Source organism: Pseudarthrobacter sp. IC2-21, from assembly GCF_034048115.1.
GTDB classification, from domain to species: Bacteria; Actinomycetota; Actinomycetes; order Actinomycetales; family Micrococcaceae; genus Arthrobacter; species Arthrobacter naphthalenicus.
In genome coordinates this window covers 4,102,539-4,157,894 of the sequence record NZ_CP139145.1, presented here as the reverse complement: position 1 = coordinate 4,157,894, position 55,356 = coordinate 4,102,539, and the positions used below count along the sequence as shown (strand labels likewise).

At 66.6% G+C, this 55,356-nt stretch carries 58 protein-coding genes (2 of these 58 running past the window's edge); 37 read left to right on the top strand and 21 right to left on the bottom strand.

The window, feature by feature from the left end:
* The 3 genes in view from SBP01_RS19250 to SBP01_RS19240 are tightly spaced (each overlapping or abutting the next) and all read right to left on the bottom strand, a layout consistent with a single transcriptional unit that may run on beyond the window.
* On the bottom strand, positions 1–728 hold the 5' portion of the coding sequence (locus SBP01_RS19250; RefSeq protein WP_320536957.1) for a 4-oxalomesaconate tautomerase. 352 nt of this gene lie to the left of the window's left edge; the window shows 728 of its 1,080 coding nt (coding positions 1–728); its start codon is at positions 726–728; its stop codon lies beyond the left edge, outside the window.
* Positions 715–1,455: a 4-carboxy-4-hydroxy-2-oxoadipate aldolase/oxaloacetate decarboxylase gene (locus SBP01_RS19245; RefSeq protein WP_320536956.1), complete on the bottom strand. Its 741-nt coding sequence runs from the start codon at positions 1,453–1,455 to the stop codon at positions 715–717. Before SBP01_RS19245 ends, SBP01_RS19250 begins: the two co-directional genes overlap by 14 nt.
* A complete protein-coding gene (locus SBP01_RS19240) occupies positions 1,452–2,183 on the bottom strand; it encodes a PIG-L deacetylase family protein (protein WP_320536955.1) in 732 nt (243 codons plus the stop codon). The genes SBP01_RS19245 and SBP01_RS19240 overlap by 4 nt, the downstream gene beginning before the upstream one ends.
* A 224-nt stretch (positions 2,184–2,407) precedes the next feature.
* Between SBP01_RS19240 and SBP01_RS19235 the strand changes: the two genes are divergently transcribed.
* Together SBP01_RS19235 and ligM are read left to right on the top strand one after the other, a co-directional pair.
* Entirely contained in the window at positions 2,408–3,760 is a 1,353-nt protein-coding gene (locus SBP01_RS19235) for an aminomethyl transferase family protein (protein WP_320536954.1), read from the top strand.
* Positions 3,761–3,803: 43 nt separating this feature from the next.
* Positions 3,804–5,216, top strand: coding sequence for a vanillate/3-O-methylgallate O-demethylase (gene ligM, locus SBP01_RS19230; RefSeq protein ID WP_320536953.1), 1,413 nt, complete (start codon positions 3,804–3,806; stop codon positions 5,214–5,216).
* Positions 5,217–5,218: 2 nt separating this feature from the next.
* On the opposite strand, the gene SBP01_RS19225 is transcribed toward ligM, so the two are convergent.
* Positions 5,219–5,857, bottom strand: coding sequence for a GntR family transcriptional regulator (locus tag SBP01_RS19225; protein WP_275213057.1), 639 nt, complete (start codon positions 5,855–5,857; stop codon positions 5,219–5,221).
* A gap of 158 nt (positions 5,858–6,015) precedes the next feature.
* Between SBP01_RS19225 and SBP01_RS19220 the strand changes: the two genes are divergently transcribed.
* Positions 6,016–6,789, top strand: a complete 774-nt coding sequence (locus SBP01_RS19220; RefSeq protein ID WP_320536952.1) for an NAD(P)-dependent oxidoreductase — start codon at positions 6,016–6,018, stop codon at positions 6,787–6,789.
* A 115-nt stretch (positions 6,790–6,904) separates the two neighbouring features.
* Here the strand turns inward: SBP01_RS19220 and SBP01_RS19215 are convergent, their stop codons facing one another.
* A complete protein-coding gene (locus tag SBP01_RS19215; RefSeq protein ID WP_275213059.1) occupies positions 6,905–7,141 on the bottom strand; it encodes a hypothetical protein in 237 nt (78 codons plus the stop codon).
* A 211-nt stretch (positions 7,142–7,352) separates the two neighbouring features.
* Here SBP01_RS19215 and SBP01_RS19210 point away from each other — a divergent pair, with 211 nt between their 5' ends.
* A complete protein-coding gene (locus tag SBP01_RS19210; protein WP_275213060.1) occupies positions 7,353–7,853 on the top strand; it encodes a hypothetical protein in 501 nt (166 codons plus the stop codon).
* Positions 7,854–7,892: 39 nt separating this feature from the next.
* Complete coding sequence (locus tag SBP01_RS19205) at positions 7,893–8,981, top strand: ATP-dependent DNA ligase (protein ID WP_320536951.1); 1,089 nt, start codon at positions 7,893–7,895, stop codon at positions 8,979–8,981.
* Between the two features lie 116 nt (positions 8,982–9,097).
* On the opposite strand, the gene SBP01_RS19200 is transcribed toward SBP01_RS19205, so the two are convergent.
* Positions 9,098–10,417 (bottom strand): MFS transporter, encoded by a 1,320-nt coding sequence (locus SBP01_RS19200; RefSeq protein ID WP_275213063.1) that lies wholly within the window; start codon positions 10,415–10,417, stop codon positions 9,098–9,100.
* 232 nt (positions 10,418–10,649) lie between these two features.
* Between SBP01_RS19200 and SBP01_RS19195 the strand changes: the two genes are divergently transcribed.
* From SBP01_RS19195 to SBP01_RS19120, 16 genes are all read left to right on the top strand, one after another.
* Positions 10,650–11,465, top strand: a complete 816-nt coding sequence (locus tag SBP01_RS19195; RefSeq protein ID WP_320536950.1) for an IclR family transcriptional regulator — start codon at positions 10,650–10,652, stop codon at positions 11,463–11,465.
* A 139-nt stretch (positions 11,466–11,604) separates the two neighbouring features.
* Entirely contained in the window at positions 11,605–12,486 is an 882-nt protein-coding gene (locus tag SBP01_RS19190) for a shikimate dehydrogenase (protein WP_320536949.1), read from the top strand.
* Positions 12,486–14,450 (top strand): bifunctional sugar phosphate isomerase/epimerase/4-hydroxyphenylpyruvate dioxygenase family protein, encoded by a 1,965-nt coding sequence (locus tag SBP01_RS19185; protein WP_320536948.1) that lies wholly within the window; start codon positions 12,486–12,488, stop codon positions 14,448–14,450. Before SBP01_RS19190 ends, SBP01_RS19185 begins: the two co-directional genes overlap by 1 nt.
* Before the next feature lie 28 nt (positions 14,451–14,478).
* On the top strand, positions 14,479–15,375 hold the full coding sequence (gene pcaH, locus SBP01_RS19180; RefSeq protein ID WP_414004247.1) for a protocatechuate 3,4-dioxygenase subunit beta: 897 nt from the start codon (positions 14,479–14,481) through the stop codon (positions 15,373–15,375).
* The gene (gene pcaG, locus SBP01_RS19175; RefSeq protein ID WP_320536947.1) at positions 15,368–15,937 is read left to right on the top strand and encodes a protocatechuate 3,4-dioxygenase subunit alpha; all 570 of its coding nucleotides are present in this window, start codon (positions 15,368–15,370) and stop codon (positions 15,935–15,937) included. The genes pcaH and pcaG overlap by 8 nt, the downstream gene beginning before the upstream one ends.
* Positions 15,934–17,406, top strand: a complete 1,473-nt coding sequence (locus tag SBP01_RS19170) for a lyase family protein (protein WP_320536946.1) — start codon at positions 15,934–15,936, stop codon at positions 17,404–17,406. The genes pcaG and SBP01_RS19170 overlap by 4 nt, the downstream gene beginning before the upstream one ends.
* Positions 17,399–18,217, top strand: coding sequence for an alpha/beta fold hydrolase (locus SBP01_RS19165; RefSeq protein ID WP_275213069.1), 819 nt, complete (start codon positions 17,399–17,401; stop codon positions 18,215–18,217). Before SBP01_RS19170 ends, SBP01_RS19165 begins: the two co-directional genes overlap by 8 nt.
* Positions 18,218–18,228: 11 nt before the next feature.
* The gene (gene pcaC / locus SBP01_RS19160; RefSeq protein ID WP_320536945.1) at positions 18,229–18,705 is read left to right on the top strand and encodes a 4-carboxymuconolactone decarboxylase; all 477 of its coding nucleotides are present in this window, start codon (positions 18,229–18,231) and stop codon (positions 18,703–18,705) included.
* A gap of 85 nt (positions 18,706–18,790) precedes the next feature.
* The gene (locus SBP01_RS19155) at positions 18,791–20,005 is read left to right on the top strand and encodes a thiolase family protein (RefSeq protein WP_320536944.1); all 1,215 of its coding nucleotides are present in this window, start codon (positions 18,791–18,793) and stop codon (positions 20,003–20,005) included.
* A 2-nt stretch (positions 20,006–20,007) separates the two neighbouring features.
* Positions 20,008–20,667, top strand: a complete 660-nt coding sequence (locus SBP01_RS19150; protein WP_275213073.1) for a 3-oxoacid CoA-transferase subunit A — start codon at positions 20,008–20,010, stop codon at positions 20,665–20,667.
* A gap of 2 nt (positions 20,668–20,669) precedes the next feature.
* Positions 20,670–21,338 carry a 3-oxoacid CoA-transferase subunit B gene (locus SBP01_RS19145; RefSeq protein ID WP_320536943.1) on the top strand — a complete coding sequence of 223 codons (669 nt, stop codon included), beginning with the start codon at positions 20,670–20,672 and terminating at the stop codon, positions 21,336–21,338.
* 28 nt (positions 21,339–21,366) lie between these two features.
* A complete protein-coding gene (locus tag SBP01_RS19140; protein ID WP_275213075.1) occupies positions 21,367–22,179 on the top strand; it encodes an IclR family transcriptional regulator C-terminal domain-containing protein in 813 nt (270 codons plus the stop codon).
* A gap of 112 nt (positions 22,180–22,291) precedes the next feature.
* Positions 22,292–23,500 carry a Re/Si-specific NAD(P)(+) transhydrogenase subunit alpha gene (locus SBP01_RS19135; RefSeq protein ID WP_320536942.1) on the top strand — a complete coding sequence of 403 codons (1,209 nt, stop codon included), beginning with the start codon at positions 22,292–22,294 and terminating at the stop codon, positions 23,498–23,500.
* On the top strand, positions 23,500–23,835 hold the full coding sequence (locus tag SBP01_RS19130; RefSeq protein WP_320536941.1) for an NAD(P) transhydrogenase subunit alpha: 336 nt from the start codon (positions 23,500–23,502) through the stop codon (positions 23,833–23,835). Before SBP01_RS19135 ends, SBP01_RS19130 begins: the two co-directional genes overlap by 1 nt.
* Positions 23,832–25,205 (top strand): NAD(P)(+) transhydrogenase (Re/Si-specific) subunit beta, encoded by a 1,374-nt coding sequence (locus SBP01_RS19125; RefSeq protein WP_275213078.1) that lies wholly within the window; start codon positions 23,832–23,834, stop codon positions 25,203–25,205. Before SBP01_RS19130 ends, SBP01_RS19125 begins: the two co-directional genes overlap by 4 nt.
* 46 nt (positions 25,206–25,251) lie before the next feature.
* Positions 25,252–26,169, top strand: a complete 918-nt coding sequence (locus SBP01_RS19120; protein WP_320536940.1) for a diacylglycerol/lipid kinase family protein — start codon at positions 25,252–25,254, stop codon at positions 26,167–26,169.
* A 61-nt stretch (positions 26,170–26,230) separates the two neighbouring features.
* On the opposite strand, the gene SBP01_RS19115 is transcribed toward SBP01_RS19120, so the two are convergent.
* On the bottom strand, positions 26,231–27,070 hold the full coding sequence (locus SBP01_RS19115) for an ACT domain-containing protein (protein WP_320536939.1): 840 nt from the start codon (positions 27,068–27,070) through the stop codon (positions 26,231–26,233).
* A 152-nt stretch (positions 27,071–27,222) separates the two neighbouring features.
* Between SBP01_RS19115 and SBP01_RS19110 the strand changes: the two genes are divergently transcribed.
* The 3 genes from SBP01_RS19110 to SBP01_RS19100 all read left to right on the top strand — a co-directional run bounded on the left by SBP01_RS19110 (position 27,223) and on the right by SBP01_RS19100 (position 30,374).
* Complete coding sequence (locus SBP01_RS19110; RefSeq protein ID WP_320536938.1) at positions 27,223–28,272, top strand: FUSC family protein; 1,050 nt, start codon at positions 27,223–27,225, stop codon at positions 28,270–28,272.
* A gap of 34 nt (positions 28,273–28,306) precedes the next feature.
* Positions 28,307–29,062 (top strand): IclR family transcriptional regulator, encoded by a 756-nt coding sequence (locus SBP01_RS19105; RefSeq protein WP_320536937.1) that lies wholly within the window; start codon positions 28,307–28,309, stop codon positions 29,060–29,062.
* Between the two features lie 121 nt (positions 29,063–29,183).
* Positions 29,184–30,374, top strand: a complete 1,191-nt coding sequence (locus SBP01_RS19100; protein WP_320536936.1) for a 4-hydroxybenzoate 3-monooxygenase — start codon at positions 29,184–29,186, stop codon at positions 30,372–30,374.
* A gap of 12 nt (positions 30,375–30,386) precedes the next feature.
* Here the strand turns inward: SBP01_RS19100 and SBP01_RS19095 are convergent, their stop codons facing one another.
* The 6 genes from SBP01_RS19095 to SBP01_RS19070 form a co-directional block, all read right to left on the bottom strand.
* A complete protein-coding gene (locus tag SBP01_RS19095) occupies positions 30,387–31,013 on the bottom strand; it encodes a thymidine kinase (RefSeq protein ID WP_320536935.1) in 627 nt (208 codons plus the stop codon).
* A gap of 124 nt (positions 31,014–31,137) precedes the next feature.
* Positions 31,138–32,922 (bottom strand): ABC transporter permease, encoded by a 1,785-nt coding sequence (locus tag SBP01_RS19090; RefSeq protein WP_414004246.1) that lies wholly within the window; start codon positions 32,920–32,922, stop codon positions 31,138–31,140.
* Positions 32,923–32,942: 20 nt separating this feature from the next.
* A complete protein-coding gene (locus SBP01_RS19085; RefSeq protein WP_320536933.1) occupies positions 32,943–34,010 on the bottom strand; it encodes an ABC transporter ATP-binding protein in 1,068 nt (355 codons plus the stop codon).
* Positions 34,011–34,066: 56 nt separating this feature from the next.
* Entirely contained in the window at positions 34,067–35,152 is a 1,086-nt protein-coding gene (locus SBP01_RS19080; RefSeq protein ID WP_320536932.1) for an extracellular solute-binding protein, read from the bottom strand.
* Between the two features lie 216 nt (positions 35,153–35,368).
* Positions 35,369–35,803 carry an acyl-CoA thioesterase gene (locus SBP01_RS19075; protein ID WP_275213089.1) on the bottom strand — a complete coding sequence of 145 codons (435 nt, stop codon included), beginning with the start codon at positions 35,801–35,803 and terminating at the stop codon, positions 35,369–35,371.
* Positions 35,804–35,896: 93 nt separating this feature from the next.
* A complete protein-coding gene (locus SBP01_RS19070) occupies positions 35,897–36,400 on the bottom strand; it encodes a GNAT family N-acetyltransferase (protein ID WP_275213090.1) in 504 nt (167 codons plus the stop codon).
* Positions 36,401–36,556: 156 nt separating this feature from the next.
* On the opposite strand from SBP01_RS19070, the gene SBP01_RS19065 reads away from it, so the two are divergent.
* From SBP01_RS19065 to SBP01_RS19055, 3 genes are all read left to right on the top strand, one after another.
* Positions 36,557–37,069, top strand: a complete 513-nt coding sequence (locus SBP01_RS19065) for a MarR family winged helix-turn-helix transcriptional regulator (RefSeq protein ID WP_320536931.1) — start codon at positions 36,557–36,559, stop codon at positions 37,067–37,069.
* Between the two features lie 66 nt (positions 37,070–37,135).
* Entirely contained in the window at positions 37,136–37,447 is a 312-nt protein-coding gene (locus SBP01_RS19060; RefSeq protein ID WP_320536930.1) for a hypothetical protein, read from the top strand.
* On the top strand, positions 37,444–38,334 hold the full coding sequence (locus tag SBP01_RS19055; RefSeq protein ID WP_320536929.1) for a serine/threonine-protein kinase: 891 nt from the start codon (positions 37,444–37,446) through the stop codon (positions 38,332–38,334). The genes SBP01_RS19060 and SBP01_RS19055 overlap by 4 nt, the downstream gene beginning before the upstream one ends.
* A gap of 16 nt (positions 38,335–38,350) precedes the next feature.
* Here SBP01_RS19055 and SBP01_RS19050 read toward each other — a convergent pair whose 3' ends face one another.
* Both SBP01_RS19050 and purB read right to left on the bottom strand, forming a co-directional pair.
* Complete coding sequence (locus tag SBP01_RS19050; protein ID WP_320536927.1) at positions 38,351–39,031, bottom strand: histidine phosphatase family protein; 681 nt, start codon at positions 39,029–39,031, stop codon at positions 38,351–38,353.
* A 111-nt stretch (positions 39,032–39,142) separates the two neighbouring features.
* Entirely contained in the window at positions 39,143–40,585 is a 1,443-nt protein-coding gene (purB, locus tag SBP01_RS19045) for an adenylosuccinate lyase (RefSeq protein WP_320536926.1), read from the bottom strand.
* Between the two features lie 255 nt (positions 40,586–40,840).
* Here purB and SBP01_RS19040 point away from each other — a divergent pair, with 255 nt between their 5' ends.
* Complete coding sequence (locus SBP01_RS19040; protein WP_320536924.1) at positions 40,841–41,164, top strand: hypothetical protein; 324 nt, start codon at positions 40,841–40,843, stop codon at positions 41,162–41,164.
* A complete protein-coding gene (locus tag SBP01_RS19035) occupies positions 41,152–42,534 on the top strand; it encodes a hypothetical protein (protein WP_320536923.1) in 1,383 nt (460 codons plus the stop codon). Before SBP01_RS19040 ends, SBP01_RS19035 begins: the two co-directional genes overlap by 13 nt.
* A 111-nt stretch (positions 42,535–42,645) precedes the next feature.
* Here SBP01_RS19035 and SBP01_RS19030 read toward each other — a convergent pair whose 3' ends face one another.
* Complete coding sequence (locus tag SBP01_RS19030; RefSeq protein WP_320536922.1) at positions 42,646–43,074, bottom strand: phage holin family protein; 429 nt, start codon at positions 43,072–43,074, stop codon at positions 42,646–42,648.
* 96 nt (positions 43,075–43,170) lie between these two features.
* Between SBP01_RS19030 and SBP01_RS19025 the strand changes: the two genes are divergently transcribed.
* The 5 genes from SBP01_RS19025 to SBP01_RS19005 all read left to right on the top strand — a co-directional run bounded on the left by SBP01_RS19025 (position 43,171) and on the right by SBP01_RS19005 (position 48,864).
* Entirely contained in the window at positions 43,171–44,289 is a 1,119-nt protein-coding gene (locus SBP01_RS19025) for a histidinol-phosphate transaminase (RefSeq protein WP_320536921.1), read from the top strand.
* A 149-nt stretch (positions 44,290–44,438) separates the two neighbouring features.
* The gene (locus tag SBP01_RS19020) at positions 44,439–45,716 is read left to right on the top strand and encodes a thiamine pyrophosphate-dependent dehydrogenase E1 component subunit alpha (RefSeq protein ID WP_320536920.1); all 1,278 of its coding nucleotides are present in this window, start codon (positions 44,439–44,441) and stop codon (positions 45,714–45,716) included.
* A complete protein-coding gene (locus SBP01_RS19015) occupies positions 45,716–46,696 on the top strand; it encodes an alpha-ketoacid dehydrogenase subunit beta (protein ID WP_320536919.1) in 981 nt (326 codons plus the stop codon). Before SBP01_RS19020 ends, SBP01_RS19015 begins: the two co-directional genes overlap by 1 nt.
* A 52-nt stretch (positions 46,697–46,748) precedes the next feature.
* Complete coding sequence (locus SBP01_RS19010; RefSeq protein WP_320536918.1) at positions 46,749–48,242, top strand: dihydrolipoamide acetyltransferase family protein; 1,494 nt, start codon at positions 46,749–46,751, stop codon at positions 48,240–48,242.
* On the top strand, positions 48,235–48,864 hold the full coding sequence (locus SBP01_RS19005; RefSeq protein ID WP_275213106.1) for a phosphatase PAP2 family protein: 630 nt from the start codon (positions 48,235–48,237) through the stop codon (positions 48,862–48,864). Before SBP01_RS19010 ends, SBP01_RS19005 begins: the two co-directional genes overlap by 8 nt.
* Positions 48,865–48,875: 11 nt before the next feature.
* Here SBP01_RS19005 and SBP01_RS19000 read toward each other — a convergent pair whose 3' ends face one another.
* The 5 genes from SBP01_RS19000 to SBP01_RS18980 all read right to left on the bottom strand — a co-directional run bounded on the left by SBP01_RS19000 (position 48,876) and on the right by SBP01_RS18980 (position 52,921).
* The gene (locus SBP01_RS19000) at positions 48,876–49,223 is read right to left on the bottom strand and encodes a hypothetical protein (RefSeq protein ID WP_275213107.1); all 348 of its coding nucleotides are present in this window, start codon (positions 49,221–49,223) and stop codon (positions 48,876–48,878) included.
* 145 nt (positions 49,224–49,368) lie between these two features.
* Positions 49,369–49,797, bottom strand: coding sequence for a universal stress protein (locus tag SBP01_RS18995; RefSeq protein ID WP_275213108.1), 429 nt, complete (start codon positions 49,795–49,797; stop codon positions 49,369–49,371).
* A 51-nt stretch (positions 49,798–49,848) separates the two neighbouring features.
* Positions 49,849–51,153, bottom strand: coding sequence for a PLP-dependent aminotransferase family protein (locus SBP01_RS18990; RefSeq protein ID WP_320536917.1), 1,305 nt, complete (start codon positions 51,151–51,153; stop codon positions 49,849–49,851).
* A 78-nt stretch (positions 51,154–51,231) separates the two neighbouring features.
* Positions 51,232–52,074: a GerMN domain-containing protein gene (locus SBP01_RS18985; protein WP_275213110.1), complete on the bottom strand. Its 843-nt coding sequence runs from the start codon at positions 52,072–52,074 to the stop codon at positions 51,232–51,234.
* Positions 52,075–52,351: 277 nt separating this feature from the next.
* Complete coding sequence (locus tag SBP01_RS18980) at positions 52,352–52,921, bottom strand: NAD(P)H-dependent oxidoreductase (protein ID WP_275213111.1); 570 nt, start codon at positions 52,919–52,921, stop codon at positions 52,352–52,354.
* A 128-nt stretch (positions 52,922–53,049) separates the two neighbouring features.
* Here SBP01_RS18980 and SBP01_RS18975 point away from each other — a divergent pair, with 128 nt between their 5' ends.
* The 3 genes from SBP01_RS18975 to SBP01_RS18965 all read left to right on the top strand — a co-directional run.
* A complete protein-coding gene (locus SBP01_RS18975; RefSeq protein ID WP_275213113.1) occupies positions 53,050–53,670 on the top strand; it encodes a TetR/AcrR family transcriptional regulator in 621 nt (206 codons plus the stop codon).
* Positions 53,671–54,037: 367 nt separating this feature from the next.
* Positions 54,038–55,021, top strand: coding sequence for an ABC transporter permease (locus SBP01_RS18970; protein WP_275213115.1), 984 nt, complete (start codon positions 54,038–54,040; stop codon positions 55,019–55,021).
* Positions 55,022–55,023: 2 nt separating this feature from the next.
* A protein-coding gene (locus tag SBP01_RS18965) for an ABC transporter permease (protein ID WP_275213116.1) crosses the window boundary here: on the top strand, positions 55,024–55,356 show its start. 642 nt of this gene lie beyond the right edge of the window; 333 of the gene's 975 nt are visible here — the first part of the coding sequence; the start codon lies at positions 55,024–55,026; its stop codon lies beyond the right edge, outside the window.

Below are 55,356 nucleotides of genomic sequence, written 5' to 3'. Positions count from 1 at the left end.
ATGCCCATCAGCTCGGCTGCCGCCAGGCGAAGCGCGGCGAGACGCTCGGCCAGGGCGGCGTTGGCTTCGAGGTCTTCAGGTGATTCGCTTCCGGTGACGCCGAGGTCCGTTGCGCGCATCAGGACGCTCGGCATGCCGTTGTCCACGCAGGTCACGTCCACTCCGGCCACCCTGTCCCGCACGTGGCCGGAGGGAAAGAGCGCACCCGTTGCCGCGCCGGCCGTGTCCTCAAAGTTGAGTTTGATCGCGCCGGCGGTACCGGGGACGCCGTCGATCGCCAGGTCGCCGTCGTAATCCACCATGCCGCCGGGTGTGGCGAACGTGGCGGTGGCGATGCTGTCCGTGTTGACCATGCGGATGCGCACCCGGGTCTGCTCGCCGCCGGCGGGCGCCAGCCCGCGCTCCACCGCGAACGGTCCCACGCCGGCAAGGATATTGCCGCAGTTCTGCCGGTCGGTCACGAACGCCGAGTCCACGCCGAGCTGCAGGAAGAGGTAATCGACGTCGGCGTCGCTGTTCCCCGAGGGTGAAATGACGGCGACCTTGCTTGTCAGGGGATGCGCCCCGCCAAGCCCGTCGATCTGCCGGGGGTCCGGTGTGCCCATGATCCGCAGCAGCACGTCATCGCGGTCATCAGGGTTGCGGGGAAGATCGGAGGCGAGGAAGAAGGCGCCCTTTGAGGTACCGCCGCGCAAATACATGCAGGGGATGCCCTCAACCGTGGCCATGCCCCGCCTCGACCCCGCCCGCGCTGCCGGACCCGGAACCATATTCCGCCGCGCTGACATACCGTACGCCTAAGTTTTCAAGGGCACCGCGAAGGTTGTTCCGGTCCAGGCTCAACTCACCGCGGCGGTAGGCCGCGCGGGACTCCGCCTCTTTGGCGGCCCGCGCACCGGCAGCCCCCAGTACCTCCTGCACGTCGGGGCGCGGCACGCACAGCACGCCGTCGTCGTCGGCCACTATGACGTCGCCCGCGCGCACCAGGGTGCCACCCACCGGAATGGGCACATTCACCGCGCCCGCCGTCGCCTTGACCGTGCCCTGGGCATTGACCGCTGCGGACCACACCGGAAAGCCCATGGCCCTCAGGTCAGCAACATCGCGGACCCCGCCGGTGGTGACCAGGCCGCGGACGCCGCGGTGCTTCAGTGCTGTGGCAAACAGCTCCCCGAACGAGCCATCCAGCGAGGGGGAAGCCGTGGTCACCACGAGGACGTCACCAGCGCGGCACTGTTCAACGGCGGCATGGATCATGAGGTTGTCTCCCGGCCAGCAGAGCACGGTGACAGCCGACCCCGCGATCCGGACGCCTTCCTGGATGGGGCGGAGCGAAACGCCCACCAGCCCCGTACGGCCCATCGCTTCGTGAACCGTGGCGACACCGTGCGCTGCGAGCCGTTCGATGTCCGCGGCCGCCGCCCGTGCCACATCGGTTACCACAACGGTCTTCATTCAAGGACCTCGGTGACCTGGGGGTAGAAGCGCATGTAGGCCTCGCCTTTGGTGTCCACCGGCAGGCCGAGGTTGGGACCGGCGTTCCGCTTGACCTGGACTCCCCGGCGTACCGCCAGTGAGGTGTAGTAGTCCCACATGTGCTGCTGGGCGGGCAGGCACTCCATGGCCTTCTGCTTCGCGGGAAAGGCGGCCGTGATGTCGAGGAGGACGTCGGGCTTGAAGTCGCACTGTTCCGGCTGGTGCGGCTCGAAGAAGAACACCGGCGGCGCGCCGAGCACCTCGCCGGGGGCGTCGTAACCGATGGCCTGGGCCAGGATCCTCGCCTCGATGGCGAGCTTGGCCGCGGCGGGATGATCGCCGTTGTACGGGTCCAGCAACGGGTGGGTCAGCACCACGGTGGGCTGTACCCGCCGGTAAATAGTGACGAGCTGATCGAGCAGTTCGCGGCTCGGCAGCAGCGGGTAGTCGCCGGCGTCGAGGAATTCCACTTCGGCCCCGAGTGCGGCGGCGGCGGCCTCGGCCTCGCTGCGGCGCAGGGCCTTGATGTCCTCCAGCGACTTCCCGGCAAGCCATTGGCTGGCCGATTCGCCGCGCTCGCCGTAGGAGAGGCAGACGACGACGGCCCGCTCGCCGCGGGCGGTTGCGGCGGCGATGGCACCTCCGGCCCGCCAGACGAAATCGCCCGCGTGCGCACTCACGACGAGCACAGTGCCCTTTGTGGCCATGATCAATCCCTTCCGGATCGCTCCGCACCGTGTCATGCCTTCGCATTCCCGACAGCGGCAGCAGCGGACAGTGCCAGACAACCACGCCCCGGCACCTTAATCAAGGCTTCGGCTACAATTTTGTTACCAATCCTGGCACGCATGTTCTAGACTCACGATTCAGGAGCCTGCCGCTCATGGCGCGCGGGTCGAACAAAGGAGTTCACCGTGACGAAGACAGTGCAATGACTGAAACCCTGCAGGCCGCGATCGAACGGCTGGGCTCTCCAACGGAACTGCTGCGCAACTCGCAGGCCAGCCCCACCGTCTTCCCCGTGACACCCGAGTTCAGCAACTGGCGCTCCGAACAGCGCTCCTGGCGGACCAGCTGTGCCCTGCTTGACCAGTCCCACCACATGACCGATCTGTTTCTTCGCGGCCCGGGCACCGAAGCGCTCCTTAGCGGGCTCGCCGTGAACTCCTTCGCCACCTTCCCGGCGGACCGCGCCAAGCAGTTCATTGCCGTCAACCACCAGGGGCAACTGATCGGCGACGCCATCCTGGCCCACCTTGAGGAGGACTCCTACAACCTGGTGGGGCACCCGATGGTGCTCGACTGGGTGCAGTTCCACGCCGAAACCGGCGGCCACGAGGTCGAGATGGAGCGGGACGGAAACTCGATCGTGCGGCCCGGGGACCCGCGGCTGTTCAGGTACGAGCTGCAAGGACCAACCGCCCCCGCCATCATCGAGAAGCTGATTGGCGCCCCCGTCCCGCACATCGGGTTCTTCCACATGGGCCGCTTCCCGATCGCGGGGCTGGAAGTCCGCAGCATCCGGCACGGGATGGCCGGCCAGCCCGGATACGAACTCTTTGGACCGTGGGCCGACGGCGCCCGGGTCAGGGACGCGCTGCTGGAGACCGGCGCGGAGTTCGGCCTGACCCAGGTGGGGGCCAAGGGGTACTCCACCGCGAACCTCGAATCCGGCTGGGTGCCCTCACCGGTGCCGGCAATCTTCTCCGATGACGCGCTCCGCGCCTACCGCGAGTGGCTTCCCGCCCCGGCGGCCGGCTCGCTCGGCGGAAGTTTCGCTTCACCGGAGATCGAGGACTACTACCTGACCCCGTACGACCTCGGCTACGGCCGCTCCGTGGCCTTCGACCATGATTTCATCGGCAGCGACGCGCTCAGGGGCCTGCCCGAGGGCTCGCACCGCCACAAAGTTACGCTGGTGTGGAACCCGGACGACGTCCAGGAAGCGATCGGCTCGCTCCTGCGGCCGGGCCTTCCCGCGAAGTACATCGAGCTGCCCAAGGCACGGTACGCCCTCTACCAGGTGGATCTGGTCCTCCGGGACGGGGCCGCGATAGGCCAGTCCTTCGACTGCGGCTATATTGCCAATGAGCAGTCCTTCGTTTCGCTCGCCAGCCTGCACCCGGGCACCGCTGGGCTTGGTGATGAGGTAACGGTGCTCTGGGGCGAAGAGCCCAATTCGAACAAGCTCCAGGTGGAGCCGCACCGCCAGGTGGCCGTGCGCGCCACCGTGGCCCCCGCACCGTTTGTGCAGTTCGCCCGTGAGAACTACCGCGTCGCCTAGGGGCGCGGCCAAGGAACCCGACCGAACCGAAGGAGAAGAACCGATGGCAAGCAAGTCCCTGCAGGATGTACTCGACGAGGCAGGCAACACCGTCGAACTGTTGCGCAACTCCCAGCTTGGCACCTATATCTACCCGGTGGTCCCCGCGGAGTTCACCAACTGGCGGCGGGAGCAGCGCGCGTGGCGGGAAACCGCCGTGCTCTACGACCAGTCGCATCACATGGTGAACTTCTTTATGAAGGGCCCCGGCGCCCTGAAGCTCCTGTCGGACACCGGGATCAACAGTTTCGCCAACTTCCCCGTGAACACCGCCAAGCAGTTCGTGCCGACGGCGTCCAACGGGGGCGTGATCGGGGACGGCATCCTGTTCCACCTGGCAGAGAACGAATTTGTCTACGTGGGACGGGCTCCCGCGGCGAACTGGCTCCAGTTCCACGCCGAAACGGGCGGGTACGACGTCGAATGCACCTATGACGACCGGTCGCCGTCGCGCCCCTTCGGCCAGGCGGTCCGGCGCGAATTCTTCCGCTTCCAGATCCAGGGCCCCAAGGCCTGGCAGATTATCGAGAAGCTCAACAACGGGACCCTCGAGCAAGTGAAGTTCTTCCACATGGGGCACCTGAATATTGCCGGTGAGCAGGTGCGGACCCTGCGCCACGGGATGGCGGGAGCCCCGGGACTGGAGATCTGGGGGCCTTACGAGCAGCATGGGAAGATCCGCGACGCTGTCCTTGAGGCCGGCAGTGAGTTCGGCATCGAGCCCTGCGGGTCCCGCGCCTACTCCTCGAACACCTTGGAATCGGGCTGGATCCCGTCGCCGCTGCCGGCGATCTACAGCAGCGACGCCGAACGGGCCTACCGTGAATGGCTGCCGGCCACGAGCTACGAGGCCATCAACGCGCTCGCGGGCTCCTACGTCTCGGGCAATATCGAGGACTACTACCTGACGCCGTGGGAGCTTGGCTATGGCTCGTTCGTGAAGTTCGATCATGACTTCATCGGCCGCGACGCCCTCGAAAAGGTGGACCCCGCTTCGCAGCGCAAAAAGGTCACCCTCGCCTGGAACGATGAGGACCTGGCAAAAATCTGGGCGTCATTCCTGGACCGCGACAAGCCGGGCTACCAGTTCTTCGACATCCCGAACGCGAACTACGGCTCATCGAACTACGACTCCGTGGTGGACGCAGACGGCACGGGCGTGGGGCTCTCCCTCTTCACCGGGGTCACCGCCAACGAACGGCGCGGCCTGTCGCTGGCAGCGGTTGATTCCGACGTCGAACTAGGCACCGAAGTCCATGTCATCTGGGGTGAGCCGGACGGCGGATCACGCAAGACCACCGTTGAGCCGCACGAGCAACTCAGTGTGCGCGCCGTGGTGAGCCCTGCGCCTTATGCCGTCACGGCCCGAACGGAGTACCACGGCGGCTGGCGCACTGCGGGGACCGCTGCCCGGTGAGGCTACGGTGCGGCAGGCGGCACGGAGTCGGCGGATGAGACTTCACGAAGTGCCTCGATGACGCTCAGCAGGTGGCTGCGCACCGCCTGCTCCGCAGCCTCAGGATCGCGGGCCACCACGGCGTCGATGATGGCGGCGTGCTCCCAGACCGAGACCTTTGCGCGCTGGGGCCGGGACGACAATTTGAACTGGTGGCGGACGCTCTGCGCGTGCAGCCGCGCCAGCACATCGGCGGCCGTGGCGTGATTGCTCAGCTCGCGGATCCTGACGTCCAGGTAACGGTTAAGCCGGGCATATTCGACCAGGTCTCCCTCGGCGACCGACTCGATCATGGCAGCCCTGAGGCGGCCGAGGGCTTCGGCGTCCTCATCCGTGAGACTGGCGGCTGTTTTGGCGGCGCACAGGCCTTCGACTCCCATCCGCACCTCCAGGATTTCGATGGCCTCATCCACGGAAATTGACCGGACCCGGGATCCGCGGTTCGGCAGCCGTTCCACCAGGCCTTCGCCGGCAAGCTCAAGCAGGGCGGTGCGCACGGTGGCCCGGCTTGCCGAGAAAGCGGCACTGAGGTCCGCCTCAACGAGCCGCTGGTTGGGAACGTACTCACCACGGATGATGGCGTCGCGGATAATGTCGGTCACCCTCTGATCAGCGCCGGGTTCCGCGTCCGCTGACGGTGAGGCATTTTCAAGCGTTGACGACATTCCTGCCCTATCTCCCATAATCGCCGAACAGAGGCACCGCTGATGCTGGCCACCATTTTGTCTACAATCTTAGGAGCAACGGAGGGAAGTGTCCCATGCAGGTCGCCGTTTTAGGTCTCGGGGAAGCCGGAAGCATCTATGCAGCAGACCTCGCCCGGCTGGGGCTGAGCGTTGCGGCAGTTGATCCGCTCGTTGCCACGGCGCCGGCGGGGGTCCGTTCCGAGGACGACGTCGCCACGGCAGTCCGCGGGGCAGCGCTCGTGCTGAGCCTGGTGGGCGGCCGCGCGGCGGGCACCGTCCTGGACGCGGCGTTGCCGGCGATGGAACAGGGAGCCATCTTCGCTGACATGAATACTGCCGGCCCGGCAGATAAGCTGCTCCTCGCGAAACGAGCGGCCACGCATGGCATCGCCTTTGTTGACGTGGCGATCCTCGCCCCGGTTCCACGATCCGGGGCCCGGACCCCGCTGGCCATGAGCGGACCCGGGGCCGCGCAGCTGCAGTCCATCCTGGCCGGACTGCAGATTCCTGCCAGCACTGTGGGCGAGGAAGCGGGAGCCGCGGCGGGGCTCAAATTGCTGCGGAGCGTCTTTATGAAAGGCCTCGCCGCGGCGGTCCTCGAATCCGTCACTGCTGCCCGGGCGGCAGGAGCGGAGGAGTGGATCATTGACCAAATAGCTTCCGAGCTTGGCCCGGAAGGGAAACGTGCGGTGTCCCGGATTCTCGAGGGCACATCCACGCATGCCGCCCGGCGCGAGGCCGAGATGCACGACGCACGTTCGTTCCTTGAAACTCTCGGCGTAGCCCATCCGATAACTGACGGCGCCATCGAGTGGCTGCACTCGCTGTCGCGGCCGGATCCGGGCTGAACCGGGCTTCACCCGGGCAGGCGGCTCGGGTGAACGTGGTTCGGAATTGGGTGCTGGCCGGCGGGCAGTCCTTACTGACTACACCCGCCACCGGCCAGCACCTCCAGCAGACGACTCAGGCGACCCGCCACACACTGCATTCGTCTGTGTTGACGGCTTTCCGGAGGCCGGTCAGACGGTCCATGATCCACACAACACCGATGCCCGGCGCTGTTTCCTGAACGCTGCCGCGCCGGATAACCACATCGTCATAGTTCGGGCCCACTGACAGGCGGGCTTCGATTTCGTCGCCGCGGTGGAGTTGGTCGAGGGCGCGGACCCGGGTCGCGTGGGCTTTGACTTCCTTCAACATGGTGGCCTCCTGGCTGGAGCTGGTGCCTGCATTTGCCGGCACTTCCAGTGTGGCCGCGCATTGTTGCGGTGCGGTTTCCTGATGGTTAGGGCCCTGTTAGTTCCCTGCGCCGGTCCGGTTTCGGCGCCCAGGGAAGAACGGCCGGCCGGAAATGGGCCGCTGCAGCGCGGAATTGGGCCGCTGCGGGGAACCGGGCGCATAGGGTGGTGGCATGGAACTCGGCAGCGGGATCTGGACAGCCATCCTGGGCGCAGCGGCCGTGGCCCCGCTTGCCACCTTTGGCGTTGTTCTGGTGGCCTTCCTGACCTACCGGCAGAAATCGAACGCCGACAAGCGGGACCAGTGGTGGAAGCGCGCCCAGTGGGGCATCGACTCTGCGCTGGACGACGCCGATCCCAAGCGACGGCTGGCCGGGATCCAAGTCCTCGTCCAACTGATCGGCAGCAACCTCGCGACGCCGGAGGACGCTGATTTGATGAGCGCACTGGCAGTGGGCATCCAGGACCAGGAGCTTGACAGGCACCAGCTGGTGGACACGCGGCAGGAAGGCCTGGTCCCGGCGCCCGGCCATGGCACCCGGGAGGGTCCACGGCACGAGGTCCGGCTGGCCTCGCGGGGCACCACCGTGGCGGTGGACTCGGCGGCAGCGGCCCGCATCCTCCGCGAATCCGAGCTGCTCCTCGCCGCTGACGTGCGACGATCCCAGGCCTAGCCCTACCGCCGGCGCGGATGGCGGGCAAGAATGGGCACTATGCAACTTCCCGTGATGCCTCCCGTTTCACCCATGCTTGCCAAATCCGTCAGCGGCCTTGGCGGCGTCCCCGAAGGGAGCGGCCTGAGCTACGAACCCAAATGGGACGGTTTCCGGTCCATCATCTTCCGTGACGGCGACGACCTTGAAATCGGCAGCCGCAATGAAAAACCCATGACGCGGTATTTCCCCGAGCTGGTGGTTGCCCTGAAGGAGAATCTGCCACCCCGGTGTGTGGTGGACGGCGAGATCATCCTGGTGGACGCTTCCGGCCAGCGCCTGGATTTCGACGCGCTGCAACAACGCATCCACCCCGCAGCCAGCCGGGTGAAACTGCTCTCGGAGCAGACACCCGCCAAATTCGTGGCCTTCGACCTGCTGGCGTTGGGGGAGGAGGACTTCACCGGCCGGCCCTTCGCGGAGCGCCGGGCCGCACTGGAAACGGCGCTCGCCGGCAGCAAGGCTCCCGTCCACCTCACCGCCGCCACCGAGGACAAGGCCCTTGCAGAGCAGTGGTTCCAACAGTTCGAGGGTGCCGGCCTGGACGGAATCGTGGCCAAACCGCTCACGGGCATCTACCAGCCGGACAAGCGGGTGATGTTCAAGATCAAGCACGAACGCACGGCCGACTGCGTGGTGGCCGGTTACCGTTTGCATAAGAGCGGGCCGGACGCCATCGGCTCGCTGCTGCTCGGGCTGTACAAGGACGACGGCGGCCTGGCCAGCGTGGGGGTGATCGGGGCGTTCCCGATGAAGCGGCGGCAGGAACTCTTCGAACAGCTCCAGCCGCTGGTCACCGACTTCGAGGACCACCCGTGGGCCTGGGCCAAGCAGGCGGACGGCGAGCGGACGCCCCGCAATGCGGAAGGCAGCCGGTGGAGCGCGGGCAAGGACTTGTCCTTCGTCCCCCTCAAACCGGAACTCGTGGTCGAGGTCAGGTATGACCACATGGAAGGTGAGCGCTTCCGGCACACAGCCCAGTTCTCGCGCTGGCGGCCGGACCGGGATCCCGAGTCCTGCACCTACGCCCAGCTGGAGGAACCGGTCAACTTCGACCTCGCCTCGGTGCTGGAGACCGGCCGGCCCTAGGCACCCAAAGCCGGCCGCCGCCGTCGTTCTTCACACCGGAACAACCCGGTCATCACCAGGAAAGCCCGCCACTCGAGGAAGTGGCGGGCTTTCCGGTGTCAGATCGGGCTGGTGCGTTACTTCAGGCCAAGCTGCTTGGTGGGTACCTTGTAGGTTTCCTTGGCGGTGAGGGCGGAGATTGCCGCGATGCCGCAGATCACGGCGGTGAAAATGCTGATCTGAACCCAGCCGCCGGGCTTGATGCCGCCCATGGCGGCCACAATGGCCGGAGCGAAGCCTGCCATCAGGAAGCCCAGCTGCGTGCCGATCGCCAGGCCGGAGAAGCGGACCTTGGTGCTGAACATCTCGGCGTAGAAGGAGGGCCAGACGGCGTTGGAGGCGGCATAGCCGAAGGAGAAGAAGCCGATGGCGGCCACGAACATCAGCGGCACGCTGCCCGATTCAAGGCTGAGCAGGAACAGCGGGGTGAGGATGGCGCTGGCCACGGCGCCGTAGATGAAGACCGGCTTGCGGCCGATCCGGTCGGCAAGCTTGCCGAACAGCGGCTGGGTGCCCAGTGCCACGAGGTTGGCGCCCACCACGAGCCACAGGGTGGTGGTGCCGTCCACCCCGGCCACCGTCTTGGCGTAGCTGATGGCCAGCGTACCGAACACGGTGGACACGGCGGCGATGAAGGCGCACGCAACAACGCGCAGGACGTCGCGCCAGTGTCCCTTGAGGAGGTCGGCAACGGGGAGCTTGGAGATCTGGGCCGTCTTCTGTGCTTCCGCGAAAGCGGGGGGTTCGTGCAGCGAACGGCGGATGAAGAACGCAACCACCACAACCACGGCGCTGAGCCAGAACGGGATGCGCCAGCCGATGCCGTACTTGATCTCGTCCGGCAGGGCCAGCACGGGGATGAAGACGAGGGCCGCGAGGATCTGGCCGCCCTGGGTGCCGGTGAGGGTCCAGGAGGTGAAGAAGGAGCGGCGGTTGTCCGGGGCGTGCTCGAGTGTCATCGAGGAGGCGCCGGCCTGTTCACCGGCGGCGGAGAGGCCCTGGCAAAGCCGGGCGAGGACCAGCAGGGCCGGAGCCCACCAGCCAACAGTTTTGAAGTCGGGAAGGCAGCCGATGAGGAAGGTGGAGGCGCCCATCAGGACCAGCGTGAACATCAGGACCTTTTGCCGGCCCACCCGGTCCCCGAAGTGGCCCAGGATGACGGCGCCCACGGGGCGTGCCACATACGCAAAACCGAAGGTGGCGAAGGACATGATGGCGGCGTTCGCGTCAGCGCTGGGGAAGAAGACGGTCGGGAAAATCAGCGCTGCGGCGGAACCGAAGATGAAGAAGTCGTAATATTCGACGGCGCTGCCCAGGAAGCTGGCGAGGGCTGCTTTCTTTGGCGTCCCGGCCGGGGCAGCAGTGCCCGGCTCCGCGGACGGAAGTGTCTGGCTCATGAAAGTTCCTTTGGTGTGACGACGTTGTCGCGGATGGATCTGGGAAAGCGCAGCCGCACCTGCCTGTCGTGGCAGAGGACGGTGCGGCTGGTGTCCGTTCATAGACCCGGACTAGTAGCCACATGGTGGGAGCTACTTGTGCGATATAGCAATGATGGCTGTGAGCGCAGTCACTTGTCAAGAAAATAATCACTATCTAGAAATAGCTCTCACAATGTGGCAACATCGAGGTATGAGTGTGAATCAAGCCACAACTGACGACGACGTCTCAATCGACCAGAAGGCGCCCAAGGGCGACCGGACCGACATGGTGGGCAAGGCGCTGAGCCTGCTGGTTCTCCTGGGGGATGAGCCCCGGGGTGCCAGCGCGGCGGAGATCTCGCGCCGCGCCGAGCTTCCATTCAGTACCACCTACCGGCTGCTGGGTTCCCTGACCCGGGACGGTTTTGTGGACTACGAGCCGGACGGCCGCCGGTATCACCTGGGCCTGCGGATCTTCCAACTGGGCCAGCGGGTCTCAAACCATCACGGTTTTGCCGGCACGGCGCTGCCGATCCTTCGCCGAGTCACTGAACAGACCGGCGAGGCCACCATCCTGAGCGTCCGGGACGGGCACCACCACCTCACCGTGAACAAGGTGGACGGCCCGCAGACGTTCCGCGTCACCAGCGATCCCGGCCACTTGGGCGCACTGCACGCCACCGCCGTGGGCAAGGCCCTCGTGGCATTTGCCGAGGAGGCGGAGCGGGAGGCGCTGATCGAGGAACTCGAACTGGAACCGCTGACTGAGCACACCATTACGGACCGCGCCGTGTTCCGGGCGGAAATGGACCGGGTCCGGCGCCAGGGGTACGCCGTGATGGATGAGGAGAATGAGAACGGGATGCGCGCGGTGGCCGTTCCGCTGCTCAACGCCCAGGGCCACGCCTTCGCGTCGCTCGCCACGGCCGTGCCCGTTTTCCGACTGAGCATGGAAGGCCTCCTGGCGCACGTTCCCCTGCTCCAGGATGCCGCCGCCGAACTCGCCGCACGGCTGCCGCAGCGCTAGGCAACAAACCAAATGTTCGCATCAAGAACATAAGTGCGATAAGTGAACAAGTGTTGTACTGTAATCCCTATCACCTGGCCCGCCGCGTCCGCCCCAAGCGCCGCCGCCCGCCACGTGCCGTACCAAAGGAGCTTCCCGGATGAGCATTCGAACTGAGTCCTACCTTGTGGGACTGGTCGGCGACGGCGTCACGCCGTCACTCACTCCGCCCATGCACGAACGCGAAGGCGACGTCCAAGGCCTGCGCTACCTGTACCGCCCCATCGACCTGCTGGAACTCGGACTGCCGGGTGACGCCGTCGGCGAACTGCTCAAATCCGCCCGCAGCCTCGGCTTCAACGGCCTGAACATCACCCACCCCTGCAAGCAGCTGGTCCTCCAGCACCTTGACGAAGTCTCGCCGGACGCCCGCAGGCTCGGCGCCGTCAACACCGTGGTGATTGAAGACGGCCGCTTTATCGGCCACAACACCGACTTCTCCGGCTTCGCCGCCGCCCTGGCGGCCGGCCTCCCCGGCGCCCGGCTGGACCGCGTGGTCCAGCTCGGCGCCGGCGGCGCCGGGTCCGCCGTCGCCTATGCCCTGCTCACCGCCGGCGTGAAGGTACTGGACCTGGTGGACATGGACGCTGCCCGCTGCGTGGCACGCGCCGCAGAACTGTCCGGCTTCTTCCCGGACGTCACCATCACACCGCGCACGACGGCGGAGCTGCCGCAGCTGATGCCGCAGGCAGACGGCCTGGTGCACTGCACGCCGGTGGGGATGGCGGCACACCCGGGCGTCCCGCTGGACCTGGACCTGCTCGAATCCCGGCACTGGGTGGCGGACATCGTTTACCGGCCCATCGAAACCGAACTTGTGCTGGGCGCCCGTGCCAAGGGCTGCGAGGTCCTGGACGGCGGCCGCATGGCCGTGGGCCAGGCCGCGGACTCCTTCCGGATCTTCACCGGGCTCGACGCCGATGCTGACCGCATGCGCGGACACTTCCTGGAACTAGTGGCCCAGGAAGAGGTGACTGCCTGATGCGCACCGGAATCGCCACCGTCTGCCTCTCCGGCACCCTGAAGGAAAAGATGCAGGCCTGCGCCATCGCAGGTTTTGACGGCATTGAAATCTTTGAACAGGACCTTGTCACCTCGCCCCTCACGCCCGGGGAGGTGCGCACGATGGCGGCGGACCTCGGCCTGACGCTGGACCTTTACCAGCCCTTCCGCGACTTCGACAGCGTGCCCGAGGACCTGCTGGCCGCCAACCTCCGCCGCGCCGAGGCAAAATTCAAGCTGATGGCGCGGCTGGGCATGGACACCATCCTGGTCTGCTCCAACGTGGCCACCGCCAGCATCGACAGCGACGACCTCCGCGCGGAACAGCTCGGCCGGCTGGCGGCGCTGGCCGGGGACCATGGCGTGAAGGTCGCTTACGAGGCCCTGGCCTGGGGGAAGTACGTCAGTGACTACGAGCACGCCCACCGGCTGGTGGAGGCCGTGGACCACCCCAACCTCGGCACCTGCCTGGACTCCTTCCACATCCTGTCCCGCAACTGGGACACCGCGCCGATCGAGGCCTTCAGCCCGGACAGGATCTTCTTCGTCCAGGTGGCGGATGCGCCGAAGCTCTCCCTGGATGTCCTGTCCTGGAGCCGGCACTACCGCGTTTTTCCCGGCGAGGGCCAGTTCGAGCTGGCCAAGTTCATGGGCCACGTGGTCCGGGCCGGGTACAGCGGCCCGGTGTCCCTGGAAATCTTCAACGACGTCTTCCGGCAGTCCGACGTGGAGCGCACCGCCGTGGACGGCATGCGCTCGCTGATCTGGCTGGAGGAGCAGAGCGCCAAGTGGCTGGACGCCAACGCCCCGGTTCTTGCCGCTGCCGGCGCCGGAACTGTTGGCGGGTTCGCGGGGGCCGGCCGCCGTCGTTATCCCATGGAACTTGCCACCCTGCCGCAGGTGGCCGAACCTGCAGGCTATAACTTTGCCGAGGTCAGGGCCGCCGACCCCGAGGGGCTGGAAACCGTCCTGGGCCAGCTGGGCTTCGAATTCAACGGCCGGCACCGCACCAAGGACGTGCAGCTGTGGACCATGGGACACGCCCGGGTCATCGTCAACGAGGATGCGCCTGTTGCTGCGGGCAACACGGCGGACGCCGCACCTGCCCTCACCGCCGCTATCGGCGCCCTCGGCTTTGACGTCGATTCCCCCGTGATTGCCGCCGCCAGGGCGCAGCAGCTCAAGGCCCCCGCGGTACCGCGCAAAAGCCAGGCCAACGAGGAAGTGTTCCAGGGCTTCGCAGCGCCGGACTCCACGGAGATCTTCCTGTGCCAGGGCAGTCCCGACGGCACCGCCGCCTGGACACATGAGTTCGGTGAAGGGCTGGATGCGCCTGCGGCCGGGGAGGGCGCCGTGATCGATCACGTCAACCTCGCCCAGCCGTGGCAGCACTTTGACGAGGCCGTGCTGTTTTACACCAGCGCCCTGGCACTGGAGCCGCAGCCCTTCGCCGAGGTGCCCAGCCCCACCGGCCTGGTCCGATCGCAGGTCATGGCCACCGCAGACCGTGCCGTCCGGCTGGTGCTGAACCTCGCACCCCTGATCCAGCGGGAGGGCGACGCACAACCGGAGCCATCGGGGACGGGCGCCCGGAGGACGTACCAGGAACACATCGCCTTCGCCGTGCCTGACCTGGTGGCCACCGCCAGGGCCTGCAAGGCCCGGGGCCTGGAGTTCCTGCAGATACCGGCCAACTACTACGAGGACCTGGACGCCCGCTTCGGGCTGGACCCCGCCTTCCTGGCCACGCTGCAGGAGCTGAACCTTTTGTACGACCGCGACGCCGACGGCGAGTTCCTGCACTTTTACACCGCTACCGTGGGCAGTGTGTTCTTCGAAATGGTGGAACGCCGCGGCGCCTATGACGGCTACGGGGCGCCCAACGCCCCCGTCCGCCACGCAGTCCAGTACGACCTGATGCACCGACTGAATAAAACCACGTAACACCAACACCCTATGAAAGGAGGCTGCTGTGCCTGAAGAAATCAACCTTGAAACGTACAACGCGGATCCGCTCACCGAAGACGTGTCCGACGAAGCCACGGAGGCCGCACCGAAGCAGTACGCACCCCTCGATGCCGCCGCGGAGTCACAGGCGGATCTCAGCGCAGAGATGAAAGCTCTCGGCGACGCCTATGCGCAGGCCGTCAAGAACGGCGCCCCGGCGGAAATCCAGCCGAGGCTGGACTACGCCCCCTACCGCAGCAGCGTCCTGCGGCACCCCACCAAGGACCTGCACCACGCGGACCCCGAGACCATCGAGCTGTACTCTCCGGCGTTCGGGCACATGGACGTGCACGCGCTGGAATCGGACCTCACCATCCAGCACAACGGTGAACCGCTGGGCGAACGCATTGTGGTGTCCGGGCGCGTCCTCGACGGTGACGGCCGCCCGGTGGCCGGCCAGCTCGTGGAGATCTGGCAGGCGAACTCCGCCGGCCGCTACATCCACAAGCGCGACCAGCACCCGGCGCCGCTGGACCCCAACTTCACCGGCGTGGGCCGCTGCATCACCGGGGCCGACGGCTCGTACAGCTTCACCACCATCAAGCCCGGCGCCTACCCGTGGAAGAACCACCTCAACGCTTGGCGCCCCGCCCACATCCACTTCTCCCTGTTCGGGCAGGAGTTCACCCAGCGGATCGTCACCCAGATGTACTTCCCCGGCGACCAGCTCTTCCCGCTGGACCCGATCTACCAGTCCATCGTGGACCAGGACGCCCGCGACCGGCTCGTGGCCACCTACAACCACGAGCAGACCAAACCCGAGTGGGCCCTCGCCTACAACTGGGACATCGTGCTGACCGGGTCGAAGCGGACCTGGACCGAGAACGAGGCCCTCGGCGCAGAAGGAGACGACCATGAGTAACCCCGGCCCCACCAAGCTGACACCCACCCCCGGCCAGACCGTAGGACCCTTCTACGGTTACGCCCTTCCCTTCACCAAGGACCGCGAGCTGCTGGCTCCCGGCTCCCCGGGGTCCATTCGGCTCCAGGGCACCGTGTACGACGGCGCCGGGCACCCGATCCCCGATGCGATCCTGGAGATCTGGCAGGCAGATTCCCAAGGCAACGTGCCGCAGCACACCGGGTCACTGGTGCGCGACGGCTACACCTTCACCGGATTCGGCCGCAGCGCCGTGGGCAACACCGGCGTCTTCACCTTCACCACCGTCAACCCCGGCCCCACCGGGGAAGGCGCGGCACCGTTCATCTCCGTCGCGATTTTTGCCCGCGGCCTGATGAACCGGCTCTTCACCCGGATCTACCTGCCGGACAACGAGGAAGCCCTGGCCAAGGACCCGCTGCTGGGCTCCCTTGACCCGGAACGCCGGAAGACCCTGATCGCACGCCGCGACCCGGACGGCGGACTCACATGGGACGTCCGCCTGCAGGGTGAGGGCGAAACAGTCTTCCTGGACTTCCAGTGACGGGTGCCGCCCTGGGTTACGGAAGCACGGCGGACGGCGACGTCGGCCTGCTCAGTCCTGTCTCGGCGTCGCCCCTGGTGGCGGCGCTGACCGGTGACCGGGCGGTGCTCGCGGCGATCCTCGCTGTCGAGTCCGGCTGGGCCGCGGTGCTGGAAAGGGCAGGGCTGGCACCTGCCGGATCCGCCGCCGTCGTGGCTTCCGCCGCGGTGCCGGGCCGCTACGACCCGGCAGGCATTGCGCTCCGTGCCCAGGGCGGCGGCAACCCCGTCATCCCTCTGTTGGCTGACCTGCGGAAGCAGGTTTCGGCGTTGGATGCCACCGGCATCGGTGCCGGCAAAGCCATCCACACCTCGCTGACCAGCCAGGATGTGCTGGACACTGCCCTCATGCTCCTGGCCCGTAACACCGTGGAGGCGCTGCTCGGCGACCTGAAAGGCGCGACGACGGCGCTCGCGGCCCTGGCGGAGAAGCATGCGGACACGCTGGGCGTGGGCCGGAGCCTGACCCAGCACTCGCTCCCGTTCACCTTTGGGCTGCGGGCAGCGCAGTGGTTCCACGGCCTCGCCGCCGCCGGGCGGCAGCTCGAGTCCCTCCAGTTCCCGGTGCAGTTCGGCGGGGCCGCCGGAACCCTCGCGGCCGGCACGGTGCTGACGGCCGAATCTACCGCCACACCCTTTACCTTGGCCGATTCACTCGCCAAACAGCTGGGGCTCGCCCCTGCGCCCGCGCCATGGCACACCAACCGGCTGGCTGTCACCTCCCTCGGGAACGCGCTGGCCGCCGCGCTCGGCGCCGCCGGCAAGATCGCCACCGACGTCCTTTTCATGAGCCGGCCCGAAGTGGCTGAACTCGCCGAACCTCGCGCGGCCGGGCGCGGCGTGTCCTCGGCCATGCCGCAGAAGCAGAACCCGGTGCTGTCCGTCCTGATCCGCAGCGCCGCCCTGCAGGCTCCGCAGCTCCTGGCCCAGCTGCACCTGGCGGCGGCCAACTTCAACGACGAACGCCCCGATGCAGCCTGGCATACCGAATGGCCCGCCCTGCGTGAGCTCCTGCGGCTGGCCCTCGGCGCGGCCGGCCACCTCCGCGAGCTGGCGGAAGGACTCCAGGTTTTCCCGGCCGCCCTGCGCCGCAACCTGGAACTGGCCGGGCCGCTGCTCCTCGCCGAAGGGGTGGGTGCCGCCGTCGCTCCGCTGTTGGCGGAGAAGGACGGCCGCAGCGGCAAGGAACAGCTGCAGGACGTGGTGGACCGGACCCTTGCCGCGCCGTCCGCCGAGCAGGACGCCACCTACCGGCACCTGCTTCGCGAGGCCGTCCCCAGGGGTGCGCTGACCGATCTGCGCCTCGACGAGCTCCTGGACCCTGCCAGCTACCTGGGCCAGGCCGCCGAAATCTCCCGGCGGATCCTGGCCGCCTACCCGGACTTTTCCTCTTCAGCAACCCCCGAGCAGAACGGAGCCAACCGTGGCTAAACCGACCCTCAAAGCAGTCCTGCTTTCGCCCGAACGAACCCTTGGCGAACGTCCGCTGCTGGTGGTGGGCCCCTCCCTGGGCACCTCCTCCGCCATCCTGTGGGGCCGGACGGCGGCGCTGCTGGCCAATGACTACGACGTGGTGGCCTGGGACCTTCCGGGGCACGGCGTCTCTCCGAAGGCCACGGAGGCCTTCGACGTCGCCGACCTGGCGGAGGCCGTTGTGGACCTGGTGGACTCGATCGCTCCCGGCGAGGCGTTCCATTACGCCGGCGTTTCCCTCGGCGGAGCCACCGGCCTGCAGCTGGGCATCAAACACGGCGAACGCCTCAAGAGCCTGTCGGTACAGTGCTCCGGCGCCAAGATCGGCACCCCGGAAGGCTGGCTGGACCGCGCCGAACTGGTGCGGGTCCAGGGCACCCCGGTTGTCATCCAGGGCTCCGCCGAGCGCTGGTTCGGGCCTGGCTTTATGGACCGCGAACCGGACCTGAGCAGCAAGCTCCTGCACTCCCTCCGCGACGCCGACCGCTTCAGCTACGCCTTCTGCTGCGAGGCGCTGGCCGCCTATGACGTCCGCGCCGAGCTCGGCAGCATCTCCGTCCCCACGCAGGCAGTGGCGGGTGTGGCGGATACTGTTGTGCCGCCGTCGTTCGCGGAGGAAATCGTTGCCGGCATCACCGCCGGGGGAGGCACCGCGAACGCCGTTTCCCTGGAAGGCGTGGCGCACCTCGCCCCCGCGGAGGCACCTGCCCATGTTGCCGAACTGCTGCGGAGCCTCATCAGCTGGAGCGAAACTCGGCCGGCTAAATGAGCACCGGCCAGATGAGCACCCCCAACGGTTCCGAGCGCCACGGTGTGGTCCAGCCGGACGCCACCAGCCAGGAGATTTACGACGGCGGCATGGTGGTCCGGCGCGAAGTGCTCGGCGCCGCGCATGTGGACCGCGCGAACACCAACAAGGATGAGTTCACCGAGGACTTCCAGGACATGATCACGCGGATTGCGTGGGGTGGCATCTGGACCCGGCCCGGCATCTCCCGGCAGATGCGCTCCGCCGTGACCATTACGGCGATGGTGGCGCACGGGCACTGGGAAGAGCTGGCCATGCACATCCGCGCGGCCCTCACCAACGGCCTGAGCCGGGACGAGATCAAGGAAATCCTGCTACAGACCGCCATCTACTGCGGTGTGCCGTCCGCCAACACGGCGTTCAAGACCGCCCAGCAGGTCTTCCGCGACCTGGACAGCGCAGAGTCGGCCGCCGCGCCCACCACAGAAACCCCCACCCCGCCCAACTAGGTAGCGCCAAGTGTCGTTTTGAGCCCTCAAAACGACACTTACTGCTACCCAGTTGGGACGGGAACGAACATTAAGAGGAGAAGTTTTGAATCAGGCTTTTGTGTACGACGCCGTGCGCACCCCGTTCGGTAAGTTCGGCTCCGGTCTCGCGGCCGTTCGCCCGGATGACCTTGCCGCGCACGTGATCAAGGAATCCGTGAAGCGCGCACCGGGGCTGGATCCGGAGCGGATCGACGAGGTGGTGTTCGGCAACGCCAACGGCGCCGGCGAGGAGAACCGCAACGTCGCCCGGATGGGCACCCTGCTGGCCGGCCTGCCGGTCTCGATCCCCGGTACGTCGGTGAACCGGCTGTGCGGGTCGTCTTTGGATGCGGCGATCATCGCCTCGCGCCAGATCAACGCCGGCGACGCCGAGCTGATGCTCGTGGGCGGGGCCGAATCGATGTCCCGCGCCCCCTGGGTGCTGCCCAAGACCGAGAAGCCCTACCCGGCCGGGGACCTGACTCTGGCCTCCACCACGCTGGGCTGGCGCCTGGTCAACAAGGCCATGCCCAAGGACTGGACCATCTCCCTCGGTGAGGCCACCGAACGGCTCCGCGAGAAGTACGGCGTGACCCGTGAGCAGCAGGACGAATTCGCCGCGAACTCCCACAACCTCTCCGCCGCCGCCTGGGACGAGGGCTTCTACGACAACCTGGTCACCCCGGTCCCGGGCACCGACCTGGTCCGCGACGAAAGCATCCGCGCCGGTTCCTCCGCGGAGAAGCTCGCCGGGCTGAAGACCGTGTTCCGCACCGAGAACGGCACAGTCACGGCCGGGAACGCGTCCCCGCTGTCCGACGGCGCCTCCGCGGCCTGGATCGGCTCCGAGAACGCCGCCGGGCTGCTCGGGCTCGAACCGCTGGCCCGCATCGCCGGCCGCGGCGCGCACGCCAACGATCCCCAGTTCTTCGGCTACGCCCCGGTGGAGGCCGCGAACAAGGCCCTCGCGAAGGCGGGCATCGGCTGGGACCAGGTGGGCGCCGTCGAACTTAACGAAGCGTTCGCCGCACAGTCCCTGGCCTGCATCAACGCCTGGGGCATCGACCCGGCCATCGTCAACCGGCACGGCGGCGCGATCGCCATGGGCCACCCTCTCGGCGCGTCCGGCACCCGGATCCTGGGCACCCTCGCCCGGTCCCTGCAGGCCTCCGGCGAACGCTGGGGCGTCGCCGCGATCTGCATCGGCGTGGGCCAGGGCCTGGCCGTCGTGCTCGAAAACGTCACCGCCGGCAGCGGCACCAGCACAGGAAAGGCATAAGCATGCTGAATTTTGTAGACACCGTCAACGAGGCCGTAGCCGGCATCAAGGACGGCTCCACCGTGATGATCGGCGGGTTCGGCAACGCCGGGCAGCCCTTCGAACTGATTGATGCGCTGATGGACTGCGGCGCCAAGGACCTGACGGTGGTGAACAACAACGCCGGCCAGGGCGATCAGGGCCTGGCCCTGCTGATCAAGGAAGGCCGGGTCAAGAAAATGATCTGTTCCTTCCCGCGGCAGTCCGACTCCTGGCACTTCGACGCCAAATACCACGCCGGCGAAATCGAACTGGAACTCGTCCCGCAGGGCAACCTGGCCGAACGCATCCGCGCCGCCGGCGCCGGGATTGGCGGGTTCTTCACCCCCACCGGCTACGGCACCATGCTCGCCGAGGGCAAGGAGACCCGCATCATCGACGGCCGCGGCCAGGTCTTCGAGACCCCCATCCACGCGGACGTCGCGCTGATCAAGGCCCTGAAGGCCGACGGCGTGGGGAACCTCGTGTACCGCAAGACGGCCCGGAACTTCGGCCCCATCATGGCCGCCGCCGCCAAGCACACCGTGGTCCAGGTCTCGGAGATTGTCCCCACCGGCGGACTCGACCCGGAAAACGTCGTGACCCCCGGAATCTACGTCAACAGCATCGTGAAGGTGGCCTGAGCATGAGCACCGCAACTTCCCTCCAGACCAGTGACAAGCCCCTGGGCCGCGACGCCCTCGCCGAACTCGTGGCCCGGGACATCAAGCCCGGCTCGTTCGTGAACCTCGGCATCGGCCAGCCCACCCTGGTCTCGAACTACCTCAAGCCCGAGCAGAACATCACCCTCCACACGGAGAACGGCATGCTGGGCATGGGCCCGGTGGCCGTGGGCGACCAGATCGACGGCGACCTCATCAACGCCGGGAAAATCCCCGTCACCGAGCTGCCCGGGGCGTCCTACTTCCACCACGCCGATTCGTTCGCGATCATGCGCGGCGGCCACCTGGACATCTGCGTGCTCGGGGCCTTCCAAGTCTCCGCCACCGGTGACCTCGCCAACTGGCACACCGGCGCCCCGGACGCCATCCCCGCCGTCGGCGGCGCGATGGACCTCGCCACCGGCGCCAAGGACGTCTTTGTCATGATGACGCTCCTGACCCGCGAGGGCGCCTCCAAGATCGTGGAAGCCTGCACCTACCCGCTCACCGGCGTCGGCTGCGTCACCCGCGTCTACACGGACAAAGCCGTCTTCCTGACAGGACCCGACGGCGTCACCGTCCGCGAGACCTTCGGCTGCACCCTGGCGGAACTCCAGGAGCTGGTCCCCGTCCCGCTGAAGGCGGCAGCGTAACGCCCCGCGGCCTCTAGGATTGGTAACCATGACCGACGCACCAGCAACTGCACGCACCGCTCCGCAGGCGGGCGACCAGTACGTGCAGTCGCTGGCGCGCGGCCTGGCCGTGATCCGGGCCTTCGACCACGACCACCCGGTGATGACCCTCACCGAGGTGGCGGCCCGGACCGGCCTGACCCGTGCCACCGCCCGGCGGTTCCTGCACACGCTGGTGGAACTGGACTACGTCCGGACCGACGGCAAAACGTTCGCGCTCACGGCCAAGGTCCTGCAGCTTGGCTACGCCTACCTTTCCGGGCTCTCCCTGCCCCAGCTCGCCCAGCCCCACTTGGAGGAACTCTCCCTGAAACTGGGGGAGTCCACGTCCGCGGCGGTGCTGGACGGGACGGACATCGCCTACATTGCCCGGGTGACCACGCGCCGGATCATGAACGTGGGCATCACGGTGGGCACCCGGTTCCCCGCCTACGCCACGTCCATGGGCAGGGTGCTGCTGGCCGCCCTGCCGCCCGCCGGGCTGAAGGCGTACCTGGCCGAGGCGGAGATCAAGCCGCTGACGCCGCGGGCGCTGGGAACCGTCCCTGAGCTGTTGGCCGTGCTGGACACCGTCCGGAAACAGGGCTGGTGCCTGCTGGACCAGGAGCTTGAGCTGGGGCTGATGTCCGTGGCGGCGCCGGTCTATGACGGGCCCACCAAAGTGGTGGCCGCGGTCAACGTATCGCTGCAGGCCCAGGCCGTGGCGGCCCGGCCGGACCCGGACGCGTACCTGGCCTCCGTGGCGCAGGAGATTGTGGCCACGGCCAAGCTCATTTCGGCGGACCTGACCGCCCGGCGCTAACCCGGCAGGCGTTATTCTCCCGATCCGGGGACCCGGAAGTGCGAATATCTGACCAAAAACTCCCCGGAGCGCTTTAGACTCAAGCCAACTACGTCCGTAAGGGAGCTGGCGGTTGAAACTGGGCATACCGCGGGAACGGCATGAGGGTGAGCGCCGTGTTGCCGCCACACCGGAAACGGTCAAACAACTGGCCGGGCTGGGCCTGGACGTCCTGATCGAAGCGGACGCCGGTGCCGCCGCCGGGCACGCGGACCTTGAATACCTCCAGGCAGGGGCCAGCGTGGTCCCGGCCCTCGACCCCGCCGTGCTGGACATCCTGGTCCACGTCCGCCCGCTGGAGCCCGCGACGGCGAAAGCCCTGAGAAAGGGCGCCGTCACCGTGGGCCTGGCCTCGCCGTCGTCCGAGCTGGCAACCGTGCAGGCACTCGCGGAGGCCGGCGTCACATCCTTCGCCCTGGAACTGGTGCCCCGGATCTCCCGCGCCCAGTCCATGGACGCGCTCAGCTCCCAGGCCCTGGTGGCCGGGTACCGCTGCGTCCTGGAGGCCGCCATCCGGCTGCCACGGTTCTTCCCCCTCTACATGACCGCGGCCGGCACCGTCCCTCCGGCCCGGGTCCTGGTGCTTGGCGCCGGTGTTGCCGGGCTGCAGGCCATCGGCACCGCCAAGAGGCTCGGCGCCCGGGTGTCCGCCAACGACATCCGGCCCGCCTCCGCCGACGAAGTGGCGTCCATGGGCGGCACCTTCATCAAACTGGACCTGGAAACCGCCGAGGCATCCGGCGGCTATGCCCGCGAACTCAGCGCCGACCGCGGCGCCCTCCAGCGCGAACTCCTCGCCCCGCACGTTGCCCAGGCTGATGTGCTGATTACGACGGCGGCAGTCCCCGGCAGGCGCGCGCCGCTCCTGGTGAGCCGCCGGATGGTGCAGGGCATGCGCCCGGGTTCGGTCGTCGTCGACCTCGCTGCAGAGTCCGGCGGGAACGTGGAAGGCGTGGTTCCCGGGGCGGACATCCTGGTGCCCACCGCCGATGGCCAGGGCCACGTCACCCTGGTGGGGCTGAAGGATGCCCCGTCCGCCATGGCCTCGGACGCCTCCCGGCTCTATGCCAAGAACGTGGCCAACCTGCTCGCCCTGATGACCCGGGACGGCACCGTGGCTCCCGATTTCGGCGACGACGTGATTGCCGGGGCCTGCCTTACACACGAGGGCGCGGTGCGGCACCTGCCCACGGCCGAGGCGTTGGGGGCGGTCATTCCGGCCCTGCCGGACCACGAGCCAAGCGTCCAGGACGACAGGCTCCAGAGCGAGGGGGGAATCTGATGGACGGCATGAGTCTGCTCACCGTCACGGTGCTGGCGGTGTTTGTGGGCTTCGAGGTGGTCTCGAAGGTCTCCAGCACCCTGCACACGCCCCTGATGTCCGGCGCCAACGCCATCCACGGCATCATCCTGGTGGGCGCCATCATCGTGGCCGGCCAGGCCGCGGATCCGGGCATCCTGGCCGTGGCATTGCTCGCCGTGGTGCTCGCCACTGCCAACCTGGTGGGCGGTTTTGTGGTCACGGACCGGATGCTGCACATGTTCCACGGCCGGAAGGAGCCCGCCCGCACGGGAGCAGCGGGCAGCGGAGCCACCGCGCGGGAGGACCGCCCATGAGCCTCCTCGATCCGGTGTGGACCTCCCTCCTGTACCTTGCCGCGGCGGTGTTTTTTATCCTGGCACTCCGCGGCCTCAGCTCTCCCCGCACCGCCCGCCGCGGCAACCTGATCGGCGCCTTCGGTGCGCTGCTCGCCGTCGTGACCGTTTTCCTGTCGGCAAGACTGGAGAACATTCCCTGGATCATTGCGGCCATCGCGGTGGGCACGGCGGTGGCCGCGCCCGTGGCCCGGCGCGTCAAAATGACCCAGATGCCCCAGCTGGTGGCGCTGTTCAACGGTGTGGGCGGCGGCGCCGCGGCGCTGGTTGCCCTTTTGGAGTTGAGCCATAACGGGGACCCGTGGGTGCGGCTTGCCATCGTCTTCACGCTCCTGGTGGGGGCTGTGTCCTTCGCCGGATCCGGCGTCACGTTCGCCAAGCTCCAGGAATTGATGACAACGCGGCCGGTGGTGTTCCCGGGGCTCCCCGTGGTGATGGCGGCGGTGCTGCTCGCGGCGGTGGGGACCGCCGTCGCCGTTGTGTTTACCGGGTCCCTGGCGCTCGCGGTGCTGCTCATGGTGCTGGGACTTGCCGCCGGCGCGCTGCTGGTGCTGCCGGTGGGCGGGGCGGACGTGCCGATCGTCATCTCCCTCCTGAATGCGTTCACCGGCCTCGCCGTGGCAGCGTCCGGTGTGGTGCTGGGCAATGTTCTGTTGGTGGTGGCGGGCACCCTGGTGGGCGCCTCGGGCACCATCCTGACCAGGGCGATGGCCGCTGCCATGGGCCGGAGCGTGGCCGGCATCCTGTTCGGCGCCTTCAAGGGCGGCTCGACGGCGGGATCCACCGCCGTGAGCGAACGTCCCGTCAGGTCCTCCAGCGCCGAAGACGTGGCTGTGCTCCTGGGTTATGCGCAGCGGGTCATTATTGTGCCCGGCTACGGGCTGGCCGTGGCGCAGGGCCAGCACACCGCCGCGGAACTGGCGCAGGCTCTGGAAGCCCGCGGGATCGACGTGGACTTCGCCATCCACCCCGTTGCGGGCCGGATGCCGGGGCACATGAACGTGCTCCTGGCCGAGGCCAACGTGCCGTACGAGTCGCTCAAGGAAATGGGCGAAATCAACTCCGAATTCCGGACCGCGGACGTGGCGCTGGTGGTGGGCGCCAACGATGTTGTGAATCCGGCGGCGAAGACCTCATCCGGCTCGCCGATCTACGGCATGCCCATCCTGGAAGTGGCTGACGCCCGCCAGGTGATCTTCCTGAAGCGCTCCATGCGGCCCGGCTTCGCGGGGATCGAGAATGAACTCCTGTACGAGCCGCAGACGTCCCTGCTCTTCGGCGATGCCAAGGAGTCGCTCGCGAAGGTACTGGGAGCCGTGAAGGCGCTGTAGCAAGTAGCCTTTGCATAGGCATTACTCAACTTCACCGAAGGACACCATGACTGCCAACAGCTCCACCAGCCTCAAACGGCCGGCCATCATCATCAATCCCGCCAAGCCGGTGGAGATTGACGTGAAGGCACTGGCGGCCAAGCACTGCTCGGAGAACGGCTGGGGTGAGCCCATCTGGCTCGAAACCACCAAGGAGGACCCGGGGGTCGGCCAGGCGAAGGAGGCACTCAAGCAGGGAGCCGACGTCGTTATTGCTGCCGGCGGCGACGGCACCGTGCGGTGCGTGGCCGAGGTCCTCGCGGGCGGGGACGTGCCCATGGGCCTGCTCCCGTTCGGCACCGGCAATCTCCTGGCACGCAACCTGGGCATGGACGTCACGGATTTTGACGGCGCCATGGCCGGTGCCCTGGCGGGAACTGAGCGGAAGATCGACGTTGTCCGCGCCCGCCGCAACAGCCCGGACAAGGAACAGGTCTTCCTGGTCATGGCCGGGGTGGGCTATGACGCCACCATCATGGCCGACACCAACGAGGACCTGAAGGACAAGGTGGGCTGGCTGGCCTACGTGGATGCCGGCATCCGGAACCTGCCGGGCAAGCCGGTGAAGGCCACCATCGCCATCGACGGCAAGGACGTGGTGCACCGCGGCGTGCGCAGTGTGATGGTGGGCAACTGCGGCAAGGTCCAGGGCGGACTCGAGATCTTCCCCGACGCCAAGATGGACGACGGCCTGCTGGATGTCGCCGTGCTGGCACCGCAGGGAAAGCTTGGCTGGTTCTCGGTGATCGCCGGCATGATCGGCAAGGGCCGGGGCAAAGACACCTCCGTGGAGTACTACCAGGGCAAATCCGTGGAAATCACGCTGGAGCACAATGACGATTATCAGCTCGACGGCGACCATGAGGGCGACGGCAAGCACGTCCTGATGACCCTCGACCCGGGGGCGCTCACCATCCGCATGTAACCCGCCCAACCAGGTAGCGCTATCTGTCGTTTTGAGGCCCCATAACGACAGATAGCGCTACCTACATGGGGTGGGTCGGCGCCGGGCCGTGGGCCAGGATCTCAGCCAGCTCTGCGAGCCGGTGCGCGCGGGCTGATTCGGCCGGCGTGAACGGTTCGCCGGGACGGGCAAAGGTCAGCGGCCCGTGCCAGGCGGTGGGAACCTTCAGCCGCGTGCCGGCGTCGTAATTTTCGACGGCGGCCTCGGCCGGTGTGAGCACGCGTGCGTGCAGCAGCTCGGCCACGGCCAGCGGCAGCTCGTCCGGTGCGCCCGCGATCCGCGCCGCGAGGCTCAGCGCCCGGGTCTGACCGTCCGCCATGGCCAGGGCGGTGGTGGGCCACACCTGGGACCGCGAGCCGCCGCCGTCGTCCAGGGCCGCCAGCAGCTGGCGCTCGCTCAGGTCCCCCGGCGCGGAAAGCACGAACTCATCGAGTACACCGCCGGCCACGGGGTGGACGTGGATGCTCAGGATGTTGGTATCGAGCCGGGCCAGCGCCCGGGTGATCTTCTGCAGCGAGCCGGGCTGGTCCTGCAGCACGGTGCGTGCCCGCCACAGGGCGGGGGCAGCGCCCAGTTTCCTGCGGTGCCGGAGCGCGGGAGCGTGCAGCCAGCCGTGCAGGATCCGGGCAGCGGACGGCTCAGCCACCCAGATCACCAGGACGGTGGCCGTCAGGGTGAGCGCCAGCACCTTGGCCAGGTACGGCAGGTGCGTTCCCACCACCAAAGCGTGCACCAGCAGTTCGATCGGGAGCATCACGGCCACGTTGGCAACGGTCAGCCGGGTCTTGGTGGGTTCTGGCATCAGGCCGCACACTTCACAGCTCAAGTCGGCCGCAGCGGGGTTGCTTCCGGTGTGTCTCATGGCTCAAGCGTGCCGTGCCGGTGTTTCGATGATGTTGCTCCGCCGTTCCGAATGTGGGAAAGGTCCGGGACATAGGATTGGGGAGGCCGGTCCTGCTGTTCCCGGCGGGTACCTCCCGCCCACGGGTCATCGAAGGAAGAGGCACCCGGAACTTGAAGTTTTTCGCTGAAATGTTCAGCATTGCGCCGAGCAACAACGATCACCAGCCGGCCCTGCGCTGCGCCGTCGGAATCTTTGTTCCCCTGATCACCCTGCTCTTGCTGGGCCGGCTGGACCTGGCGATTTTCGCCTCCTTCGGTGCGTTCACCGGAATCTACGGGCGCAATGAACCGCACGGCACCCGGTTTGTGTTGCAGCTGCGCGCAGGCCTGCTGATGCTGTGGGTCATGTTCCTGGCTGCCCTCGCGGCCACGGCGGGGAACGCCTGGGGGCTGGACCAGGCGGCGACCACCTGGCTCCTCGTCCTGGCCACCACCCTGGTGGCCGGCGGGTGTTCCGTGGCGATCTCGCTGCTTCGCCTTCGTCCCGCAGGCTCGCTCTTCCACATCTTCGCGTTCGCTGCCATCGCCTCGATTCCAAACCAGCCGCCGGTCCCGGAGGCGATGCTCGTGGCGGTGCTGACCACCGCGCTTTCGCTGGTGATCGGCTTCTCCGCGCGCGTTCTTCCCCGGTACCGCACGCCCTGGGTGTGGCCGGCCCCGATCCGGCGGGCCGAGGGCGAGAAGCGGACGGCGTGGCTGGAGGGCCTGGGCTACCTCGTGGCGGCAGGTATGGCAGGCTCCCTGGCCACATTGGCCGGCACGTGGCTTGGATTCGGGCACAACTACTGGGCGATGGTGGCAGCTGTGGTCCCGTTGGTGGGGCACAGCACGCGGCACCGGATCCGCCGCGGCATCCAGCGAATCATCGGCACCGTGCTGGGCCTGGCGCTGCTCGCCGTCATCCTGCTGCTGAACCTCGCTCCCTGGCAGATCGTCCTGGTCATCGCCCTGTGCCAGTTCGGCGCTGAACTTTTCATTGCCCGCCAGTATGTGCTGGCCCAGGTGGTGGTGACGCCGCTGGCTCTGATCTCCACGCTGCTGGTGGTGCCGGCGTCCCCCACCATTCTGCTGCGGGACCGCATCATCGAGACGGTGATCGGCGCGGCGGTCGGTGTTGCCGTGGTCCTGGCACCGGCCTTGTGGCGGCGCCTCCGAGTGTAGTCTGAAATCCTCACCATTCAATGGAAGGGCGGTCATGGCTAATTCACTCTCCGGCGATTCCGTGGTGGACCGGGTAGTCCGGGTGATCTCCGCCTTTCCCGAAGGTGTCAGCAGCCTCCAGCTGTCCGACCTCGCGCACCGGGCGGGGCTGCCGCTCACCACCACGCACCGGCTGGTGCGGCAGTTGGCTGCGCACGGTTTGCTGGAAACGGTCGACGGCGGTGCGGTGCGGCCGGGGCTGCGGCTGTGGGAGCTGGTCAACCGGAATTCACCCACGCTGGCGCTGCGGCAGGCTGCCATGCCGTTCATGGAAGACATCCAGCAGGTGCTGAACCAGAATGTGAACCTGGCGGTCCTGGACGGCTGGGAAGCGCTCTTTGTGGAGCGGCTTTCCCGGCGCGGATCGGTGGCCAACAGGGCCCGGGTGGCCGGCCGGATGCCCGTCCATGTTTCCTCCGCCGGGCTCGCCCTCATGGCCCATCAGGACAAAGCCGTACAGGCCGCGTACCTCGGTCAGTTCTCGGATCCTGACGCCAGGGTGACGGGGGAGGCGGTGCGTGCCTTGCTCAGCGAGGCGGCCCATCAGGGCTTTGCCCAACTCGCGGGCGTGGTGGATCCGGACACCTGGGGCATAGCCGTCCCCGTGCTGGACGGCCGGCAGCGCGCTGTGGCCGCGCTCGGCGTCGTGGTTCCCCTGCGGGAGATGCGGCTCCAGGCCCTGGTGCCGGCCCTGCAAACCGCTGCCCGGGGTATCGCCCGCAGGCTTGGTGACGCCGCAATCTGGGATTAGATTCCGTTGAACGGAAAGAGTGTTACCGCAATCACGTTTCGGGCTGCACACTGATAGCCAGACGAACCAATCACCGGCTCTGCAGATTGCCAGAGCCCCCGCAACGAAGCGAGGCCCAGCCATGGCACAACGGAAAATCATCACCACCCAGGTGGCAATCATGGGCGCCGGCCCCGCCGGACTCATGCTCTCCCACCTCCTGGCCAAGGCCGGCATCGAATCCACCGTCATCGAGGTGCGCAGCCACAAGGAGATCTCCGAAACGGTCCGCGCCGGCATTTTGGAACACGGCACCGTCAACCTGCTCGTGGACAGCGGGGTCTCGGACCGGGTGCTGAGGGACGGCGACCGGCACGACGGCATCGAACTGCGTTTCAACGGCGAAAGCCACCGCATCGATTTCAAGGACCTCGTGGGCGAATCCGTCTGGCTCTACCCGCAGACGGACGTCTTCCTGGATCTCGCCGCCCGCAGGAAGGCCGACGGCGGCGACGTCCGGTACAGCGTCACCGACACCACCGTCCACGACCTCGAAGGCAAACCGAAGGTCTGGTTCACTGACGCCGACGGTGTTGAGTACGAGATCCAGGCCGAGTTCCTGGTGGGCGCGGACGGTTCACGCAGCCACTGCCGCTTCCAGATCCCGGAAGCCCACCGCAAGTGGTACTTCCACGAGTACCCGTTCGCCTGGTTCGGCATCCTCGCCGAGGCCCCGCGCAGCTCCGACGAGCTCATCTACGCCAACTCGGACAACGGCTTCGCCCTGATCAGCCAGCGCACCGAGACCGTGCAGCGGATGTACTTCCAGTGTGACCCCAAGGAGAACGTGGCCGAGTGGGACGATGACCGGATCTGGGCCGAGTTCCGCAGCCGGGTCAACGGCAACGGCTTCGAGCTCAAGGAAGGCCCCGTCATCGACAAGATGGTGCTCCCGTTCCGCAGCTTTGTGCACACCCCCATGCGCTACGGCAACCTGTTCCTGGCCGGCGACGCCGCCCACACTGTTCCTCCCACCGGCGCCAAGGGCCTGAACCTGGCCATCCACGACGTCAAGATGCTTTTTGAGGGGCTGGAATCGTTCTACGGCAGCGGCTCCAGCGCCCTGCTGGACAGCTACGGAGACCGGGCGCTGGAGCGTGTCTGGAAGGCCCAGCAGTTCTCCTACTGGATGACCACCATGCTCCACACCCCGGCGGACGCCGATGACTTCTCCCGTGCCCGCCAGCTCGGCGAGCTGAACTCGGTGGTCTCCTCCCGCCACGGCAGGGCTTACCTGGCCGAGGCGTACACCGGCTGGCCCGGAGGAAAGTAAGGCCGCCGCCGGCTAGGTGCCCAGGCGTCCGCCGGATGCCTCCAGGTAGCAGGACCCGCACAGGGATTCGTACCAGACGTCCTGCCCGTCGATGGCTACCTGGTCGCCGTCGAACACCACGTCATTGCCGACGCGCCGGGTGTTGAAGATGGCTTTGCGGCCGCAGCGGCAGATCGTCTTGAGCTCCTCCAGCGTGTGGGCGACCTCCAGCAGCCGGCGTGACCCGGGGAAGGCGTGCGTCAGGAAATCGGTCCGGATGCCGTAGGCGAGCACGGGGACGTTGTCCAGGATGGCGATGCGGAACAGGTCATCCACCTGTTCCGGGGTGAGGAACTGCGCCTCGTCCACCAGGAGACAGGCCACCGGTTTCTGGTCCACGTGCTCCAGGAGGGCATCGGGGTCATCGCCGGCCGCGTGGGCGGCGAAGAGTTCCCGGACGGAGGTGCCCGGCGAGATCAGGAAATCCACGGACCGGGTCATTCCCAGCCGGGACACAATGTCGGTGTCGCCTTTGGTGTCCACATCGGGTTTGGCCAACAGGACGCGCTGGCCGCGCTCCTCGTAGTTGAAGGCCACTTGCAGGAGTCCGGTGGATTTGCCGGAGTTCATGGCGCCGTAGCGGAAATAGAGCTTGGCCAAGATGGTCCTTTCAATGGGTCCGGCTATCGATCTTATGCCGAAGCCCGGACTCCTTCGCCGTACGGCCGGGCGCCCGGGTGGTCTGCCAGCCGCCAGACGCCGCCCGCTCAACGCGGCCAGTAGCTCACGGCCTGCCGGCGGGCAGCGGTGCGGCGTCGGGCACGGAGGCGGCCTCCGCCTCGGTCACCTCGACTGCCGGGCCGCCACGGCGTTTCCCGGAGGTGCGCGTGCCGCGCCGGCTGGACCGGCCGTAGACCAGGTACATGGTCAGGCCCGTGATGACCATCAGCAGGACGGTGTAGACAAACGTATTTGCCACGCCCTCCACCCCTTCGGCGCCGTCAGTGTTCGCTTTGATGACCAGGCCCAGCGGCTGGACCAGCGGATGGGCCAGGAAGATGGCCGTGTCGTAGTCGTCCAGGAGGCTGTTGAAGTTCAACGCTGCAATGGCTGCCGCGGCGGGCAGCACCAGCGGCAGCAGGATCCGGCGGAAGACGTACAGGGTCTTCGCGCCCATGATGGACGCGGCCTCCTCCAGCGAGGAGTTGACCGACGCGAAGGACGCCTTGAGCATGCGGAGCGTAAACGGGATCTTGACCGTCACGAACGCGATCAGCAGGATCACGGTGGTTCCGGTCAGCACAGCGCCGCCCACCAGGGGGTTGGGGTGGTCGTAGCTGAGGATGAGCCCCAGGGCGAGCAGAGCCGAGGGCAGGACCCAGGGAATGTGCAGGAGGTACTCGAAGAGCGTGCTGACCCAGTTGCGGTACTTCTGCAGGAGGCGCGCCACAAACAGCAGCCCGCCCACCGCAATAATGGCGGCCAGGGCGCTGTAGACCACGCTGACGATGAAGGGACGCAAGCCGGATTCCTGCGTCAGGACGCGAACGTAGTTGTCCAGGGTCAGGCTGCCCGGCGAGAGTTGCCCGGTCTGGATGGCCGCCCCGTCAGCAAACGAATACAGCACAATCAGCAGCACCGGCAGCGTGTAGACAGCGAACAGGACGTACGCGATCACATGCACGGCGACGTTGGCCGCCGGATTGGTGATCTGCTGCTTCTGCAGGGCGGAGGACACCTTTGATACCGAGAAGTAGGTGCCGCCCTTCTCGAGCCGGGTCATGACGGCCAGCATCAGGATGGTGGCCACCCCCAGGATGACAGCCAGCAGTGCCGCCAGATCGCGCGAGGTGGGGCTGTTGGTAAAGGTCAGGATCATGGGCGTAATGGTCTGGAACTCGCGGCCGCCCAGGACCTGGGGTGCGCTGAGTGCTCCCAGCCCGGTCAGGAAGGACAGGATGGTGACGGCGAACAGCGTGGGCTTGAGCATGGGCAGCACCACCCTGCGCAGGATGGTCCACGTGGAGGCGCCCAGGTTCTTGGCCGCCTCGATGGTCTGGTAATCCACGCCTTTGAGGGCGTTGGCGACGAACAGCATGTGGTTGGTAGTGGTGGCGAACGTCATCACCACCAGGACCGCGAAGAAGCCGGAGAACCAGGCCGCGTCCATGCCCGGGAACGCCTTAAGGAGCAGGGACGTGACAATTCCCTTGTCCCCGTAAATGAACTTGTAGCCTGCAGCGAGCACGATGCCGCCGTAGATGAAGGTGGAGGCGTAGCCCAGGAAAAGGATCCGGGAGCCACGGATCCTGAAGTAGTGGGTGACCAGGACGATGAAGATGCCCACCACATTCACGGTGATGGACAGCGCCACGGCGAGCATAAAGCTGTTGCCGAGGGATTTCATGGCGCGTTGGGAGGAGAAGAGCTTCTCCGCGGCCCGCCCGGAGAAGCTGCCGTCCGGGAAGAAGGTTGCCATCAGGACGTTGAGGTTGGGCCAGACCAGGAACGCTGCAATGAACCAGGTCAGCACCGTTCCCACAATCAGGATGAAGGGGGATCGGAGCATGCCTTTCGTCGACGTCCCGCTCATGGCGCGGCCACTGCCTGGTCCTGCTTCTCCAAGGCCTTGCCGGTGTCCGGGTGGTACTGCAGCACGTGCCCGGGCTGGACGTAGACGGTGGTTTCCGATCCTGCCGCCGGCTGCGCGACGCCGTCTTCCTTCACCAGCAGCCGGAGGTCCGCCCCATGGCTGCGCACAATGTAGCGGCTGTGCAGCCCGTGGTACGTGCGTGACACCACCTGCCCGGAAAGCCCGACGGCGGTGCCTCCGTTCGGGGGCTGCGTCAGTGACGCCTTTTCCACGCGGAGATAGGAGTTGGCGGCGGTGCTGAGGCCGGCGCCGGAGAGCCTGTTCAGTTCCGTGATGAATTCCGGGGTCAGCGGCGAGCTGTCACCGATGAAGTTGCACACAAATTCCGTGGCGGCATCATCGTAGATCGACTGCGGCGTCCCCACCTGCTCCACCACGCCCTTGTTGAAGACGGCCACCCTGTCGCTCATGGCCAGGGCTTCGTCCTGGTCGTGGGTGACATAGACGGTGGTGATACCGAACTCGCTCTGCAGGTCCTTGAGCTGCTGCCGGAGCTGGTGCCTGAGCTTGGCGTCCAGGTTGGACAGCGGCTCATCCAGCAGCAGGATTTTGGGCCGCAACACCAAGGCCCGGGCCACCGCGACACGCTGCTGCTGACCGCCGGACAGCTCGGCAACATTCTTATGCAACTGGTCGTCGCTGAGCTCCACCCGGCGCGCGATGTCGCGCACCAGGTGGTCGGTCTCGGCGGATTTCTCCTTCCGGACCCGCAATCCGAAGGCAATGTTCTCCCAGACGCTCATGCTCGGAAACAGCGCATAGTTCTGGAACACCATGCCCACCTGCCGCTTGTCGCTCGGCAGCCGGGTGACATTCTTCCCGTCCACATGGACCGTACCGGCCGACGGTTCGATGAAGCCCGCCAACGTGCGTAACGCCGTCGTCTTCCCGCACCCGGAGGGGCCCAGCAGAGTGAAGAACTCGCCGGGTTTGACGTGCAGGTCGAGGTTCGGGATGGCTACGAAATCGCCGAACGTCACTTCAATGTTGTCGAGACGGATCATGAGTTACCTGTCTGGATTGCGGGCTGGCCGGGGTGCGGGACGGTGCGGGGTGGCTCCTACTGCATGTATTCGAGCTCAATCTTTTCTACCCAGGAGCCCATGTTCTCCTGGACAAATCCCCAGTCGATGTCCTGCTGCTTCACGGTGGAGAAGAACTTGACCACCTCGGGGTTGGCCTGGGCGGCGGCGGCCTTGTTGACGGGCATGGAGTTGAACTTCTTGGCGAAGGCGCCCTGCACGTCGGCGCTGCCGAACCAGTCGATGAACTTCACTGCCTCAGCTTTTTTCTTGGTCCCCTTCACCAGGGAGATCTGTTCCACGGCGAGCGGAACGCCGACGGTCGGGATCACCGGTTCCACCTTGACGTTGAAGGACTTTTCACGCTCGGCAATGATCGATGAGGGCATCTGGCCCATGTCCACCTCGCCCGAGGCGATCCGGGCGAAAAGGTCGGTCTTGGCCACGGCGGGGCTGCCGTTCCGGAAGTACTGTTCAACCTGCTTCCAGCCGTCGGCTGAGATACCCAGGTCGCCTGAGCTGTCCTTGTAGCGGGACAGGATGCCGGCGAAGACCAGCTGTGCCGTTGCGGTTCCCAGCCCTGTCACCCGCTCGTAGCGTGATTTGAATTCGTCCTTGGTCCAGAGGTCGGTCCAGTCCTTCGGGGCCGCGCCGGCGCTGATCTTATCGGAGTTGTAACCCAGGAGGATGGCCTGCTTCACCAGCGGCCAGTAGGCCTTGCCGTCACCGTTGTCCCCCACGGCCGTATCCACTTCTCCTGCCCAGGCGGGCTCGAAGGGCTCCAGGGCACCTGCGGCCTTGATCTGCGCGAAATACATGTTGTTCAGCCCAAAGGCGACATCAGCAATGGGGTTGTTCTTTTCCGCGATGAGTTTGTTCGTGGCATCTGCGCCGCCGGCCCCCACCACTTCGATTTTGAAGCCCGCCTTGGCGGCCTCCGCGGTCCACCATTCGCCGCGGCCCTCGCCGTTGGAGTTGGTGTAGACCACCAGCGTCTCACCGGAAGGAACAGTGGACGTGGACGACGGCTCACCGGATGCCGCAGGGGTTGCCGCGCCGGCACCACAGCCGGCCAGGAGGGTTACGGCCACGGTGGCGGCCATCAAAGTCTGCAGTTTACGCACGATCAGGACTCATTTCTGAACTTGGCTCGGAGCATTGTCCGGCAAGCCTATAGCTGGACTCGACACTTGGGGGCTTTAAAAGCTATCGATTCGATAAACAGCCCGGCTGTCTAGTCTGGTCCTTTCGCCGGAACGTTCAGGGCACAGTGCGTAAACGTGCGGTGAACGTTGGCGCTCTGCTGCGCCGGGGAGAGGAGGCGGCGGGTCCCGCCGTCGTCAGTCCTGGTTCAGGGTCTCCGTGAGGTGATGGGTGGGGATGCGGTCCCGGTCATAGGTGATCTCGGTGTAACCGTGCGGCTCCGGCTGGCCGGACGCGCTGAGGTTCACGAAGACGATCTGCTCAATGGTGAGGATGCTCTGCCGGGTGATCATGTTGCGGACTTCGGCCCGCATCGTCAGGGAGGTGCGGCCGAACCGGGTGGCCGTCAGGCCCATCTCGATCAGGTCGCCCTGGACGGCCGAACTGACGAAGTTGATTTCCGAGATGTACTTGGTCACCGCACGCCCGTTGCCGAGCTGGAGGATGGCATAGATGGCCGCTTCCTCGTCGATCCACTTCAGCAGGCTTCCGCCGAACAGCGTGCCGTTGGCGTTGAGGTCCTCCGGCCGCACCCATTTGCGCGTGCGGAAGGTGATGTCTGCTGGTTCCATACGGCGAGGTTAGCCGAAGGGCCCCGCGGTACGCAGTCTTTGGCGGCTGTATGACGTCTGCCCGCCCCGGCCGTTCTGTGGCGCCCCGGGGCCTCAGGCCATGGCTGTGTGGGCTGCGCTGTGTGAGTCGATTCGTTTGGCGTAGCAGTACGAGTGCTCGAGGCCGGCATAGGCGCCGAAGTTGGGGACGGGTTCAAAGCCGGAGTTCTCGTAGAAATTCCTGCCATCGGGCTGCGCAGAGCCGGCTTCGGCCTTGATCCGCGTGATTCCCTGTTTGTGCGCCTCGGCCTCGAGGGCTGCCAGGATGGAGCTCGCCACGCCTGAGCCGCGCGTGTAGGGAAGCACATAGAGCCGCTTGATCTCCGCCGTGGCATCGTCCAGGAGCCTGAGTCCGCCGCATCCCACCGGCTGGCCGGACCCTTTGTCGTAGGCGACGAGGAAGACCGCGCAGTCGGCGCCCGACGGCGGTATCCCGGGTTCGTGGTTCGGCGTGCCAAAGCGGGCGTCCAGTTCGGCCTGCTGGGCCCTGCGCAGATCGGCACCTACGGGGTTGGACCAGGTCACGGACCGGATGTTCAGGCGCGGGTTGGTCTGCATGGGTGCCTCGATTCGCCGAAGGGATATGCCTGACAAACCTATGGGCTGTGGGTTACGCCCGTGTTTCCTTGCCGTAAGGAGTGGGAGAACACCACCATCGACCCGCAAAACAAACATTCTCGACTGCCTAGTTATTAGACCGCCTAAGATGATTGCATGGGCTCCACAAATGAAGGTTCCGGCTACTGGTACGGGCCGGACGGTCAATTGGACTACAGCGCTGCGGTGCTGAAGTCCCTCCGCGATTACCGCAGCGCCGAAACCACCGTCCGCCGCTCCACCCGCGACTCCATGGGCATGGGCGAGACCGACATCCTCGCGTTGCGGTACCTCCTGCGCGTGCAGGCGTCCGGGGGCACCGTGGTACCGAAGGACCTCAGCAAGTTCCTGGGTATAACCAGTGCCTCCACAACGTCCCTCATCGACAGGCTGGTGGCGAGCGGCCACGTCCGGCGCGAGTCGCATCCGACCGACCGCCGATCGGTGGTGGTGGTGCCGACCGCCGAATCAGACCACGAGGTCCGCGAGACCCTCGGCGAGATGCACCGCCGCATGATGTCGGTGGCCGAGGACCTCTCGGCGGAGGAAGCCCGTGTGGTGGTGGACTTTCTCCGGCACATGACCCGGGCCATCCAGGGCGGACACGGCGACACGAAAGAAAGTATCTAGTCCGGCTAGTTAGTTCGACTAGTAATATGTATGCTTAGGATCAGTCCGAAAGATCCTGAGGGAGTCATGAGCGCCATCAACACATATTTTGAGGCAGTACCGCCGGGTCCCGTTTCCGCACAAGCCGCAGACCCGGTCCACTGGCCGGTGCACTGCGCCACGGAAATGGAAATGGTGATTCCGGAAGTGGGCGGCACCGCCGTCGGCTACACGTTTGAACCGGACGACGGGCCCGTCCGGCTGCCCCCTGTGTGGCGGTGCGGCTGTGGTTTCCAACTCGATGCCTGGGCAACCGGCTGGCCGGAGCTGGAAGCAGCACCGCTGACTTCCGAGCAGCCCGCTGACCACCGCGTGCCGGCCCTCAGCATCAGGTCATGACCGCCCTCGCGCTTTCTCCCACGGCACCTGCCCCCGCATACGGCGGCCTGCCTGCCGGCGAGCTGGTGGGCGGCCGCTTCCACCTGAGGGAACAACTGGGGCGCGGCTCCATGGCCCGGGTGTTCCGTGCCGTGGACCTGGCGGGGGGCCGCGATGTCGCCGTGAAGATCGCCCATGACGACTCGCCCAAGCACCGGGGCAGGATCGCCACCGAAGCCGCCGTCCTGGCCGGTTTGGATCATCCGTCGGTGGTCACCTTCTTTGGGGAAGGTACCGTGACCGGGCCGGGGGAGCTGTCCGGACGGCCTTACATTGTGGAGGAACTGGCACTCGGACCCTGCCTTGCCGAAGTGGTCCGCGGTCCGTTGCGTTCCCCGCTGGACGTTGCTGCGCTGGCTGCCGGACTTTTTGATGGCCTCAGCCACCTGCACCGTCGGGGTGTGGTGCACCGCGACATCAAGCCCGCCAACCTTATGCTCAGCGGGCTGCGGCGAAGCCCGGTCCGGATCGTGGACTTCGGCATCGCCGCCCCGGAGGGCGCGGCGCCCGAGCCGGGCATCTCGTCAGGAACGGTGCACTACATGAGTCCGGAGCAGGCCTCGGGCGGGGCCGCGCAGCCGTCCTGGGACGTCTACGCCCTGGGCCTGGTGCTCCTGGAACTGCTGACCGGGACAAGGGCCTACACCGGCACGGCTGTGGAGTCCCTGGTGGCACGGACCCTCCGCAGCCCGGCGGTTCCCTCCGCGTTGGGGCCCGGTTGGGGTGCTCTTCTGCGTGCCGTCACCGCCATGGACAGTGCCGCGCGGCCGTCCGCGGCTGAAGCGGCCGTCATGGCCCGGCGACTCGCAGTTACCCGCCACCCCCTGCAGCTCCTGCGCGCGAGCTGAGAGCCCCCTGCGGCTGTCAGGTGCCGTCGACGTCCATGCCGGCCGGGTCCTCGGCCGTGGGGTCCGCAAAGGCAAGCCCGCCGATGGGGCTGCCATCCCAATGGATCAGTTTCCACCCTGACGCGGGATCCCCTTCCACCGCCACGATGCCGGTATTGGCCAGGACATGGCGGGCGGCGAACTCGTGGCCGGCACCCGCGGCACGCAGGCCAACCCATGTGCGGATAGCGGCGCCGTGGCTGACCATGGCGACTGCCGCGGAGCCCGGGTCCCCCGCGGCGCGGTCGGCAATCCTGGTGATGTCGGCGTCGTACCTTTCAAAAAATTCATGCCCGTCAGGGCCGGCAGGCATGCGCCGGTCCAGTTCACCGGCCGCCCAGGCAAAGACCGTGGACATGTACTGCTTGTGGGCTTCCTCATCCGTGAACTTCTCCAGGGAGCCGGCCTCGATCTCATGGAGTCCGCCCAGCACCTCAACCTCGAGGCCCTGCAACCGGGACAGCGGCGCCGCAGTGATCTGGGTCCGTACCAGCGTCGAGGCGTACAGGGCGCCGATCTGTTCGTTGGCCAGGGACCGTGCCATGGCCGCCGCCTGCCGCTCGCCCAGCTCCGTGAGCCCGGGCCCGGGATGGGCGGTGTCCAGTTGGCCGAGTACGTTGCCGGGGGTCTGTCCGTGCCGGATGAGGAGCAGCTTCATGCTCCCAGTTTCGCACCTGCCGGCCACCGGTCCCGCCAGCCTTAACCGGCGGCGGCGCCGGGCCCGTGGGAGCCCGGCGCCGCCGCCGTACTTCTTCGGTGTTGAAAGCCCTTACTTCAGGTGGTCCACCAGCTGGTCCGCGATGCCCGTGTACTTGCCCGGCGTGAGGGCGAGCAGCCGGGCCTCGGCGTCTGCGGACAGGCCCAGGCTTTGGACGAACTCCTGCATGCGGGCGGCGTCCACGCGCTGGCCGCGGGTGAGGTCCTTGAGGCGCTCGTAGGGGTTTTCCATGCCTTCGACGCCGGCAATCGCCTCGGCGCGCATGACCATCTGGATCGCTTCGCCCAGGACTTCCCAGTTGGTGTCGAGGTCAGCAGCCAGGACGTCCTCGGCCACATCGAGCCGGTCCAGGCCCTTGGCGACGTTGGAGATGGCGAGCAGGGAGTGACCGAATGCCACGCCGATGTTCCGCTGGCTGGAGGAATCGGTGAGATCCCGCTGCCAGCGGGAGGTGACCAGGGTTGAGCCCAGGACGTCCAGGAGGCCGGAGGAGATCTCCAGGTTGGCCTCGGCGTTTTCGAAACGGATGGGGTTGACCTTGTGCGGCATTGTGGAGGACCCGGTGGCGCCGGCCACCGGGATCTGGGTGAAGTAGCCGATGGAGATGTAGCTCCAGATGTCCGTGCAGACATTGTGCAGGATCCGGTTGAAACGAGCGACGTCGGCGTACAGCTCAGCCTGCCAGTCATGGCTTTCGATCTGGGTGGTCAGCGGATTCCAGGTGAGGCCGAGGCCCTCCACGAATGACCTGGACACCTGCTGCCAGTCGGCGCCGGGAACGGATGCGACATGCGCGGCATAGGTGCCGGTGGCGCCATTGATCTTGCCCAGGTATTCGGTCCTGGCAATCCGGTCCAGCTGGCGGGTCAGGCGGTGCGCGATGACGGCCAGTTCCTTGCCCAGCGTGGTGGGGGTGGCGGGCTGGCCGTGCGTGCGGGACAGCATGGGCACGGCGCGGTTGTCCTCGGCCATCTTGCTGATCTGGGCTACCAGGGCGCGGGCGGCAGGGAGCCACACGTCCTCCACAGCGCCCTTGATGCCGAGCGCGTAGGACAGGTTGTTAATGTCCTCGGACGTGCAGCCGAAGTGGACCATGGCCGTGAGGTTCTCGATGCCGATGCCCGCAAGGCGGCGGCCGATGTAGTACTCCACTGCCTTGACGTCGTGGACCGTGACGGCTTCGATGTCGGCCAGTTCAGCGACGGATACCGCGTTGAATTCCGTGACGATGGCGCGCAGCCGGTCCTGCTGCTCCTGGGTCAACGGGCCGGCCCCGGGGAGAACGTTGTTGCTGGTCAGGTGGATGAGCCATTCGACTTCCACCGCCACACGGTCCCGGTTGAGCGCCGCCTCGGAGAGGTAATCAACAAGGGGTGCGACGGCGGACTGGTAGCGGCCGTCCAGCGGGCCCAGGGCGATCGGCTCCGGTGACGCGGCGAGGGCCAGGCGTCCGGAGGGCGTGCGGGTATCAGCTGTGGCGGCAGTTTCAGGCATGTGCTGATTCTTTCACGAACTCCGGCCGGGGCTTAAGCGGAAGTTCATGCGGCGGCAGGCAGGGCTGACGCGGGAGGTTCCGGGTGGCTTGTCCACATAGCCGACGGCGGTGCTTCCCTGCCGTTTCCAGGGTCCGTAGCGTCAGGGGACAGGAGGCGCGGTCCCGCGGATGCGGCACGGGAGCGGCACCGAGAGGCACGGAGCGGCACGGAGCGCTCTGCGCGAGGCAAGGGATGCAGGAGGCAAGGGGGAATCATGAGCGGGGACTTAATTTTCGGCGATCTTGCGGCGAAAATGCGGCGCGGCAGTGAGGTTCAGGACCTGGCAGGGCGGGTTGCCGTGTGCGCGGACCGTGTGGCGCGGGTTATCGCCGGCTTTCGCGAGATCCAGTTGTTGGAGTGGGAGTCGCCAGCCGGGCGGGCCTACCGCGATTCGGTCGCCCTCCAGGAGGTCCAGCTGGGCCGGGCCAGGGGTGTGATCGAGGATGCGGTGGCGGCGGTGGGCCGCTACGCGCAGGAGGTGGCCTCCGCGCCGGCCGCTGAAGCCGCGCCGGCGGGACATTTCCCATGGCCGAGGTAACACCGTCCGGTGCGGGTGGACCCATCAGGCTGACAGGTCCCACCGCGGCGGGTGGCCTGGAAATCCGGGGCGGCATTGGCGGGATCACGTTCCAGCTCGAGGAACTTGTGGGCGGGGCCGAGAAGCTGGACGGCCTGGCGGAGGAGCTGGCCAGTGTGGAAACCGACGTCCAGCGCATCCAGGGCAACTTAGGCCCCTATCAGCTCAGCCAGGCGCATTCCTGGACCGAGGCCATGTCCACGCTCACCCGGTCATGGGCGGGCATTCAGGCTGTCCGGGCGGAGCTGCAGGCCATCAGCAGCCAGGTCCGTGCCAGCAAACGGGACTATGAAGCCGCGGAAGCGGTAACGAGCCTCTTGGCCAATATGGGCATCCCCTCCTTCCGCGACTTCGACCATGTGCGCCTGGACGATCCGCTGTGGCCGGACCTCCATGGCACTGATCTGGCGTTGCGCAACGCAGTGAAGGCCAGGCACGAAGTCCTCGGCATCGCGGAGGCTCTCTTTCCCGCACTGGAACCGCGCCGTATTGCGGTGGACCGGCAAGAGACCATGCCGATTGACTTCGACGGAACCCCTGCTGCGCTGCTGGAGCGGGCCCGGATAGTCGATGAAAGAGGGCCTGGTTACATCGAAGTCATCGAAACCGATTCGGGCGGCCAAAAGGCCTACGTTGTGGTCATCCCCGGCACGCAGGCAGGCGATGACATCGGGGGAGCGAACCCTTTTGATGTTGCAGGGATAGGCGAAGCTGTGGGTCACCAGTCCGCCGAGGTCAATATTGCGGTGCGGGCCGCATTGCAGGATGCCGGGGCGGAACAGGGGGCGCCCGTGGTGACGGTCGGGTATAGCCAGGGTGGGATCCATGCCATGAATCTCGCGGCGGACCCGCAGTTCCGCAGCGAATACGAGATGAAGTACGTCCTTACGGCTGGATCCCCGGTAGGCGGCATCGACCCGGTTGCGGGCGTCACGTCCCTCCATCTCGAGCATCGCCAGGATGCAGTTCCCGGAGCCGACGGCACTGCGAACCCGGATGCCCGGAATCGCGTGACGGTAACGCTCCTGGACCAGGTAACCACGCCGGAGGGTGAAGACGTTGGCCTCGGCCCGGGCCACAGGCTGGCCAACTACCAGAAAGCAGCCGGGCTGATCGGGGCCAGCGATGACCCCACACTGACGGATTCAACCGCTGTCCTGGCGGCGGTGGTGGGAGTTGGCGGCACGGCCACGGCCACTCGCTTCGCACTGACCCGAACCCCGGCAGCGACTGCCAGTGCTCCCGGTCCACGGCAGCAGCCCGCCCAGGGTCCACCGGTGCAGAAGTCCGAGACGGACCGGCAGGTGACCACCGGGAAAATGCAAGGCTGAGCGTTTGCCGTGCCGGCGGGCCGGTGGGAAGGCGGTGCGAATTGGGGGACGGCGGGGCCGGTGGGAAGGCGGTGGGCCTGGGGGACGGCGGGCGGCCGTACCCGCTGGGCGCTACCGCCTGCGTCCGCCTGGTACCCGTCCCGCCACCAGGGAGATGAGCGTAATGATGATCGCGGCAAGCACCGCTGTCCAGAAGAACGAGTCGATGGTGAAATGCACCGGTGTATAGCTGCTGAGCCATGACGTCAGGTACAGCATGGCGGCGTTGATGACGATCGTGAACAGGCCCAGCGTGAGGATGGTGATGGGCAGCGACAGGAAGCTGACCAGGGGACGGACAAACGCGTTCACCACACCGAAGATCAGCCCGATGAACAGATAGGCCAGGATGATGCCGATGGTCTCCGTGCCCTGCGATACTCCGGTGTTGGCCACAGCCGCGGTGGTGGCGGACGTGGAGATATCCAGGCCAGGCAACAACCAGCTGGCAATCCAGAGGGCCAACCCGTTGATCAGGACCCGAACAAAAAAGGAGCGCATGGGATTATGCTGTCACACCGCCCTGTGAGCTGTCCGGACCTGTGAGCTGTCCCGACCCCGCCTCGGCCCTTCTTCGGGAGAAGTAGGCTAGTTTTTATGACGTCATCAGAGATCCTGCCCGGGGAAATCCCACCCCGCCCCGTGGTGGGCCGGCTTCCCCGCTACGCCGCAGGGAAGCCGCCCGTCGCCGTGGACGGACTGGCCAGCTACAAACTCTCCTCCAACGAGAACCCCCTGCCGCCGCTCCCGGCAGTGCTCGAAGCCATCGCCAACCAACAGGACTTCAACCGCTACCCGGACCCGCTCAGCAGCAAGCTGCGCGCGGCGCTCGCCGACTTCCTGGATGTTCCGGCAGAGGACATCGTCACCGGCGCCGGAAGCCTCGGCGCCCTCAACCAGCTCCTCGCCACCTTCGCCGGGCAGAACGACGACGGCAAAGCCGACGAAGTCATCTACGCCTGGCGCTCCTTCGAGGCCTACCCCATCAGCGTCGGACTGGCAGGCGCCGAAAGCGTCCGGATCCCGCTGCTTAACGACGGGCGCCATGACCTCGCCGCCATGGCCGCCGCCGTCACGGTGCGGACCCGGGTCATCCTGCTCTGCACGCCGAATAATCCGACCGGCCCCATCCTGACGGCCGCCGAAACGGAACAGTTCATTCGGTCCGTCCCCGCGGATGTTGTGGTGGTTATCGACGAGGCCTACCAGGAATTCGTTCGGGCCGCGGACGCTGTGGACGGCATCGCCCTCTACCGCCGCTACCCCAACGTGGTGGTCCTCAGGACCTTCTCCAAGGCCCATGGACTGGCCGGTCTGCGGGTGGGGTACAGCGTCTCAAACCCGGGCCTCACCCAGTACCTGCGGGTGGCGGCCACGCCATTTTCCGTGTCACAGATCGCGGAGCAGGCGGCGATTGTTTCCCTGCAGAACTACCCCCAGGTTGTAGAAAGGGTACAAAGCATCGTGGATGAACGTGACCGGGTAACGGCGGGCCTGCGTGAGCTGGGTTGGTTTGTACCTGAGGCCCAGGGAAATTTTGTCTGGCTGGACCTCGGGGCGAACAGCGCGGAATTCGCCGAACTGGCGGAGAAGCAAGCGCTTTCGGTGCGGGCGTTCGGCGCCGAGGGGGTCCGCGTCAGCATCGGCGAACCGGAAGCGAACAGCCGGTTCCTGGCGCTCTGTGCAGACTATACAAATCCGCCACAGCGTTCCTAGCGCTTAACGTGCGCTTTGACGAGGACCTACTGAAGATAAAGTAAGGATCAGTAAGCCAATATATATGCCGGATCGGTGATGCATTCCGACTGAGGCATATATCCCAGCGACATTGCAACGCATCCGCATGCGGCAAGCAAGGAGACGGTATGGGCGCCACACATTTGCCCTCCACCGAGTTCGACGGTACAGCGGTAGACGACCAGCGTGAGGCCGAAGCCGAGGCCCGCCTGGGCGGCCCTGCCGAGCCCATGGTGCAGCTGCTGGCGCCCGACGGGATGCTGGGCAGCGACCCGGTTTTTTCGTCGTACGCGGACAGGCTGGACGCGGATAAGCTGCGCGGCTTTTACGCCGACATGGCCAAGATCCGCCGCTTTGATGTTGAGGCAACGGCCCTTCAACGCCAGGGCCAGCTGGCGCTGTGGGTCCCGCTCACGGGCCAGGAAGCGGCTCAGATCGGCTCGGGACGGGCCAGCCAGCCGCAGGATTACATCTTCCCCACGTACCGGGAACACGGTGTCGCGCTGACCCGCAACGTGGACCTCGCCGAACTCCTCCGCCAGTTCCGCGGGGTCTCCAACGGCGGCTGGAACCCCAAGGACACCAACTTCCACCTCTACACCCTTGTCCTCGCAGCCCAGACGCCGCACGCCGTCGGCTACGCAATGGGAATCCAGCGGGACCAAAAGCTCGCGGCTGCGGCTGCCGGGGATGGCACCGCCCGCCCGGCCGAGCCCAAGGCTGCCGTCATGGTCTACTTCGGGGACGGTGCCAGTTCGGAAGGCGACGTCCATGAATCCATGGTGTTCGCCTCCTCCTACGACGCCCCCGTGGTCTTCTTCTGCCAGAACAACCACTGGGCCATCTCTGTGCCCAGCACCGTGCAGACGCGAATCCCGCTGTCCAACCGGGCCAAGGGCTACGGGTTCCCGGGCATCCGGGTCGACGGGAATGATGTCATCGCCGTCCATGCCGTTACCGAATGGGCGCTGGAGCGCGCCCGCGAGGGGCACGGACCGGTGCTGATCGAAGCCTTTACCTACCGGGTCGGCGCGCACACCACCGCCGATGACCCCACGAAGTACCGGGAGTCTTCCGAGGAAGCCCTCTGGCGGGCGAAGGATCCGCTGGACCGCCTGGAAAAATACCTCCGTGCCCAGGGATTGGCGGATGACGCCTTCTTCGAGCAGGTCAAAGCGGACGGCGATGAGCTCGCCACCTATGTCCGGAAGACAACGCATGACCTCGAGACACCGGACATCCGGACGGCGTTTGCCAACACGTACGTGGAGGCCCATCCTCTGGTGGCGGAAGAACTCGCCTGGTTCGAGGAATACAGTGCAGGGTTCGCTGACGAAGCACACGCCGGCCTTCCCGGGCCCGCAGGCACGCAAGACGATGAAGCAGCGACAGGAGTGGCCCGCTGATGACCACCATGACCATAGCGAAGGCGATCAACGAAGGCCTGCGCGCCACCCTGGACAACAACCCCCGTTCGCTGCTCATGGGCGAGGACATCGGGGCGCTGGGCGGCGTGTACCGTGTCACCGACGGCCTGCTCGCCGAGTTCGGTGCCGACCGGGTGGTGGACACCCCGCTTGCCGAGTCCGGCATCATCGGCACCGCCATCGGCCTGGCCCTGCGCGGGTACCTGCCCGTCTGCGAGATCCAGTTTGACGGCTTCGTTTTCCCCGGCTTCAACCAGATCACCACCCAGCTGGCCAAGATGCACGCGCGCAGCAATGGAAACCTCACGGTTCCCGTGGTGGTCCGGATCCCCTACGGCGGCGGGATTGGCTCCATCGAGCACCATTCGGAATCACCGGAAGCCCTTTTCGCCCACACGGCAGGCCTGCGGATCATCACGCCGTCGAACGCCCATGACGCCTACTGGATGATCCGGCAGGCCGTCGAGTGCCAGGACCCGGTCATTTTCTTTGAGCCGAAGCGCCGCTACTGGCTCAAGGGTGAGGTGGATACGGAGTCTCCCGGTGCATCGGCTGATCCGTTCAAAGCACACGTGCTGCGTGAGGGCACCGACGCCACCGTGGTGGCCTACGGACCCCTCGTGCCGGTGGCGCTGGCCGCCGCCGACGCCGCCGCGGAAGACGGCCGCAGCATTGAGGTCATCGACCTCCGCTCGCTTTCCCCCATCGACTTCGACACTGTCACCGCCTCCGCCAGGAAGACCGGCCGGCTCGTCGTCGCCCACGAGGCTCCGACCTTCGGCGGTATCGGCGGCGAGATCGCCGCCCGGATCAGCGAACGCGCTTTCCTCTCCCTGGAGGCTCCCGTGATCCGCGTCGGCGGCTTCCATATGCCGTACCCCGTAGCCAAGGTCGAGGAAGACTACCTTCCCGGCATCGACCGAATCCTCGAGGCGCTGGACCGCGCCTTGGCCTACTAGGCCCCCAGCACCGCTTGCGCCCGCCGCACAACTCGTCGCAAATGAGGACACCATGACTCTGAACAAGTTCAACCTGCCCGATGTGGGCGAAGGCCTCACCGAGGCGGAAGTTGTCGCCTGGAAGGTCAAGCCCGGCGACACCGTGGCGGTCAACGACGTCCTGTGCGAAATCGAGACCGCCAAGTCACTCGTTGAGCTGCCGTCCCCGTTCGCCGGGACCGTCACCGAGCTCCTGGTCGCCGAAGGCGTGACCATCGACGTCGGAACCCCCATGATCAGTGTCTCCGACACTGTCACCGGTGACCCGACCCCCGCCGATGTCCGCGCACCGGCCAGCCCCGTGCAGCCGCTGTACGGCACGCTTCCAACCGACGACGGCGACACTTCCGGTGGTGCCCCGGCCGGCGGTCCGCTGGTGGGATCGGGGCCGAAGGCGGACGCCGTCAAGCGCCGGCCCCGTAAGGCGGCTCCGGCCTCCGCACTGTCAATGAACGCCCCCGAGGTCGAACCCGTCCAGCCCCACACCCTGACTGAAGTCTTTGCCGGCCGCCCAGAGAGTGCCGCCGGTCCCGGCAACCGGGCTTCCGGCCAGGCCCTCCCCGTTGACACCCGCCCCACCCTCGGCGGAACCATCACCGGCCTGGTGAACCGGGTCCTGGCCAAACCGCCGGTCCGCAAAATTGCCCGCGACCTGGGAATCGACCTCGCGGATGTGGTGGCCACGGGTTTCCGGGGAGAAGTCACGCGTGAGGACCTGGTCAGCTACCAGGCGCAGCGGGACGCCGAGCATGACAAGGCAGACCACTTCTGGGGCACGGCCGGCAAGCCGCAGGACCAGCGGATAGAACGCATTCCCGTCAAGGGCGTCCGGAAGGCCACTGCCAAGGCCATGGTGGAGTCGGCCTTCGCCGCCCCGCACGTAAGCATCTTTGTTGACGTCGATGCCAGCCGCACCATGGAATTCGTCAAGCGGTTGAAGGCCTCCCGCGATTTTGAGGGGATCAAGGTTTCGCCGCTGCTGATCCTGGCCAAGGCCGTCATCTGGGCTGCCGCCCGGAACCCCAGCGTCAACGCCACGTGGGTGGACAACGTGGACGGGACGGACTCCGCCGAGATCCACGTCAAGCACTACATGAACCTGGGCATCGCCGCCGCCACCCCGCGCGGGCTCATGGTGCCGAACATCAAGGACGCCCAGGATCTTTCCCTTAAAGAGCTCGCGCTGGCCCTGAACAATCTGGCCACCACCGCCCGGGCAGGCAAAACCCGGCCGGCCGAGATGCAGGGTGGAACGCTCACCATCACCAACATCGGTGCTTTGGGGATTGACACGGGAACGCCCATTATCAATCCGGGGGAAGTGGCCATCGTGGCCTTCGGAACCATTAAGCAGAAGCCGTGGGTGCTCGACGGCGAAGTCATTCCGCGCTGGATCACCACCCTTGGCGGCTCGTTCGACCACAGAGTGGTTGACGGTGACCTGTCTGCCCGTTTTATGGCCGACGTCGCCGCGATCCTTGAGGAGCCGGCGCTCCTTCTTGACTAGGGAATCCAGAGCTGCGAGCCCGGCGGCGCTCCGTGCCAGGAACCGGACGGCCAGATGGCTGACTGAGGCTTTCCAGCCGCCGGTGGTGGTGACGCTGCAACTGCTCATCAGCCCCGTGATCGAACCCGGTTTTCCGGGGACCATCGGCTACGGGGCACTTGCTGCCGTCTTTGTCTGTGTGCTGCCGCTGTTCCTGCTGCTTATCCTTGTGCGGCTGGGCAAAGTCACGGACCATCACGTCAGCGACCGGCGTCAGCGGGCGCCGGTGCTCCTCATGGCACTGGCCTGTGTCATCGCCGGGCTGGTGGTGCTCTCCGCCGTCGGGTCGCCGCGCAGCGTTGTGGTCATGGTGCTCGGCATCGTGGCGGGCATCGTGATGCTGGCCGCCGTCAGCCCGTTCTGGAAGATCAGCGGGCACGCGGCCGCAGTGTCGTCGGCAGCGGCGATCTCCGTACTGATGCTCGGCCCGGCGTGGCTGCCGCTGCTGATACTGATTCCGGCCGTCGGCTGGTCCAGGGTGGTCCTGCGCGCCCACACATTGGCGCAGGTGGTGGCCGGCTCGCTGTTCGGCGGCCTGGTGATGGCCGGGCTGTGGGTGGTCCTGCGGGACTGGCTTCTCTAGCTCAGGGCCGTTTAGTATCCGTAGGCGGAGTAGGCCGTGAGCATCTCGAGCATTTCCGGGCTTCCGGCCCATGTTTGGGTCAGGGCGGCTGATGTTCCGAAGACCAGACCGCCGAGGATCACGGCGACGGCCGCGATCCCGGCGAAGAATTTCCTGTCCTCATAGAGGACGCTCCGGATGGTGGCCGGGAGGCGGAGGTCCGGGGCGATGAGGTTGGGCGCGCTGTCCACCGAGCCGTCGTCCAGGAGCGCAATGACCCGTCCGGCGCCGCGGTCCAGGCGCATTGAGCAGATGTGGTTGCCGTGGCGGGCAAGGAGGATGTCGTGGCCAACAAACTGGCGGCGCTGGAGAGTAAGCAAAATGGGGCCCCTTTGGAGGTGGAGAGTGAGTGACCGCTCCGTTGGGGGCACTCCCATTTTATCGTCCGGGGCAGGCCCAATCCGGCTGAAACGGGGTGAGAACGGACACCATGCACAGGCTCAGTGCATGGTGTCCGGCTCGCGGTCAGTCGGCGTCGTACGTGTTGGCGATGTAGACGTCGCAGGTGGCGTTGTGCGCCACGCTGTTGGCCACGCTGCCCAGCACGCGGCCGATGCCGCGCATCCGGCGGTTACCCACCACGATCATTTTGGCGCCGAGGCGTTCGGCTTCGTTGATCAGTGCGTCGGCGGGCTTGCCGCGGGCGGCCGAGTACGTGACCTTGACGCTGCCGGCCAGGGCATCGGCCACGGTTTTGGCCACGTGCTCCGCGCCGTCGGCGTCAGAAACGATCCACCGGTCACTCCCGGAGCCGAAAACCTCTGTGCGGTCACTGTCGAAGGCCGAGACCACGTGCAGGGAGCCGCCTAAAGCGACGGCGAGGTCCCTGGCCGCCTCGGCAGCCTTTTTGGCAGTCCCGCTGCCATCAACGCCCACAACGATAATTCCGCTCATGCTTTGTACTCCTTGTAGAGATGAAGTTGGCCGTACTCAGTCCGGCCAACGTTACAACGCCGCGAGGTTTTCCCGCAGTACCCCGGCAAGGCGTCGAACTCCCTCGTCAATTGCTTCCGGCGGCACCGCGCTAAAGGCCAGCCTTAGCTTGTTCGACGGTTCATCGGACGGCGTGAAGGCGGCCCCCGGGATAAAAACGACGCCGGCGTCGATGGCCTGCTTCAGCACGGGGTAGGTGTCCACGCCTTCGGGGAGGGTGACCCATACGAAGAAACCGCCCTCGGGGCTGGTCCAGGCGGTGCCTGCGGGCATATGTTTTTCCAGTGCGGCCAGCATTGCCGCGCACCGTTCAGCGTAGATGCCCCGGTAGGTTTCGATCTGGCCCTTCCAGTCGTAGTCCCGGAGGTACGCCGAGACGAGCATCTGGTTGAACGCAGGCGGGCACAACGTAACGGACTCCGAGGCCAGGTAGTAGCGCCGCTGCAGATGGTCGGGCACCAGGGCCCAGCCGATGCGAAGGCCCGGGGCGAAGATCTTCGAAAAAGAACCCAAGTAGATAACGTCGGCGGGATTCGCGGCGCGAAGGGGTTCCAGCGGCTGTCCCTGGTAGCGCAACAGACCGTACGGGTTGTCCTCAAGCACAATAATATTCGCCTTGCGGCATATATCGACAATCTGCTGCCTGCGCTCCGCACCCAACGTGATCCCGGAGGGATTGTTGAAGTTGGGGATGGTGTAGAGCAGCTTGATGTTTTTCCCGGCGGTCTGGAGCGCCGCGATCCTGGCCTCCAGCAGCTCGGGCACCAGGCCGTCGTCGTCCATTTCCACGGTGGCGACTTCAACCTGATACGCCTCGAAGGTGTTCAGGGCTCCCACGTAGGTGGGGTCCTCCACCAGCACCACGTCACCCGGATTACAGAAGACCTTCGTGGCCACATCCTGGGCCGACTGGGAGCCGGCGGTGATCACCACGTTCTGCGGCAGGGCATCCAAGATTCCTTCGGCGGCCATCACCTCGCAGATCTGCGCGCGCAGTTCCTCGGTGCCCTGGCCGCCGCCGTACTGCAGGGCGGTGAGTCCGTCCTTGGCGATGATGTCGGCGGCCGTCGCGGCGAGGCGTTCCAGTGGAAGGGACTGCAGGTAGGGGCTGCCGCCCGCGAGGGACACGAGTCCCGGACGCAGCGAGATGTCGAAAACGTCCCGGACGGCGGATTGCTTGATATTGGCGGCGCGCGCCGAAAAGAGGGCCTCGTGTGGATGCGCCGCGCGGTGGGCAGAGGTCGCCGCGCGTTCGATTGCGTCAATGGCTTCGGCCGGAAGTGGTGCTTCTGCAGCATCAAGCGTTTCGTGGGTCACATCCTCAGGATACAGCCGCATGTTTCCAATAAGGCAACATCTGTTGCTTTGATTGCCAGAGGCCGTCACTTCAGGCCGTCACTTCAGGCTGAGAACATCCGCGAGCCTCACACCATTGACATAGATCTCCGCGCGGATGGCGCCCACTGACGCCACGGCGGTTTGGGTGAGCTGGGCCTCGACCCTGGGGATGTCGCACACTCCGCCCGGATGGAGTGTGCCGGAGAGGTAAACGGTCACCGTGTAACCGTCGAACGTGCCGGACAGGAACGTCAGCGTCGAGGCTGACAGTGCGTTGTACAGGCCGGGGGACGGCTCCACGGACCCGTCGAGCAGCGCATTCATGGCCGCAGCCAACGGCTCGGCCGGTCCCCCGGGGGAGCGGCGGATACCTGCGAGGCTGTCATTGCAGCCAAAGCGGACACCTTTCGCGCCGGCGTCGCCAAGCACCACGTAGTAGGCCGTGACCGGCCTGCCGGGGGTCTGCTGGCCGGCCTGGCGCCCGGACGCCGCAGGCGGCGGCGCCGGCGGCGGGTTGGATGGCGGCGAAGGAGATGGTTCAGGGGCGGGAGAAGGCCTCGGTGCTGCCGGGCCGGGTCCCGCACCGGAGGCCGAAGCGGTTTGGACTATGCCGGCGCTGCCGGTGGTGCCGCCGGTACCGACGGGCGGGGTGAGCTGCTGTGCTGTAACCGGGGGAACGGCGGCGGTTTCCGACTCCGCCGCGGCCGGGGGAGGCGACTGCGGCCGGGGCGCCGGCAGCGAAACTGCTCCCGGCGCCTCCGTGGCCCCGACGCCAGTGGCGCCGGCCGGGACGCTGCCGGCGGGAGGGGGCAGGCCCGGTGTGCAGGAGCCGAGCCACAGCGGCAGGGTGAGCGCCGCCGTCGTCACCGCAAGCCTCCCGGCCCTCCAGCTGCCTGCCATGCCCCGCCGCGTTTCCGTCAACCTCGTGTGCAGGTGCCTGCTGCACGTCGTTCCCTGCTCCATTTCCTGCAATTAACGGTACGGCGGTCCCGGCGCGGTGAGAATGGCCGACCGGTAGCGGTTGGGCCAAGACTTGGTTACGTGGGCGCCGCGGGGCGCACGCCGCGGTAACAAAATCGTCACGGGCAGACAGATGGCGGGCGGACAGATGCCCCGGCCACCTTGCGGTGTCCGGGGCATCTGAGGATCTGGGGGCTGGCTCGTGCCAGCGCCGGCCTTAGGCTGCGGTCTGCGCGGCCCTCTGAGCGGCGGAGATCGCGTCGAAGACGCCCTTGATCTGCTCCACTACCTCGGCGTCGTCCTTCGGGTGCAGTTCGGCGAACCGGACCATGGAGCCGGGGACGGCCAGCTTGGCGTCCTCGAGGACCTGGGCGCCGGCAATGCCGACTGCCTTGCGGGCTTCGTCCTGGGCCCAGACGCCGCCGAACTGACCAAAGGCGGTTCCCACGACGGCGGTGGGCTTGCCGGCGAGGGCGCCGGCGCCGAAGGGGCGGGACAGCCAGTCGATGGCGTTCTTCAGGGACGCCGGAACCGTGCCGTTGTGCTCGGGGGTAACCAGGAGGACGGTGTCGGCCTCGGTGGCGGCAGCGCGCAGGGCGGCGGCGGCAGCGGGCACCTGGCCCTCAACGTCGATGTCTTCGTTGTAGAAGGGAATGTTGCCCAGGCTTTCGTGGATGACAACGTCAACCTGCTCGGGGGCGTTGAGCTGGATGGCTTCGGCCAGCTTCTGGTTGGTGGATTCGGCGCGGAGGCTGCCAACAAGGGTGAGGATGGTGCTCTTGGACATACGAACTCCTGGTGTCGGGCCGGGGCTGGGCCGTCGGCCGGTGGAAGGGTGGAGGCGCAGATTGCCGCCTTCATCAGCTAAACGGACTGCGGTCCGATTAATATTCCCGTGCGGCTAGGATGTGGACTGTGAGTTACATCCCATTGCTGCCAGCATCGCGTGCCGCACCGCTGGTTGGCCCGGTGGCGGAGCGGAGTGATGCGGCGCGGAACCGGGAACGGCTGCTGGGCGCAGCGCGCGACCTGATCGCCGAAGGCGGCGTGGACGCACTCACCATGGACAGGCTGGCCGAGCGTGCCCGGGTGGGTAAGGGAACTGTCTTCCGCAGGTTCGGCAGCCGGACCGGGCTGATGATGTCCCTGCTCAGCGATTCCGAAGCCGCCTTCCAGGCCCGGTTCATGTTTGGCCCGCCGCCGCTGGGACCCGGGGCTCCAGGCCTGGAGCGGCTGATTGCCTTTGGCTCGGCCCGCGTCGCCTACGTGCTGGAGCACGGAGATCTGGTGCGCGCCGCGGAGAGTTCGGCGCAGGGCAGGTATGAGGTTCCCGCGGCGCTGCTGTGGCAGCGGCACGTCGAAGTCCTGCTGCGGGAAGAAAGCATGGAGGCGGACCCCGTGCTGATGGCCATGACGCTCATCTCCACCCTTGACCCGGAGCGGCTGCTGTATGCGGTCCGGGTACAGGGCGTGACCCCCGAGCGGCTCACGTCGACGTGGCGTGAACTTGTCACGCGGGTTGTCAGTCGCCGTTAGGGTAGCCGCAAATGCTGTCACCGTCCAGTCAAATCAATTCCCCTGAGTTATTCATAACGATCTGATACGGGGCCGTCGGTTTCGACGAAAATGGCCACTTTCGGGCTCCGTCTATGTGGTAGTTTCCTCTGGAATGTGACCCGCAACATAGTCCACTACCCGGGCTGGCCTGCGACGGTCGTCGGAGGCCAGCGACGCGCTGGTGTACACCTGGGAGCCGCGAGACCCGCGGTGCGGCAGGTAAATTTTGGAAGGATCTGGAACATGGATGCACTCAAGGCATACACTCCGTTGCATACCTGGGGCGATCCCCTGGGATGTTCCTGTGCAATCCAAACGGCGGCCCAGATCCTGAAGTAGACGCCACATGCTCCGGTACCTTGCCAAACGCGGCATCACCTACGTTTTTATGATTTTCCTGACCACGTCGGCCGGGTACTTCCTGGCGGTCAGTTCCCTCAAGCCGGCTCTGCTGGAACAGGAGCGGATTCCCCGTCCCACCCCCGAACAGGTTGCCAACTCCATGCGCCTGAAAGGGCTGGACCCGGACCTGAGCCCCTGGGAACGCTACGTTGAGTGGCTTACCGGAATTGTCACGCGCTGGGATTGGGGACGCAGCCCCAACGGTGCCTTTATCAATGCCGAGTTCGGGGACCGCGTCTGGATCTCCACCAGGCTGTTCCTCGCCGCCATCATCCTGACGCTGGTCATCGGTGTCGCCCTTGGCGTGTACTCGGCCGCCCGCCAGTACAAGTTCCAGGACCGGGTGATCACTTCCTACAGCTACCTCGCCTACATCGTCCCCGCACCCATCGCCTACTTCCTGGTGCAGCTCGGCGCCATCAACATCAACGAGACCGTCGGCGAACGCATCTTCTTCGTCACCGGCATCTCCACCCCCGGCATGGCGCCGGGGTGGGCACAGTTCGCGGACATGCTCGCCCACTATGCGGTGCCCACCATCGCCATCACGCTGGTGGGCTGGGGTTCATACCAGATCGCGCAGCGGCAGTACCTGCTGGACAACGTCAATGCCGATTTCGTCCGGACCGCCCGTGCCAAGGGCCTGACCCGCAACCAGGCCATTTCCCGGCACGCCCTGCGGGTCTCGTTCATCCCCGTGGCCCAGAGCATCGCCTTCACCGTCCCGGCAATTTTCGCCGGCGGCTTCTTTGCCGAGAAGATCTTTGCGTGGCCCGGCGTCGGCTCGTGGAGCATCGACGCCATCTCGCTGCAGGACGTCAACGCCGCTACAGCCACGCTGGCCTACGGTTCGGTCATCTTCGCCATCGGTGCCATCCTCGCGGACTTCGCCACCACGCTTGTCGACCCGAGAGTGCGGGTGCAGTAGCCATGACCAACCTCAATTCAGTTGATGCCGCAGCGGTGGCCCAGGATGCGCACCTGGACAGCGCCGACGCCGTGATCGGAAAATCCACCATCATCTTCCGCCGCTTTATGCGGAACAAGACGGCGGTCGCAGGGCTGGCCATCTTCCTGGCACTGACCATCTTCTCCTTTGTCGGGGGCTTCTTCACGCCCTGGGACAAGGAAACCATCGACCCGTTCAACATTGGCATGCCGCCCTCCGGCGACCACTTCCTTGGCACCTCCCAGGCGGGCATCGACCTCTACGCCATGACGGTTGAAGGGACCCGCATCTCCATCCTGATAGGCCTGATTGTG

Coding starts and splice junctions, on each gene's coding strand:
- SBP01_RS19245 (WP_320536956.1), bottom strand. CDS start 1,455: ATGAAGACCGTTGTGGTAACCGATGTGGCACGGGCGGCGGCCGCGGAC.
- SBP01_RS19240 (WP_320536955.1), bottom strand. CDS start 2,183: ATGGCCACAAAGGGCACTGTGCTCGTCGTGAGTGCGCACGCGGGCGAT.
- SBP01_RS19235 (WP_320536954.1), top strand. CDS start 2,408: ATGACTGAAACCCTGCAGGCCGCGATCGAACGGCTGGGCTCTCCAACG.
- ligM (WP_320536953.1), top strand. CDS start 3,804: ATGGCAAGCAAGTCCCTGCAGGATGTACTCGACGAGGCAGGCAACACC.
- SBP01_RS19220 (WP_320536952.1), top strand. CDS start 6,016: ATGCAGGTCGCCGTTTTAGGTCTCGGGGAAGCCGGAAGCATCTATGCA.
- SBP01_RS19215 (WP_275213059.1), bottom strand. CDS start 7,141: ATGTTGAAGGAAGTCAAAGCCCACGCGACCCGGGTCCGCGCCCTCGAC.
- SBP01_RS19210 (WP_275213060.1), top strand. CDS start 7,353: ATGGAACTCGGCAGCGGGATCTGGACAGCCATCCTGGGCGCAGCGGCC.
- SBP01_RS19205 (WP_320536951.1), top strand. CDS start 7,893: ATGCAACTTCCCGTGATGCCTCCCGTTTCACCCATGCTTGCCAAATCC.
- SBP01_RS19200 (WP_275213063.1), bottom strand. CDS start 10,417: ATGAGCCAGACACTTCCGTCCGCGGAGCCGGGCACTGCTGCCCCGGCC.
- SBP01_RS19195 (WP_320536950.1), top strand. CDS start 10,650: ATGAGTGTGAATCAAGCCACAACTGACGACGACGTCTCAATCGACCAG.
- SBP01_RS19190 (WP_320536949.1), top strand. CDS start 11,605: ATGAGCATTCGAACTGAGTCCTACCTTGTGGGACTGGTCGGCGACGGC.
- SBP01_RS19185 (WP_320536948.1), top strand. CDS start 12,486: ATGCGCACCGGAATCGCCACCGTCTGCCTCTCCGGCACCCTGAAGGAA.
- pcaG (WP_320536947.1), top strand. CDS start 15,368: ATGAGTAACCCCGGCCCCACCAAGCTGACACCCACCCCCGGCCAGACC.
- pcaC (WP_320536945.1), top strand. CDS start 18,229: ATGAGCACCCCCAACGGTTCCGAGCGCCACGGTGTGGTCCAGCCGGAC.
- SBP01_RS19150 (WP_275213073.1), top strand. CDS start 20,008: ATGCTGAATTTTGTAGACACCGTCAACGAGGCCGTAGCCGGCATCAAG.
- SBP01_RS19145 (WP_320536943.1), top strand. CDS start 20,670: ATGAGCACCGCAACTTCCCTCCAGACCAGTGACAAGCCCCTGGGCCGC.
- SBP01_RS19140 (WP_275213075.1), top strand. CDS start 21,367: ATGACCGACGCACCAGCAACTGCACGCACCGCTCCGCAGGCGGGCGAC.
- SBP01_RS19130 (WP_320536941.1), top strand. CDS start 23,500: ATGGACGGCATGAGTCTGCTCACCGTCACGGTGCTGGCGGTGTTTGTG.
- SBP01_RS19125 (WP_275213078.1), top strand. CDS start 23,832: ATGAGCCTCCTCGATCCGGTGTGGACCTCCCTCCTGTACCTTGCCGCG.
- SBP01_RS19120 (WP_320536940.1), top strand. CDS start 25,252: ATGACTGCCAACAGCTCCACCAGCCTCAAACGGCCGGCCATCATCATC.
- SBP01_RS19115 (WP_320536939.1), bottom strand. CDS start 27,070: ATGAGACACACCGGAAGCAACCCCGCTGCGGCCGACTTGAGCTGTGAA.
- SBP01_RS19105 (WP_320536937.1), top strand. CDS start 28,307: ATGGCTAATTCACTCTCCGGCGATTCCGTGGTGGACCGGGTAGTCCGG.
- SBP01_RS19100 (WP_320536936.1), top strand. CDS start 29,184: ATGGCACAACGGAAAATCATCACCACCCAGGTGGCAATCATGGGCGCC.
- SBP01_RS19090 (WP_414004246.1), bottom strand. CDS start 32,922: ATGCTCCGATCCCCCTTCATCCTGATTGTGGGAACGGTGCTGACCTGG.
- SBP01_RS19085 (WP_320536933.1), bottom strand. CDS start 34,010: ATGATCCGTCTCGACAACATTGAAGTGACGTTCGGCGATTTCGTAGCC.
- SBP01_RS19075 (WP_275213089.1), bottom strand. CDS start 35,803: ATGGAACCAGCAGACATCACCTTCCGCACGCGCAAATGGGTGCGGCCG.
- SBP01_RS19070 (WP_275213090.1), bottom strand. CDS start 36,400: ATGCAGACCAACCCGCGCCTGAACATCCGGTCCGTGACCTGGTCCAAC.
- SBP01_RS19065 (WP_320536931.1), top strand. CDS start 36,557: ATGGGCTCCACAAATGAAGGTTCCGGCTACTGGTACGGGCCGGACGGT.
- SBP01_RS19060 (WP_320536930.1), top strand. CDS start 37,136: ATGAGCGCCATCAACACATATTTTGAGGCAGTACCGCCGGGTCCCGTT.
- SBP01_RS19055 (WP_320536929.1), top strand. CDS start 37,444: ATGACCGCCCTCGCGCTTTCTCCCACGGCACCTGCCCCCGCATACGGC.
- SBP01_RS19050 (WP_320536927.1), bottom strand. CDS start 39,031: ATGAAGCTGCTCCTCATCCGGCACGGACAGACCCCCGGCAACGTACTC.
- purB (WP_320536926.1), bottom strand. CDS start 40,585: ATGCCTGAAACTGCCGCCACAGCTGATACCCGCACGCCCTCCGGACGC.
- SBP01_RS19040 (WP_320536924.1), top strand. CDS start 40,841: ATGAGCGGGGACTTAATTTTCGGCGATCTTGCGGCGAAAATGCGGCGC.
- SBP01_RS19035 (WP_320536923.1), top strand. CDS start 41,152: ATGGCCGAGGTAACACCGTCCGGTGCGGGTGGACCCATCAGGCTGACA.
- SBP01_RS19030 (WP_320536922.1), bottom strand. CDS start 43,074: ATGCGCTCCTTTTTTGTTCGGGTCCTGATCAACGGGTTGGCCCTCTGG.
- SBP01_RS19025 (WP_320536921.1), top strand. CDS start 43,171: ATGACGTCATCAGAGATCCTGCCCGGGGAAATCCCACCCCGCCCCGTG.
- SBP01_RS19020 (WP_320536920.1), top strand. CDS start 44,439: ATGGGCGCCACACATTTGCCCTCCACCGAGTTCGACGGTACAGCGGTA.
- SBP01_RS19015 (WP_320536919.1), top strand. CDS start 45,716: ATGACCACCATGACCATAGCGAAGGCGATCAACGAAGGCCTGCGCGCC.
- SBP01_RS19010 (WP_320536918.1), top strand. CDS start 46,749: ATGACTCTGAACAAGTTCAACCTGCCCGATGTGGGCGAAGGCCTCACC.
- SBP01_RS18995 (WP_275213108.1), bottom strand. CDS start 49,797: ATGAGCGGAATTATCGTTGTGGGCGTTGATGGCAGCGGGACTGCCAAA.
- SBP01_RS18985 (WP_275213110.1), bottom strand. CDS start 52,074: ATGGCAGGCAGCTGGAGGGCCGGGAGGCTTGCGGTGACGACGGCGGCG.
- SBP01_RS18980 (WP_275213111.1), bottom strand. CDS start 52,921: ATGTCCAAGAGCACCATCCTCACCCTTGTTGGCAGCCTCCGCGCCGAA.
- SBP01_RS18970 (WP_275213115.1), top strand. CDS start 54,038: ATGCTCCGGTACCTTGCCAAACGCGGCATCACCTACGTTTTTATGATT.